52 protein-coding genes and 1 riboswitch (2 of these 53 cut by a window edge) are annotated in these 56,184 nt (G+C 69.5%); of the genes, 42 read left to right on the plus strand and 10 right to left on the minus strand.

Features of this window, described 5'->3' with window-relative positions:
* The 3 genes from FJM51_RS02070 to FJM51_RS02080 all read left to right on the plus strand — a co-directional run.
* Window positions 1–362, plus strand: the final stretch of a protein-coding gene (locus tag FJM51_RS02070; protein WP_140452435.1) for a TRAP transporter substrate-binding protein. It extends 739 nt beyond the left edge of the window; the window shows 362 of its 1,101 coding nt (coding positions 740–1,101); its start codon lies beyond the left edge, outside the window; it ends in the stop codon at window positions 360–362.
* Between the two features lie 224 nt (window positions 363–586).
* Window positions 587–1,768: a biopolymer transporter ExbB gene (locus FJM51_RS02075; RefSeq protein WP_140452436.1), complete on the plus strand. Its 1,182-nt coding sequence runs from the start codon at window positions 587–589 to the stop codon at window positions 1,766–1,768.
* Between the two features lie 4 nt (window positions 1,769–1,772).
* Window positions 1,773–3,077, plus strand: coding sequence for a peptidoglycan -binding protein (locus FJM51_RS02080; RefSeq protein ID WP_140452437.1), 1,305 nt, complete (start codon window positions 1,773–1,775; stop codon window positions 3,075–3,077).
* Between the two features lie 51 nt (window positions 3,078–3,128).
* Here the strand turns inward: FJM51_RS02080 and FJM51_RS02085 are convergent, their stop codons facing one another.
* The gene (locus FJM51_RS02085) at window positions 3,129–3,737 is read right to left on the minus strand and encodes a hypothetical protein (protein ID WP_140452438.1); all 609 of its coding nucleotides are present in this window, start codon (window positions 3,735–3,737) and stop codon (window positions 3,129–3,131) included.
* A 226-nt stretch (window positions 3,738–3,963) separates the two neighbouring features.
* Between FJM51_RS02085 and FJM51_RS02090 the strand changes: the two genes are divergently transcribed.
* The 3 genes from FJM51_RS02090 (at window position 3,964) to FJM51_RS02100 (ending at window position 9,924) form a co-directional block, all read left to right on the plus strand.
* Window positions 3,964–7,416, plus strand: a complete 3,453-nt coding sequence (locus FJM51_RS02090; protein WP_140452439.1) for a pyruvate carboxylase — start codon at window positions 3,964–3,966, stop codon at window positions 7,414–7,416.
* Window positions 7,417–7,562: 146 nt separating this feature from the next.
* Window positions 7,563–8,741, plus strand: coding sequence for an NAD(P)/FAD-dependent oxidoreductase (locus FJM51_RS02095; RefSeq protein ID WP_210240185.1), 1,179 nt, complete (start codon window positions 7,563–7,565; stop codon window positions 8,739–8,741).
* A gap of 79 nt (window positions 8,742–8,820) precedes the next feature.
* Window positions 8,821–9,924: a patatin-like phospholipase family protein gene (locus FJM51_RS02100; protein WP_140452441.1), complete on the plus strand. Its 1,104-nt coding sequence runs from the start codon at window positions 8,821–8,823 to the stop codon at window positions 9,922–9,924.
* Here FJM51_RS02100 and FJM51_RS02105 read toward each other — a convergent pair.
* Together FJM51_RS02105 and FJM51_RS02110 are read right to left on the minus strand one after the other, a co-directional pair.
* Entirely contained in the window at window positions 9,896–11,383 is a 1,488-nt protein-coding gene (locus tag FJM51_RS02105) for an NAD(P)H-hydrate dehydratase (protein WP_140452442.1), read from the minus strand. The two genes, FJM51_RS02100 and FJM51_RS02105, sit on opposite strands and share 29 nt — an antisense overlap.
* Window positions 11,383–12,132: a site-2 protease family protein gene (locus FJM51_RS02110; protein WP_140452443.1), complete on the minus strand. Its 750-nt coding sequence runs from the start codon at window positions 12,130–12,132 to the stop codon at window positions 11,383–11,385. The genes FJM51_RS02105 and FJM51_RS02110 overlap by 1 nt, the downstream gene beginning before the upstream one ends.
* Window positions 12,133–12,282: 150 nt before the next feature.
* Here FJM51_RS02110 and FJM51_RS02115 point away from each other — a divergent pair, with 150 nt between their 5' ends.
* The 25 genes from FJM51_RS02115 to FJM51_RS02235 all read left to right on the plus strand — a co-directional run bounded on the left by FJM51_RS02115 (window position 12,283) and on the right by FJM51_RS02235 (window position 39,457).
* Window positions 12,283–14,970: a bifunctional acetate--CoA ligase family protein/GNAT family N-acetyltransferase gene (locus FJM51_RS02115; RefSeq protein WP_140452444.1), complete on the plus strand. Its 2,688-nt coding sequence runs from the start codon at window positions 12,283–12,285 to the stop codon at window positions 14,968–14,970.
* A 127-nt stretch (window positions 14,971–15,097) separates the two neighbouring features.
* A riboswitch (glycine riboswitch) is annotated at window positions 15,098–15,175 on the plus strand.
* A gap of 66 nt (window positions 15,176–15,241) precedes the next feature.
* Window positions 15,242–16,402, plus strand: coding sequence for a glycine cleavage system aminomethyltransferase GcvT (gene gcvT, locus FJM51_RS02120; protein ID WP_140452445.1), 1,161 nt, complete (start codon window positions 15,242–15,244; stop codon window positions 16,400–16,402).
* Window positions 16,403–16,426: 24 nt separating this feature from the next.
* Complete coding sequence (gene gcvH, locus FJM51_RS02125) at window positions 16,427–16,786, plus strand: glycine cleavage system protein GcvH (protein WP_140452532.1); 360 nt, start codon at window positions 16,427–16,429, stop codon at window positions 16,784–16,786.
* A gap of 9 nt (window positions 16,787–16,795) precedes the next feature.
* Window positions 16,796–19,636: an aminomethyl-transferring glycine dehydrogenase gene (gene gcvP, locus FJM51_RS02130; RefSeq protein ID WP_140452446.1), complete on the plus strand. Its 2,841-nt coding sequence runs from the start codon at window positions 16,796–16,798 to the stop codon at window positions 19,634–19,636.
* Between the two features lie 267 nt (window positions 19,637–19,903).
* Complete coding sequence (locus tag FJM51_RS02135) at window positions 19,904–20,269, plus strand: NADH-quinone oxidoreductase subunit A (RefSeq protein ID WP_140452447.1); 366 nt, start codon at window positions 19,904–19,906, stop codon at window positions 20,267–20,269.
* Window positions 20,260–20,805 (plus strand): NuoB/complex I 20 kDa subunit family protein, encoded by a 546-nt coding sequence (locus FJM51_RS02140; RefSeq protein ID WP_438502743.1) that lies wholly within the window; start codon window positions 20,260–20,262, stop codon window positions 20,803–20,805. The genes FJM51_RS02135 and FJM51_RS02140 overlap by 10 nt, the downstream gene beginning before the upstream one ends.
* A 19-nt stretch (window positions 20,806–20,824) precedes the next feature.
* The gene (locus FJM51_RS02145; protein WP_140452449.1) at window positions 20,825–21,427 is read left to right on the plus strand and encodes an NADH-quinone oxidoreductase subunit C; all 603 of its coding nucleotides are present in this window, start codon (window positions 20,825–20,827) and stop codon (window positions 21,425–21,427) included.
* A gap of 4 nt (window positions 21,428–21,431) precedes the next feature.
* A complete protein-coding gene (locus tag FJM51_RS02150) occupies window positions 21,432–21,617 on the plus strand; it encodes a hypothetical protein (protein WP_140452450.1) in 186 nt (61 codons plus the stop codon).
* Window positions 21,618–21,621: 4 nt separating this feature from the next.
* On the plus strand, window positions 21,622–22,836 hold the full coding sequence (locus tag FJM51_RS02155) for an NADH-quinone oxidoreductase subunit D (protein ID WP_140452451.1): 1,215 nt from the start codon (window positions 21,622–21,624) through the stop codon (window positions 22,834–22,836).
* Entirely contained in the window at window positions 22,836–23,801 is a 966-nt protein-coding gene (gene nuoE / locus FJM51_RS02160; protein WP_140452452.1) for an NADH-quinone oxidoreductase subunit NuoE, read from the plus strand. The genes FJM51_RS02155 and nuoE overlap by 1 nt, the downstream gene beginning before the upstream one ends.
* A gap of 16 nt (window positions 23,802–23,817) precedes the next feature.
* Window positions 23,818–24,642 carry a helix-hairpin-helix domain-containing protein gene (locus FJM51_RS02165; protein ID WP_140452453.1) on the plus strand — a complete coding sequence of 275 codons (825 nt, stop codon included), beginning with the start codon at window positions 23,818–23,820 and terminating at the stop codon, window positions 24,640–24,642.
* Between the two features lie 88 nt (window positions 24,643–24,730).
* Window positions 24,731–26,026, plus strand: a complete 1,296-nt coding sequence (gene nuoF, locus FJM51_RS02170) for an NADH-quinone oxidoreductase subunit NuoF (protein ID WP_140452454.1) — start codon at window positions 24,731–24,733, stop codon at window positions 26,024–26,026.
* A gap of 6 nt (window positions 26,027–26,032) precedes the next feature.
* Complete coding sequence (locus FJM51_RS02175; RefSeq protein WP_210240186.1) at window positions 26,033–26,263, plus strand: DUF805 domain-containing protein; 231 nt, start codon at window positions 26,033–26,035, stop codon at window positions 26,261–26,263.
* Complete coding sequence (locus FJM51_RS02180; RefSeq protein WP_140452455.1) at window positions 26,263–26,511, plus strand: hypothetical protein; 249 nt, start codon at window positions 26,263–26,265, stop codon at window positions 26,509–26,511. The genes FJM51_RS02175 and FJM51_RS02180 overlap by 1 nt, the downstream gene beginning before the upstream one ends.
* Window positions 26,508–28,526 (plus strand): NADH-quinone oxidoreductase subunit NuoG, encoded by a 2,019-nt coding sequence (nuoG, locus tag FJM51_RS02185; RefSeq protein WP_140452456.1) that lies wholly within the window; start codon window positions 26,508–26,510, stop codon window positions 28,524–28,526. The genes FJM51_RS02180 and nuoG overlap by 4 nt, the downstream gene beginning before the upstream one ends.
* Window positions 28,527–28,529: 3 nt before the next feature.
* Window positions 28,530–29,567: an NADH-quinone oxidoreductase subunit NuoH gene (gene nuoH / locus FJM51_RS02190; protein WP_140452457.1), complete on the plus strand. Its 1,038-nt coding sequence runs from the start codon at window positions 28,530–28,532 to the stop codon at window positions 29,565–29,567.
* A gap of 4 nt (window positions 29,568–29,571) precedes the next feature.
* Window positions 29,572–30,063: an NADH-quinone oxidoreductase subunit NuoI gene (nuoI, locus tag FJM51_RS02195; RefSeq protein ID WP_140452458.1), complete on the plus strand. Its 492-nt coding sequence runs from the start codon at window positions 29,572–29,574 to the stop codon at window positions 30,061–30,063.
* Window positions 30,064–30,073: 10 nt separating this feature from the next.
* On the plus strand, window positions 30,074–30,688 hold the full coding sequence (locus tag FJM51_RS02200) for an NADH-quinone oxidoreductase subunit J (protein ID WP_140452459.1): 615 nt from the start codon (window positions 30,074–30,076) through the stop codon (window positions 30,686–30,688).
* 75 nt (window positions 30,689–30,763) lie between these two features.
* Entirely contained in the window at window positions 30,764–31,069 is a 306-nt protein-coding gene (gene nuoK, locus FJM51_RS02205; protein WP_140452460.1) for an NADH-quinone oxidoreductase subunit NuoK, read from the plus strand.
* Between the two features lie 4 nt (window positions 31,070–31,073).
* On the plus strand, window positions 31,074–33,215 hold the full coding sequence (nuoL, locus tag FJM51_RS02210) for an NADH-quinone oxidoreductase subunit L (protein WP_140452461.1): 2,142 nt from the start codon (window positions 31,074–31,076) through the stop codon (window positions 33,213–33,215).
* A gap of 1 nt (window position 33,216) precedes the next feature.
* Window positions 33,217–34,752 carry an NADH-quinone oxidoreductase subunit M gene (locus FJM51_RS02215; RefSeq protein ID WP_140452462.1) on the plus strand — a complete coding sequence of 512 codons (1,536 nt, stop codon included), beginning with the start codon at window positions 33,217–33,219 and terminating at the stop codon, window positions 34,750–34,752.
* A gap of 30 nt (window positions 34,753–34,782) precedes the next feature.
* A complete protein-coding gene (gene nuoN / locus FJM51_RS02220) occupies window positions 34,783–36,222 on the plus strand; it encodes an NADH-quinone oxidoreductase subunit NuoN (protein ID WP_140452463.1) in 1,440 nt (479 codons plus the stop codon).
* A gap of 3 nt (window positions 36,223–36,225) precedes the next feature.
* Complete coding sequence (locus tag FJM51_RS02225; protein WP_140452464.1) at window positions 36,226–36,987, plus strand: biotin--[acetyl-CoA-carboxylase] ligase; 762 nt, start codon at window positions 36,226–36,228, stop codon at window positions 36,985–36,987.
* Between the two features lie 18 nt (window positions 36,988–37,005).
* Window positions 37,006–37,773: a type III pantothenate kinase gene (locus FJM51_RS02230; RefSeq protein ID WP_140452465.1), complete on the plus strand. Its 768-nt coding sequence runs from the start codon at window positions 37,006–37,008 to the stop codon at window positions 37,771–37,773.
* Window positions 37,774–37,783: 10 nt separating this feature from the next.
* Window positions 37,784–39,457 (plus strand): ribonuclease J, encoded by a 1,674-nt coding sequence (locus tag FJM51_RS02235; protein WP_140452466.1) that lies wholly within the window; start codon window positions 37,784–37,786, stop codon window positions 39,455–39,457.
* A gap of 97 nt (window positions 39,458–39,554) precedes the next feature.
* Here the strand turns inward: FJM51_RS02235 and FJM51_RS02240 are convergent, their stop codons facing one another.
* Window positions 39,555–41,258, minus strand: coding sequence for a DEAD/DEAH box helicase (locus FJM51_RS02240; protein ID WP_140452467.1), 1,704 nt, complete (start codon window positions 41,256–41,258; stop codon window positions 39,555–39,557).
* 278 nt (window positions 41,259–41,536) lie between these two features.
* On the opposite strand from FJM51_RS02240, the gene FJM51_RS02245 reads away from it, so the two are divergent.
* A complete protein-coding gene (locus tag FJM51_RS02245; RefSeq protein ID WP_140452468.1) occupies window positions 41,537–42,328 on the plus strand; it encodes a ferredoxin--NADP reductase in 792 nt (263 codons plus the stop codon).
* 129 nt (window positions 42,329–42,457) lie between these two features.
* Here FJM51_RS02245 and FJM51_RS02250 read toward each other — a convergent pair whose 3' ends face one another.
* Window positions 42,458–44,065, minus strand: coding sequence for a peptide chain release factor 3 (locus tag FJM51_RS02250; RefSeq protein WP_140452469.1), 1,608 nt, complete (start codon window positions 44,063–44,065; stop codon window positions 42,458–42,460).
* Window positions 44,066–44,184: 119 nt separating this feature from the next.
* Here FJM51_RS02250 and FJM51_RS02255 point away from each other — a divergent pair, with 119 nt between their 5' ends.
* Window positions 44,185–45,852 (plus strand): alpha/beta hydrolase, encoded by a 1,668-nt coding sequence (locus tag FJM51_RS02255; protein WP_140452470.1) that lies wholly within the window; start codon window positions 44,185–44,187, stop codon window positions 45,850–45,852.
* A gap of 16 nt (window positions 45,853–45,868) precedes the next feature.
* Here the strand turns inward: FJM51_RS02255 and FJM51_RS02260 are convergent, their stop codons facing one another.
* Together FJM51_RS02260 and FJM51_RS02265 are read right to left on the minus strand one after the other, a co-directional pair.
* Window positions 45,869–46,501 (minus strand): YceI family protein, encoded by a 633-nt coding sequence (locus FJM51_RS02260; protein WP_140452471.1) that lies wholly within the window; start codon window positions 46,499–46,501, stop codon window positions 45,869–45,871.
* A 42-nt stretch (window positions 46,502–46,543) separates the two neighbouring features.
* Window positions 46,544–47,059: a cupin domain-containing protein gene (locus tag FJM51_RS02265; protein ID WP_140452472.1), complete on the minus strand. Its 516-nt coding sequence runs from the start codon at window positions 47,057–47,059 to the stop codon at window positions 46,544–46,546.
* A gap of 138 nt (window positions 47,060–47,197) precedes the next feature.
* Here FJM51_RS02265 and FJM51_RS02270 point away from each other — a divergent pair, with 138 nt between their 5' ends.
* The 8 genes from FJM51_RS02270 to FJM51_RS02305 all read left to right on the plus strand — a co-directional run bounded on the left by FJM51_RS02270 (window position 47,198) and on the right by FJM51_RS02305 (window position 53,042).
* The gene (locus tag FJM51_RS02270) at window positions 47,198–47,659 is read left to right on the plus strand and encodes a pyridoxamine 5'-phosphate oxidase family protein (RefSeq protein WP_140452473.1); all 462 of its coding nucleotides are present in this window, start codon (window positions 47,198–47,200) and stop codon (window positions 47,657–47,659) included.
* The gene (locus FJM51_RS02275; protein ID WP_210240187.1) at window positions 47,656–48,981 is read left to right on the plus strand and encodes a pyridoxamine 5'-phosphate oxidase family protein; all 1,326 of its coding nucleotides are present in this window, start codon (window positions 47,656–47,658) and stop codon (window positions 48,979–48,981) included. Before FJM51_RS02270 ends, FJM51_RS02275 begins: the two co-directional genes overlap by 4 nt.
* Before the next feature lie 149 nt (window positions 48,982–49,130).
* Window positions 49,131–49,754 carry a nucleotide-binding protein gene (locus FJM51_RS02280; RefSeq protein ID WP_140452474.1) on the plus strand — a complete coding sequence of 208 codons (624 nt, stop codon included), beginning with the start codon at window positions 49,131–49,133 and terminating at the stop codon, window positions 49,752–49,754.
* A 10-nt stretch (window positions 49,755–49,764) separates the two neighbouring features.
* Complete coding sequence (locus FJM51_RS02285; protein ID WP_140452475.1) at window positions 49,765–50,544, plus strand: SDR family oxidoreductase; 780 nt, start codon at window positions 49,765–49,767, stop codon at window positions 50,542–50,544.
* Between the two features lie 143 nt (window positions 50,545–50,687).
* Window positions 50,688–50,909 (plus strand): twin-arginine translocase TatA/TatE family subunit, encoded by a 222-nt coding sequence (locus FJM51_RS02290; protein ID WP_140452476.1) that lies wholly within the window; start codon window positions 50,688–50,690, stop codon window positions 50,907–50,909.
* Window positions 50,910–50,915: 6 nt separating this feature from the next.
* Window positions 50,916–51,347 carry a Sec-independent protein translocase protein TatB gene (gene tatB / locus FJM51_RS02295; protein WP_140452477.1) on the plus strand — a complete coding sequence of 144 codons (432 nt, stop codon included), beginning with the start codon at window positions 50,916–50,918 and terminating at the stop codon, window positions 51,345–51,347.
* Window positions 51,348–51,351: 4 nt separating this feature from the next.
* Window positions 51,352–52,173: a twin-arginine translocase subunit TatC gene (gene tatC / locus FJM51_RS02300; RefSeq protein WP_140452478.1), complete on the plus strand. Its 822-nt coding sequence runs from the start codon at window positions 51,352–51,354 to the stop codon at window positions 52,171–52,173.
* Window positions 52,170–53,042 (plus strand): ATP-binding protein, encoded by an 873-nt coding sequence (locus FJM51_RS02305; protein WP_140452479.1) that lies wholly within the window; start codon window positions 52,170–52,172, stop codon window positions 53,040–53,042. The genes tatC and FJM51_RS02305 overlap by 4 nt, the downstream gene beginning before the upstream one ends.
* A 49-nt stretch (window positions 53,043–53,091) precedes the next feature.
* On the opposite strand, the gene FJM51_RS02310 is transcribed toward FJM51_RS02305, so the two are convergent.
* The 3 genes from FJM51_RS02310 to surE are packed head-to-tail and all read right to left on the minus strand — an operon-like array spanning window position 53,092 to window position 55,754.
* The gene (locus tag FJM51_RS02310) at window positions 53,092–54,285 is read right to left on the minus strand and encodes a M23 family metallopeptidase (protein WP_140452480.1); all 1,194 of its coding nucleotides are present in this window, start codon (window positions 54,283–54,285) and stop codon (window positions 53,092–53,094) included.
* 28 nt (window positions 54,286–54,313) lie between these two features.
* Complete coding sequence (locus FJM51_RS02315) at window positions 54,314–54,961, minus strand: protein-L-isoaspartate(D-aspartate) O-methyltransferase (RefSeq protein WP_140452481.1); 648 nt, start codon at window positions 54,959–54,961, stop codon at window positions 54,314–54,316.
* A gap of 10 nt (window positions 54,962–54,971) precedes the next feature.
* Window positions 54,972–55,754: a 5'/3'-nucleotidase SurE gene (gene surE, locus FJM51_RS02320; RefSeq protein ID WP_140452482.1), complete on the minus strand. Its 783-nt coding sequence runs from the start codon at window positions 55,752–55,754 to the stop codon at window positions 54,972–54,974.
* A gap of 157 nt (window positions 55,755–55,911) precedes the next feature.
* On the opposite strand from surE, the gene FJM51_RS02325 reads away from it, so the two are divergent.
* Window positions 55,912–56,184, plus strand: the 5' portion of a protein-coding gene (locus FJM51_RS02325) for a MarR family winged helix-turn-helix transcriptional regulator (protein ID WP_140452483.1). The gene runs 195 nt beyond the window's last position; the window shows 273 of its 468 coding nt (coding positions 1–273); its start codon is at window positions 55,912–55,914; its stop codon lies beyond the right edge, outside the window.

The following is a 56,184-nucleotide window of genomic DNA, read 5'->3' on the forward strand; positions in this document are numbered from 1 at the left end:
CGATCCACTTCTTCATCAACCTCGACAAGTGGAACGAGCTGCCCGAGGACTACAAGGCGATCATGATCAACGCGGGCGCCTATGCCAACACGGACATGATGGCGCGCTACGACACGCTGAACCCGGGCGCGCTGAAGAGCCTGATCGCCGGGGGCGCGAAGCTGAAGCCCTTCCCGCAGGACGTGCTCGAGGCGGCCTTCGCGGCGTCGCACGAGGTCTATGACGAGATCTCGGCCTCCAACGCCGATTTCAAGCAGATCTGGGACAGCATGAAGGCCTACCGCGGCGAGGGGTATCTCTGGTACCAGGTCGCCGAATACAGCTTCGACACCTTCCAGATCCGCAACCGCACCAAGGGCTGATCGGGACGGGGATCCGCGCCGGGCTCCGGGCGGATCTCCTCCATCTCTCGCTGGCCGGGGCGCGCGCGCGCCTCGGCCAGACGCGTTTCCGGCCGCGTTTCCCGGGCCGGGCAAGGCCTTGATGGCGTTTACCGTTTCGACAATGCCGGTTGGAATGGCGGTCGCGGCGCAGTAAGGTCGCGACCGCGCCCGGGCATCGCGCGCGATCAGGAGACGGCACACGCATGGCGGCGAACGCGCGACAGGAGCTCAGAACCCGGAACGCGCCGGCTCCCGGACCCCGCTTCTCGCAGCCGGTACGCCAGATCGTGATGATGCTGATCGTGCTCGGCCTCGTCGCCGCGCTCGCGGTGCTGCTGTTTCCGCAGGTGAAGCCGGTCTTTCTCGCCTCGCCCTGGCTCAACGGCTTCATCGGCTGCGTCTTCGTGATCGGCGTCGCCTCCTGCTTCTGGGAGGTCGGGACGCTCATCGCCTCGGTGAGCTGGATCGAGGGTTTCGCGCTCGACCGGCCGGGGCACGAATTCACCAAGGCGCCCGGCCTGCTCGCCCCGCTCGCCGCGATGCTGAGCGAGCGCCGCGCCCGGCGGGCGCTCACCTCGACCTCGAGCCGCTCGATCCTCGATTCCGTCGCCACCCGGCTCGACGAGCAGCGCGACCTGACGCGCTATCTCATCAACCTGCTGATCTTCCTCGGCCTGCTCGGCACGTTCTACGGGCTCGCGACCGTGGTGCCGCAGGTGGTGAACACGATCCGCAGCCTCGCGCCCGAACCGGGGCAGGACGCGGTCAATGTCTTCGACCGGCTGATGTCGGGGCTCGAGGGACAGCTCGGCGGCATGGGAACCGCCTTCGCCTCGTCGCTGCTCGGCCTCGCGGGCTCGCTCGTCGTCGGCCTGCTCGACCTCTTCACCGGCCACGGGCAGGGCCGCTTCTACCGCGAGCTCGAGGAATGGCTCTCCTCGATCACCAAGGTCGGCCTGCCCGGAATGGAAGGGGACGAGGTCAACGCGGGCAACGTGCTCGCCGTGCTCGAACACACGGCCGGGCAGATCGAGAGCTTGCGCGAGATGATCGAGCGGATGGTGGCACGGGCGGAGGAGAGCGACGCGCGCGTGAGCGCGCTCGCCGAGGCGATGGCCGCGCCCGAGGCGCGCGCGGCGGACCGGGCGGTGATGGAGCGCATCGCCGCGGCGCAGGAGCGCGTCGCGAGCCTCCTGAGCGCGCGCGACGAGGATACCGGGCGGCTCGACGCCGAGACGCGGGCGCGGCTGCGCTCGATCGACACGCAGGTGCTGCGCATTCTCGAGGATCTCTCGGCCGGCCGGCAGGATCTCGTGACCGAGATGCGCCAGGAGCTCGCGACGCTGACCGAGGCGTTGCGCCACCTCGGGCCGCGGAGGCCCTGAGGCGATGGCGCTGCGGGTGCGTGCCAACAAGTTCCACGGGACGATCTGGCCCGGCTTCGTCGATGCGATGGGCGCGCTCCTGATGATCCTCTTCTTCGTGCTCTCGATCTTCATGATCGTGCAATACGTGCTGAAGGACACGATCACCGGCCAGAAGAACGACATCGAGAGCCTCTCCGCCCAGGTCGCGAGCCTCGGCGACGCGCTGGGGCTGGAACGCAGCCGGGCCGACACCCAGACCGCGCTCGTCGCCACGCTGCGCGCGCAGCGCGAGGCGGCCCAGGCGCGGATCGCCGAGCTGATGTCGAGCAACACCGACCTCGGCCAGCAACTCACCGCCGCCGAGCAGGCGCGCGACGCGCGTTCCGCCGAGGTGGCGGGGCTGCGGGACGAGCTCGCCGGCAATTCCGCCGCGCTGACCGCGATGAACATGAAGCTCGAGGAGGAGCGGCGGAAGGCGGAGGAGACGCTGACGCTGCTCGCCGCCGCCGAGGCGGCGCGCGACAAGCTCTCGGCGGAACAGGCGACGACGCTCGACGACGCGCGCAGGAAGGCCGCCGAACTCGCCCAGGCGCGCGCGCTCCTCGCCGACCAGAAGGATGTCTCGGCCGAGGGCCAGCGCCAGATCGCGCTGCTGAACCAGCAGACGGCGCAGCTTCGGGACCAGCTCGCGGCGTTGCAAGGGCTCCTCGACCAGGCCAGGGCCGAGGACGCGGCGAACCAGGTGCAGGTCGAGACGCTCGGGGCCAATCTCAACGCCGCCCTCGCCAAGGTCGCCTCCGAACAGGCCGCCCGCGCCGCGCTCGAGGAGAAGGAGCGCAGGCGGCTCGAGGCCGAGGCGAAGGATCTGGAGCATTACCGCTCCGAATTCTTCGGCCGGATGCGCGACATCCTCGGGTCGCAGGAGGGGGTCGAGGTGGTCGGGGACCGTTTCGTCTTCCCCTCGGAAGTGCTCTTCGCGCCGGGTTCGGCCACGCTCAACGCCGAGGGCCAGGCCCAGGTCGCCCGCGTCGCCGGGGTGATCCGGGGCATCATGAACGACATTCCCTCGGGGATCGACTGGATCCTGCGTGTCGACGGGCATACCGACCGCACTCCGGTCGGCCCCGGCAGCCCGTATCGCGACAACTGGGAGCTCAGCCAGGAACGCGCGCTCTCGGTCGTGCGCTACATGATCGAGGCGGAGGGGATCCCGGCGAACCGGCTCGCCGCCACCGGCTTCGGGGAATTCCAGCCGATCGACACCGGCGACGGCCCGGAGGCGCTGGCGCGCAACCGCCGGATCGAGCTCAAGTTCACGGAGCGCTGAGCCGCGGTCGAGACCGAAGGCGTCTTCTCGCGCGCCGCCGCGAGGGCGACGTCAGGGGGGCGTCCCGGCGGGAGTCGGCGGACATGAAGTTGCGATGGTGACCTGCGTCGGGGCATCGTCGACGGCATCGCGGGATATCAGCGACGTTGCCGGGAGGATAAATGCGACGACCACCAGAAACGATGCCAGCGTCCGGGAAGCGTAATCCGGCTTCACCCTGAATACATTCCTGATATTTTTCCAATGTCCAGAGATGGAGCCTTCATCATTCAGAATATTTGCAATCGCTTCACTTCTGTTCAAGGCTTCCTGAATAGCGCATGACCGATAGTATCGATATCTTTGAGGCTCCAGGACTCCGCCGGCGGCGACCATGTGCCAATCCGCTTCGCATTTGCCGCAGAAATATTTACACAGCATCTGCTCAGCTTGCAGAAAAATGTTAATAGAATATATAAGAATGAAAACAAATGCCAAAAATAGAAATGGAAAAACAATATTGTTTTTCAATACGGATAATACCGTTAGAATCGTGAGGGATATCACGGCCGGCATATAAGAAACCGTAGCGCGAAGCGTTCCAAAATATCGGTAATTTTCCATGCCCACATTGTAAAGATTCTTACATATCTCGACATGGGCGGCTTTGTCGATGGGCATCCGACCCCCCTTTCGCTCGCGGTGACGCGGATGAAATGATACCAAGACGGCGCCTCTTCTTCCACCGGGCCGACCGCGCCCTCGGCGCATGCTCCGACGCGCGGCGGGCGAGGTGCGTTCGGGGCGCGAGGGGTAAGGATCCCAATCCTTAAGGCGCGATTGTGTGCTGCGCCGCGGTGGTCTACGACTTGTCCGTTGCACCGGTCTGACGGGGGATTGTCCATCCATGAAGAACTTCAACAAGATCCTCATCGCCAATCGCGGCGAGATCGCGATCCGCGTGATGCGCGCGGCCAACGAGATGGGGAAGAAGACCGTCGCGGTCTTCGCGGAGGAGGACAAGCTCGGCCTGCACCGGTTCAAGGCGGACGAGGCCTACCGGATCGGCGAGGGGCTGGGTCCGGTCGCGGCCTATCTGTCGATCCCGGAGATCATCCGCGTGGCGAAGATGTCCGGCGCGGATGCGATCCATCCGGGCTACGGGCTGCTCTCGGAGAACCCCGATCTCGTCGATGCCTGCGTCGAGGCCGGGATCACCTTCATCGGGCCGAAGGCCGCGACGATGCGGATGCTGGGCGACAAGGCCAGCGCGCGCAAGGTGGCGATGGCCGCCGGCGTGCCGGTGGTGCCCGCGACCGAGGTGCTGCCCGACGACATGGAGGAAGTGCGCCGGATGGCCGAGGAGGTCGGCTATCCCTTCATGCTCAAGGCCTCCTGGGGCGGCGGCGGCCGCGGCATGCGGCCAATCATGGCCGCCGATGAGCTCGAGGAAAAGGTGCTGGAGGGCCGGCGCGAGGCGCAGAACGCCTTCGGCAACGGCGAGGGCTATCTCGAGAAGCTGATCCAGAACGCGCGCCACGTCGAGGTGCAGATCCTCGGCGACCAGTACGGCCATCTCTACCATCTCTGGGAGCGCGACTGCTCGGTGCAGCGGCGCAACCAGAAGGTCGTCGAGCGCGCCCCCGCGCCCTACCTGAATCAGGCGCAGCGCGAGGAGGTCTGCGGGCTCGCGCTCAAGATCTGCGCGGCGGCCAATTACGAATGCGCGGGCACGGTCGAGTTCCTGATGGACCGCGATTCGGGCAAATTCTACTTCATCGAGGTCAATCCGCGCGTCCAGGTCGAGCATACGGTGACCGAGGAAGTCACCGGAATCGATATCGTGCGCGCGCAGATCATGCTCGCCGAGGGCGCCACCATCGCCGAGGCGACCGGCGCGCCGTCCCAGGCCGACGTGCAACTGCACGGCCACGCGCTGCAGTGCCGCATCACCACCGAGGATCCGCAGAACAACTTCATCCCCGACTACGGCCGGATCACCGCCTATCGCGGCGCGACCGGCATGGGCATCCGGCTCGACGGCGGCACCGCCTATTCCGGCGCGGTGATCACGCGCTACTACGATTCGCTGCTCGAGAAGGTGACGGCCTGGGCGCCGACGCCGGAGGCGGCGATTGCGCGGCTCGACCGGGCGCTCCGGGAGTTCCGGATCCGGGGCGTCTCGACCAACATCGCCTTCGTCGAGAATCTCCTGAAGCACCCGACCTTCCTCGACCTCAGCTACACGACGAAGTTCATCGACACGACACCCGAGCTCTTCCAGTTCGAGAGTCGGCGCGACCGGGCGACGAAGATCCTGACCTACATCGCCGACATCTCGGTCAACGGGCACCCGGAGACGTCGGGCCGGGCGAAGCCGCCGGCCGAGGCGCGGGTGCCGAAGCCGCCGGTGCTCTCGCTGGTGGACAAGCCGAAGGATGGCACGCGGCAGCTTCTGGAGGCGGAGGGTCCCCAGGCCGTCGCGGACTGGATGCTCGCGCAGAAGCGCGTCCTCGTCACCGACACCACGATGCGCGACGCGCACCAGAGCCTGCTCGCGACGCGGATGCGCTCCTACGACATGATCAAGGTGGCGCCGGCCTACGCCGAGATGCTGCCGGAGCTCTTCAGCGTCGAATGCTGGGGGGGCGCGACTTTCGACGTCGCCTACCGCTTCCTGCAGGAATGTCCGTGGCAGCGGCTCAGGGACCTGCGCGCGGCGATGCCGAACCTGATGACGCAGATGCTGCTGCGCGCGTCGAACGGGGTCGGCTACACCAACTATCCCGACAATGTCGTCGTGGCCTTCACGAAACAGGCGGCGGAATCGGGCGTGGACGTGTTCCGCGTCTTCGACTCGCTGAACTGGGTCGAGAACATGCGCGTCGCGATGGAGGCGGTGCTCGGGACCGGCAAGATCCTCGAGGCCTCGATCTGCTACACCGGCGACATCTTCGATCCGGACCGGGCGAAGTACGACCTGAAGTACTACGTCGCCATGGCGAAGGAGCTGAAGGCCGCCGGTACGCATGTGCTCGGGCTGAAGGACATGGCGGGGCTGCTGAAGCCCGCCGCCGCGCGGGTGCTCGTCAAGGCGCTGAAGGAGGAGACCGGGCTTCCGATCCATTTCCACACCCATGACACGAGCGGCGTCGCCGCGGCGACGATCCTCGCCGCCGCCGACGCGGGGGTGGACGCGGTGGACGCGGCGATGGACGCCTTCTCGGGCAGCACCTCGCAGCCCTGCCTCGGCTCGATCGTCGAGGCGCTCCGGCACACCGAGCGCGACACCGGCCTCGACATCGAGGCGATCCGCCGGATCTCGGACTACTGGGAAGCGGTGCGGGGCCAGTATCTCGCCTTCGAGGCCGGGCTGCAGGCGCCGGCCTCGGAAGTCTATCTCCACGAGATGCCGGGCGGCCAGTTCACCAACCTCAAGGCGCAGGCGCGCTCGATGGGGCTCGAGGAACGCTGGCACGAGGTGGCGCATCGCTACGCCGAGGTGAACCGGATGTTCGGCGACATCGTGAAGGTGACGCCGTCCTCGAAGGTCGTGGGCGACATGGCGCTGATGATGGTGGCGCAGGGGCTGAGCCCGGAGGATGTCGAGAATCCCGCGGTGGAGGTGGTCTTCCCCGACAGCGTGGTCGACATGTTCAAGGGCAGCATCGGCCAGCCGCCGGGGGGCTGGCCCGAGGCGCTGCAGCGCAAGATCCTGAAGGGCGAGGCGCCCTCGACCGACCGCCCCGGCGCGGTGATGCCGCCCGCCGATCTCGACACGATGCTCGCGGATCTCAAGGGTCAGGTCGCGGGCGAGGAGATCGACAACGAGGATTTCTGCGGCTACCTGATGTATCCGAAGGTCTTCCTCGACTACATGGCGCGGCACCGCGACTACGGCCCGGTGCGCACGCTGCCGACGCCGGTCTATCTCTACGGGATGGAGCCGAGCCAGGAAATCTCGGCCGAGATCGACCCCGGCAAGACGCTGGAGATCCGGCTGACCGCCTTCGGCGAGACCAACGAGGACGGTGAGGTGCGCGTCTTCTTCGAGCTGAACGGCCAGCCGCGCACGGTGCGGGTGCCGAACCGCAAGATGAAGTCCGCGGCGCCGAAGCGGCCGAAGGCGGAGACCGGCAATCCGGCGCATGTCGCGGCGCCGATGCCCGGCGTGATCGCCACGGTGGCGGTCTCGGTCGGCCTCGCGGTGAAGCCGGGCGACCTGCTCTGCACCATCGAGGCGATGAAGATGGAGACGGGCCTGCACGCGGACAAGGCGGGCAAGGTCAAGGCGCTCCACGTTTCTCCCGGCGCCCAGGTCGATGCCAAGGACCTGCTGATCGAACTCGAACTCGACTGAGTTCCTCTCTCCGCCGGGCGGCGCGCCGTCGCCGCCCGGCGGAGACCGTTTCCGAAAGGCCCCCTCCCATGTCGGCTGCCACCACGCTTCCCGCCGGCGGCGGCGCGGCGTTTCCGCCGGACCTCGAGCTCCGGAGCGGCCGGTCCGTGTGGTCCGCCTACCGCGCGCCGAAGGTTCCGGCGGAGCCGCTGTCGGGGGATATCGCGACCGATGTGCTGGTGGTCGGGATGGGGGTTTCCGGCGCGATGATCGCCGAGGCGCTGACCGACGAGGGCTGGGGCGTCGTGATGATCGACCGGCGCGGTCCGGTCGCGGGATCGACCGCGGCGAGCACCGCGCTCGTCCGCTACGAGATCGACACGCCGCTGACCCGGCTCGCGCGGAGCATCGGGCTCGAGGCGGCGCGGCGGGCCTGGCGGCGGTCGCGGCTCGCGGTGGCGAATCTCGCCGCGCGGATCGACGAGCTCGGGATCCCCTGCGAGATGGCGGCGCGGCCCTCGCTCTATCTCGCCGGGTCGCTGCTCACCGGCTCGGGCCTCAGGACGGAGGCGGAGGCGCGGCGGGCGGCGGGGATCGAGGCGCGCTATCTGACGGCGGGCGAACTGCGCGAGCGTTTCGGGATCGAGCGGGCAGGGGCGATCCTGAGCCCGGCCAACCTCGCGCTCGATCCGCGCAAGCTCGCCTCCGGTCTGATGCGCGCGGCGATCGTGCGGGGCGCGCGCGCCTACGCGCCGGTCGCGGCGGTGGGCTACCGGCAGGCGGTCGGCGGCGTCACCGTCGAGACGGCGGACGGACCGGTCATCTCGGCGAAACACGTCGTGCTCGCGACCGGCTCCGAACTCGACGCGCTGGTCCCCTCCGAGCGGCACGAGATCGTCGCGACCTGGGCGATGGCGACCAGGCCCCAGAAGGCGCGGCTCTGGCCCGGGGCCGCGCTGATCCGCGAGGCCTCCGATCCCTCTCTCCACCTGCGCGCGACGGCGGACGGCCGGGTGATCTGCGGCGGCGAGGAGGAGGCGCTGACCGATCCGGAGGCGCGCGAGGCGCGGACCCTCGCGAAGGCGGCGAAGCTCTCGAGGAAGCTCGCGCGGCTCCTGCCGGGGATCGACCCGACGCCGGACTACGCCTGGTCCGGTTTCCTCGGGGTGAGCGCGACGGGCCTGCCGATGATCTCGCGGCTGCGGGCGCGGCCCCGGATCTACGCGCTGCTCGGCCGCGGCCGCGACGGGATCACCTTCTCGCGCATCGCGGCGGAGCTGATCGCGACCGAGCTGCGCGGGGACCGCGACGCCGACGCCGGGCTGTTCCGCCTGGCCGAGGACTGATCCGCGCCGGAGCGCTTGCCCGGCGCGGGCGGCGTGGCTTACCAACGTGGCAGCACCTGCGAAAGGACCGCGCCGCGCCATGACCACGTCGCCGAAACCGATCAACCTGGCCCTGCAGGGAGGCGGCTCGCACGGCGCGCTGACCTGGGGGGTGCTCGACCGGCTGCTGGAGGATCCGCGGCTCGCGATCCGGGAGGTGAGCGGCACGAGCGCGGGCGCGATGAACGCGGTCGTTCTCGCCGACGGGTTCCAGCGCGCCGGCGCCGAGGGCGCGCGCGCGGCGCTCGGCCGCTTCTGGAAGGCGGTGAGCGACGCGGCGCGCTTCTCGCCGATGCGCCGGAGCCTGTGGGACCGGCTCTGGGGACGCCACAGTCTCGACCATTCGCCGGGCTATCTGATGTTCGAGGGGCTGGGCCGGATCTTCTCGCCCTACGACCTGAACCCGCTCGGCATCAATCCGCTGCGCGACCTGCTGCTCGCGAATGTCGATTTCGGCCGGGTGAACGCCTGCGACCGGATCCGGGTGCATGTGACGGCGACCAACGTGCGGACCGGGCGGGCGCGGGTCTTCTCGCGCGGCGAGGTGACGGCCGATGCGGTGCTCGCCTCCGCCTGCCTGCCGCAGATGAGCCCGGCGGTGGAGATCGACGGCGAGGCCTACTGGGACGGCGGCTTCTCCGGCAATCCGGCGCTCCAGCCGCTGGTCGAGAGCGAACATCCCGACATCCTGCTCGTGCAGATCAACCCGATGATCCGCCACGCGGTGCCGCGCAGCGCGCGAGAGATCATCAACCGCGTGAACGAGATCAGCTTCAACGCGAGCCTGCTGAAGGAATTGCGCGCGCTGAACCTCGTCCAGCGGCTGATGGCGATGGAGGGCGTGGAGCCCGGGGCGAAACGCTCCGCCTTCCTGCATCTCATCCATGTCGACGACGACGTGCAGGATCTCGCGGCGTCGAGCAAGCTGAACGCCGAATGGGATTATCTCGAACTGCTGTTTGACCGTGGCCGCCGCTGGGCCGACACCTGGCTCGCGGCGAATTTCGACGCGCTCGGCGCGCGGTCGACCTTCGATCTCGACGAGCTCTTCGAGGAGCCGAGGCTCCGCCCCGCCGGCACCGTCAGGCTGGTGGAGATGGGCGAGGACCCCGCGCTCAGGTCCGGCGGCCGTTCCGGTCGATGAGCGTGGCGAGCACGGGACGCAGCGCCGGGGCGAGATCCTCGGCGATGAGCCCGGGCCCGACCTCGTTCGCCGCCGCGCCGTGCATCCAGACCGCCGCCGCCGCCGCCTCGAGCGCGGGCATCCCCTGGCCGAGCAGCCCGCCGGCGATCCCGGCCAGCACGTCGCCCGATCCTGCGGTGGCGAGCCAGGGCGGGGCATTGGCATTGATCGCGAGCCGCCCGTCGGGGGCGGCGATCACCGTGTCGGCGCCCTTCAGCACCAGGACCGCGCCGGAGCGTTCCGCCGCCGCCCGCGCGCGTCCGGTCTTGAGCGGCAGCTTCGCGAGATCGGGGAAGAGCCGCGCGAATTCGCCGGCATGGGGCGTCAGCGCCACCGGCGCCGGCCGCGCGGCGATGGCGGAGAAGAGCCGGTCGGGGTCGTCTGCGAACTGGGTCAGCGCGTCGGCGTCGAGCACCAGCGCCGCGGGCGCGGCCAGCGCCGCCTCGGTCAGCGCGCGCGCCTCGGGGCCGAGCCCCATGCCGGGGCCGAGCACGGCGGCGGTGTAGCGGGGATCCGCGAGCAGGGCCGAGAGATCCCCCGGCCCGTCCATCCGCGCCAGCATCACCGCCGTCAGATGCGCGGCGTTGACGAGGAGGGCGGAGCCGGGGCTCGCGAGCGTCACGAGCCCCGCCCCGGCGCGCAGCGCGGCGCCGGCCGCGAGCCGCGCGGCGCCGGTCCGGGTCGCGGGGCCGGAGACGACCGCGACATGGCCGCGCGTATACTTGTGCGCCGCGCCGGTCAGCCGGGGCAGGGCGCGCGCCCAGAGCGCGGGGACGTTCTCGTGGCCGTCGATCCCGGTCTCGGCCAGCACCGCGTCGGCGATGCCGATCTGGGCGAGTTCGAGCGTGCCGCGCAGGCTCCGCCCCGGTTCGAGCAGATGGCCGGGCTTCTTGCGGAAGAAGGTCACGGTGGCCTCGGCCTCGATCACCGGCCCCGTCGGCTGGCCGCTGTCGGCGTCGAGCCCGCTCGGCACGTCGACGGCGAGGACGGGGGCCGGGGCCGCGTTCACCGCCGCGACGATCTCCGCCGCCAGCCCCTCGATCGGCCGGTCGAGCCCGACGCCGAAGAGCGCGTCGATCAGGAGCGCCGCGGCCGGCAGGTCCGGGCCCGCCGGATGGACCGGCCCGGTCCAGCGCGCCGCCGCCAGCGCCGCGTCGCCCCGGAGCCTGTCGCGCGCGCCGAGCAGCGAGAGGCTGACCGGCCGGCCCGCCTCCGCGAGCAGCCGCGCGGCGACGAATCCGTCGCCGCCGTTGTTGCCCGGTCCGCAGAGGACGTGGACGAGCCCGTCGGGGGCCATCGCCTTCGCCGCCTCCGCGACCGCGCGGCCGGCGGCTTCCATGAGCTCGATGCCGGGGATGCCGCCCGCGATCGTCGCCTGGTCGGCGGCGCGCATCCGGGCGGCGCTGAGAATCTCGTGCATCAGATGATCTCCGAACCCGGTGTCAGGCTGCCCGCGGCCCGGGCGCGGGCGGAGGCGTCGGCCTCGGCCCGGCGCAGCGCCGCGCGGCGTTCGCGCTCGGCGACCGCGCGGGCCTCGGCCCCGCCGGCGAACCAGACGAAGGCGGCGATCAGCGCGATGACCGGATTGCCGGTCGCGAGCCCGTAGGCCGCGAAGCCGACCGCGACCGCGCGCCCGACCCAGGCCGCGGCCCAGGTGGCGCGGGCGATCGGCAGCCGCGTCCAGATCAGCGCGCGCAGCACGCGTCCCCCGTCCATCGGAAAGGCCGGGATCAGGTTGAAGACCGCGAGCACCAGGTTCGCCTCGAGCATGGTCTGTGCGAAACCCGCCCCCGGGGGCAGGCCGAGCGCGAGCCAGGCATAGACCCCGCAGGCGATCGCCACGTTGACCGCCGGTCCCGCGAGCGCGACGAGGATTTCCTCGCGCGGGCGGGAGGGCATCGCCTCGAGCAGCGCCAGCCCGCCGATGGGCAGCAGCGTGATGCGCCGCGTGCCGATGCCGAAGCGCCGCGCGGTCAGCGCGTGGCCGTATTCGTGCAGCACGACGCAGAGGAAGAGCCCGAGCACCAGCCCGACGCCGCCCAGCACGCCCGCGAGGCTCCCGGTCCGCTGCCAGGAGAGCCAGCCCACCCAGCCGATCAGCAGGGCGAAGGTCCAGTGCGCGTAGACGTCGATCCCCGCGAAGCGCCCGAGCCTCAGCGCCCTTTTCATCGCAGCTCTCCGATCCGGCCGTTCCCGAAGGGAACCGCTTAGCACACTCCGCCTCGGGAAGGAAAACCGGCCCTCGGGAAAATGTCGCCTCCCCTTCACGGTCGGGTGCTCTATCATGGCCCGCGTCCGCCACCGCGCATGGGGCCTGGAGTGACCGTCCGCAACCTCGAACCCGCCCTCAGACCGCGTTCGATCGCCGTGATCGGCGCGAGCGAGAAGCCGCTCTCCTTCGGGCGGGTCGTGCTCGACAACGTGATCAAGGGGGAATTCCCGGGCGGGATCTGGCCCGTCAGCCGGTCGCGGAGCGAGATCCTCGGGCTGCCCTGCTTTCCCGACGTCGCCTCGCTTCCCGGCGCGCCGGACATCACGGTGATCGCCACCCCGGCGGCGACCGTGCCGGGGCTGATCGACGAGGTGGGCCGGCGCGGCGGGCGGATAGCGGTGGTGATGGGCGTCGGCTTCGACGCCGGGCTGCGCCAGCGGATGCTCGACGCGGCGCGGCCGCATCTGCTGCGCGTCATCGGCCCGTCGAGCGCCGGGCTGATCGTGCCCTCCGCCAAGCTCAACGCGAGCGCGACGCACATGGGCGCGCCGCATGGCCAGATCGCGCTCCTGTCGCAATCCGCCTCGATCGCCTTCTCGCTCCAGGACTGGGCGGCGGCGCGGGGGATCGGCTTCTCCCAGATCGTCACGCTCGGCGAGATGGCCGACGTCGACGTGGGCGACTATCTCGACCTGCTCGCGAGCGACGGGCGCACGCGCGTCATCCTCGTCTATCTCGAGAGCATTCCCTCGCCCCGGAAATTCCTCTCCGCCGCCCGGGCGGTCTCCCGGCTGAAGCCGGTGATCGCGATCAAGGGCGGACGCTCGGCCGCGGCGGCGCGGGCGGCGGCGACGCATACGGGCGTGCTCTCCGGCGCGGATCAGGTGGTCGAGGCGGCGCTGCGCCGCTCGGGCATCCTGCGGGTGCGGGGGCTGTCCGAGATGTTCGCCGCGGCCGAGACCATCGGGCGCTTCCGCCCGCTGCAGCGCGCGCGGCTCGCCATCGTCACCAACGGCGGCGCGGCGGGCGTGCTCGCCGTCGACCGGCTGAGCGAGGTGGCGGGCGAACTCGCCACCCTCGCGCCGGAGACGGTCGCGGCGATCGGGGAGCAGGTGAACGCGCGCTGGAGCGGCTCGAACCCGGCCGACATCAACGGCGACGCCTCGGCCGAGGACTACCTCGCGACGATGCGGGCGCTCGCCGCGGATCCGGGCGTCGACGTGGTGATGGCGATGAACACGCCCTCGGGCCTCGTCTCCTCCTCCGACGTGGCGCGCGCGCTGGCGCGGTCCGTCTCGCGCGGCATGATCGGCGGCAAGCCGGTGATCGCGAGCTGGCTCGGCGGGGCGATGGCGGCGGAGGGGCGCGGCGTCCTGCGCGGCGCGGGCGTCGCCTCCTACGACAATCCCGGCGCGGCGGCGGCGGCGGTGTCGCATCTGACCAACTGGGGCAGGGCCCAGGCCGCGGTCCTGCGCGTGCCCGACCGCGCGGCCGAGGAGGCGCAGCGCGCGACGCCCGAGGATGCCCGCGCCCGGGCCGCCGCGGTCTTCGCCCGGGCCGCCGCCGAGGGCCGGCGCATGCTGACCGAGCCCGAGGCGAAGGCCGTGCTCGCCGCCTACGGCGTGCCGACGCCGGCGACGCGGGTCGCCCGCGATCTCGCCGCCGTGCGCTCCGTCGCGGAGGCGATGCTGCGCGACGCGCCGAAGCTCGTCGTCAAGGTGATCTCGCATCAGGTGGGGCACAAGTCCGAGGTCGGCGGCGTCGTGCTCGGCGTCGTGACCGCCGACGAGGCGGTGGCGGCGGCCGAGGGGATCGCCGACCGGCTCGCCCGGGGCGTGGCGGGGGCCGAGCTCGCCGGGTTCGCGCTGCAGCCGATGATCGACCGGGAGGGCGCGCGGGAGCTGATCCTCGGCGTCTCGCACGACCCGGTCTTCGGCCCGGTGATCCTGTTCGGCGCCGGCGGCGTCGCGGTCGAGGTGGTGCGCGACACCGCCGTGGCGCTGCCGCCGCTCGACGCGGGCCTCGCGGCGGATCTCATCTCCCAGACGCGCGTCTCCCGGCTGCTCGAGGGTTATCGCGGGATGCCGCCCGCGAACGCGGTGGCGATCCAGGGCGCGCTCATCGCGCTCTCGCATCTGATCGAGGACTTTCCCTGCCTGCGCGCGCTCGACGTCAACCCGCTGCTCGCCGACGCGGAGGGGGTGCTGGCGCTCGACGCGCGCATCGAGATCGAACCCGCCGATCTCGACCGGAAGGGGCCGAACCCGGCGCTCGCGATCCGGCCCTATCCGTCGGGCTGGCGGCGGGAGATCCGGCTGCGGGACGGCGGCCACTACCTGTTCCGGCCGATCCTGCCGGTAGATGCGACGCTCTATCCCGAGTTCCACGCGCATCTCTCGGCCGAGGACATCCGCATGCGCTTCCTCGCGCCGAGGCGCTCCTTCAGCCAGACGCACGACCTGCGCCAGACCCAGCTCGACTACGACCGCGAGATGGCCTTCATCGCCATCGCCCCCTCCGGCGAGATGGCGGGCGTCTCGCGCATCAGCAGCGACCCGGACAAGCGCTCGGCCGAATACGCGCTTCTGGTGCGCAGCGACATGAACGGGCGCGGGCTCGGCCGGGCGCTGATGTCGATCCTGATCGAATATGCCCGGGCGGAGGGGCTGGAGCGGCTCGAGGGCATGGTGCTCGCCAACAACCGCGGCATGCGCCGGCTCGTCGAATCGCTCGGCTTCACCATCGAGACGATGCCCGAGGAACCGGAGGTGACGATGACGGAGCTCCGGCTCTGAGCCGCTTTCGCGATTGCGCCGCCCCGGCCTCGGGACTAAAGTCGTAGGCGCCGGACAGGGAGAACGGTCGCGAGACCGTGCCGAAGGAGCAACCGCCCCGGAAACTCTCAGGCCAGTGAACCGCCGGCACCGGAACTCTGGAGAGAGGCGCGGGAGCGTCCGCCGACGGGACAACGATCTCAGGCGAAAGGACAGAGGGGGCGCGAAACCTCCGGAGGAAACTCCGGGCCAGGGGCGCGCCGCGACGCGCGCTCGACGACGAGGAGACGCGATGCCGGGCGACACGACGACTTCCCCCGAAGCCCCGACCTCCGATGCGCTGGCGCGCACGCCGCTTCACGGTCTGCACGTCGCACTCGGCGCGCGGATGGTGCCCTTTGCCGGCTACGAGATGCCGGTCCAGTATCCGGCGGGGATCCTGAAGGAGCATCTCGCCACCCGCGAGGCGGCCGGCCTCTTCGACGTGAGCCACATGGGCCAGTTCTCGCTCCGGCCGAAATCGGGCGCGATGGCCGATCTCGCACGCGCCTTCGAGGCGCTGGTTCCGGTCGATGCGCTGGGGCTCCGGGAGGGGCGGCAGCGCTACGGTTTCCTCACCAACGCGGCGGGCGGGATCGAGGACGACCTGATGTTCGCCAACCGGGGCGACCATTTCCTCGTCGTCGTGAACGCGGCCCGCCGGGCGGCCGACGCGGCGCTGATGGAGGCGGGGCTCGGCGGGGCCTGCGAGGTCGAACCGCTCGACCGCGGGCTCGTCGCGCTGCAGGGGCCGGCGGCGGAGGCGGCGCTCGCCGCGCTCGCGCCCGAGGTCGCGGCGATGCGGTTCACGGATGTCCGGGCGGTGACGCTCGCGGGGACGGAGGCGGTCGTCTCCCGCTCCGGCTATACCGGCGAGGACGGGTTCGAGATCTCCGTGCCCGCCGGGGCGACCGTCGCGCTGGCCGAGGCGCTGCTCGCGCGGCCGGGCGTGGCGCCGGTCGGGCTCGGGGCGCGCGACTCGCTCCGGCTCGAGGCGGGGCTCTGCCTCTACGGCCACGACATCGACGCGGAGACGACGCCGGTCGAGGCGGCGCTCGAATGGGCGATCCAGCCGGCGCGACGGCGCGGGGGCGCGCGCCCCGGCGGGTTCCCCGGCGCGGAGCGGATCCTCGCCGAGATCGAGGGCGGCGCGGCGCGGCGCCGCGTCGGGCTCCGCCCCGAGGGCCGGGCGCCGATGCGCGAGGGGGTGGAGATCACCGAGGGTGGCGCGGTCGTCGGCGCGATCACCTCCGGCGGCTTCGGCCCGAGCCTGAACGCGCCGGTCGCCATGGGCTACGTGCCGACGCGCCTCGCCGCGCCCGGCACGCGGCTCGGCGCGATCCTGCGCGGGAAGGACTTGCCAGTGACCGTTTCCTCGCTTCCTTTCGTCAGGCCCGGCCACAGGCGGGGCTAGTTCCGCGACATGGAGACTCGCATGCTGAAATTCACCGAGGAGCACGAATGGCTGCGCCTGGACGGCGAGGAGGTGACGGTGGGGATCACCGAGCACGCCGCCGAGCAGCTTGGCGATCTCGTCTTCGTCGAACTGCCCGAGGAGGGCGCCACGGTGATCAAGGGCGACGAGGTGGTGACGATCGAGAGCGTGAAGGCCGCGAGCGACATCGCCGCCCCGCTCGACGGCGTGATCACCGAGATCAATCCCGCGATCGTCGCCAATCCCGCCCTCGTCAACGACGATCCGATGGAGGACGGCTGGTTCTTCAAGATGACGCTGGCCGATGTGAGCGATCTCGACTCGCTCATGGACGAGGAAGCCTATCGAGAATACATCGCCTGAGGGGGCGCCATGCCGTTTCGTGAATCCGGATACCACCCTTACGACTTCGCCAACCGCCGCCACATCGGCCCGAGCCCGTCGGAGATGGCCGAGATGCTTCGGGCGGTGGGCGAGCCGAGCCTCGACGCGCTGATCGCCGAGACGGTGCCGGCGAGCATCCGCCAGCGCGAACCGCTCGACTGGGGCAAGCCGCTCAGCGAACAGGGCGTGCTGCGCCGGCTGCGCGAGGTGGCCGGGAAGAACAGGGTGCTGACGAGCCTGATCGGGCAGGGCTACCACGGAACGGTGACGCCGCCGGTCATCCAGCGCAACATCCTCGAGAACCCGGCCTGGTACACCGCCTATACGCCCTATCAGCCGGAGATCAGCCAGGGGCGGCTCGAGGCGCTGCTGAACTTCCAGACCATGGTCTGCGACCTGACCGGGCTCGACGTCGCCAATGCCTCGCTGCTCGACGAGGCGACGGCGGCGGCGGAGGCGATGGCGCTCTGCGAGCGCGGGGCGAAGTCGAAGGCGCGGGCGTTCTTCGTCGATCATCACTGCCATCCCCAGACCATCGCCGTGATCCGGACGCGGGCCGAGCCGCTCGGCTGGGAGGTGATCGTCGGCGATCCCTTCGCCGATCTCGATCCGGAGGCGGTCTTCGGCGCGATCTTCCAGTACCCCGGCACCTACGGCGACTGTCACGACTTCGGCGGGCCGATCGCGGCGCTCCACGACGCGAAGGCGCTCGCCTGCGTCGCGGCCGATCCGCTGGCGCTGACGCTGCTCCGGCCGCCGGGCGAGATGGGCGCGGACATCGCCATCGGCTCGACGCAGCGTTTCGGCGTACCGCTCGGCTTCGGCGGGCCGCACGCGGCCTACATGGCGGTGACGGACGCGCTGAAGCGGATGATGCCCGGACGCATCGTCGGCGTCTCGATCGACGCGCGCGGCAACCGCGCCTACCGCCTCGCGCTCCAGACCCGCGAGCAGCACATCCGGCGCGAGAAGGCGACCTCGAACATCTGCACCGCCCAGGCGCTGCTCGCGGTCATGGCCTCGATGTACGCGGTCTTTCACGGTCCCGACGGGCTCAGGGCGATCGCGCAGCGCGTCCACCGCAAGACCGTGCGCCTGGTGAAGGGGCTCGAGAGCCTCGGCTTCCGCGTCGATCAGGCGAGCTTCTTCGACACGGTCACGGTCGAGGTCGGGCCGCTCCGCGACGTGGCGCTGAGGGCCGCGGTCGCGGAGGGGATCAACCTGCGCGCCGTGGGCCGGACCAAGATCGGCATCGCCTGCGACGAGCGCACGCGGCCCGAGCATGCCGAGGCGATCTGGCGCGCCTTCGGCGGCGAGATGCGCGACTGGAGCCTGCTCCACGAATACCGGCTGCCGGAGAACCTGATCCGGACCAGCCCGTATCTGACGCATCCGATCTTCCACCTCAACCGCGCCGAGGCGGAGATGACGCGCTACATGCGCCGGCTCGCGGACCGCGACCTCGCGCTCGACCGGGCGATGATCCCGCTCGGCTCCTGCACGATGAAGCTCAACGCGACGGCGGAGATGATGCCGCTCTCCTGGCCCGAATTCGCGGACATCCATCCCTTCGCCCCCGCGGACCAGACGCGGGGCTACGCCGAGATGATCGCGGACCTCTCCGCCAAGCTCGCCGCCATCACCGGCTACGATGCGATCTCGACGCAGCCCAATTCCGGCGCGCAGGGCGAATACGCGGGGCTGCTGACGATCCGCGCCTTCCACCGCGCCCGCGGCGAGGCGCATCGCGACATCTGCCTCATCCCGACCTCCGCGCATGGCACCAATCCGGCGAGCGCTCAGATGGCCGGGATGAAGGTCGTCGTCGTCGCCTCCGCGCCGAACGGCGACATCGACCTCGCGGATTTCCGCGCCAAGGCGGAGAAGCACGCGGACAGCCTCGCCTGCTGCATGATCACCTATCCCTCGACCCATGGCGTCTTCGAGGAGACGGTGCGCGAGGTCTGCGAGATCACCCACGCGCTGGGCGGGCAGGTCTATCTCGACGGCGCGAACCTGAACGCGCTCGTCGGCCTCGCGCGGCCGGGCGACATCGGCTCGGACGTGAGCCATCTGAACCTGCACAAGACCTTCTGCGTCCCGCATGGCGGCGGCGGGCCGGGGATGGGGCCGATCGGGGTGAAGGCGCATCTCGCGCCCTATCTGCCGGGCGAGAAGGACGGGGCGGGCGCGGTCTCGGCCTGCGCCTTCGGCTCGCCCTCGCTGCTCACCATCTCCTGGGCCTATTGCCTGATGATGGGCGGGGCGGGGCTCACCCAGGCGACGAAGGTCGCGATCCTCAACGCGAACTACATCGCCGCGCGGCTCTCCGACGCCTATCCGATCCTCTATTCGCGCGCGGGCCGCGTCGCGCATGAATGCATCGTGGACACCCGGCCGCTGCGGGACTCCGCCGGCGTCTCGGTCGACGACGTGGCCAAGCGGCTGATCGACTGCGGCTTTCACGCGCCGACCATGAGCTGGCCTGTCGCCGGCACGCTGATGATCGAGCCGACCGAGAGCGAGCCGAAGGCGGAGCTCGACCGCTTCGTCGCCGCGATGCTCGGGATCCGGGCCGAGGCGCGGGCGATCGAGGAGGGGGCGATGGATCGCGCGGACAATCCGCTCCTGCGCGCGCCGCACACGGTCGAGGATCTGGTCGGCGACTGGGACCGGCCCTACAGCCGCGAACAGGCCTGTTTCCCCCCCGGCGCCTTCCGCGTCGACAAGTACTGGCCGCCGGTCAACCGCGTCGACAACGTCTATGGCGACCGCAACCTCGTCTGCTCCTGCCCGCCCGTCGAGAGCTACGCCGAGGGGGAGGGCTAGCGCCTCCGCCACCCTAGGCCGCTCCGGAGGCGGCCGCCCGCGGCGGCGCCCTCCGGAGCGCGGGGGCGCCTTCGCGCCACGCTCCCGCGGACGTGTAGAACCTGACGGTTTTTCTTGGGTTAAGCCGCGCAATTCCCCTGAAAACATGTCCCGTTTCGCCCCCGGACTCGCCCCGGGTCAGGTTGACGTTGTGCGGCGCGGCGGATAATCCTCGGGTCAGGTCGGGAGCCGGGTGAGGCTCCGGCCCGGCACATCATGGAGGCACGCATGGAAGATCTCTTGCGCGAGTATCTCCCCATTCTGATTTTCCTCGGCCTCGCGATCGCCCTCGGACTGGTCCTGCTGATCGCGGCGATCATCGTCGCGGTGAGTCATCCCGACCCCGAGAAGATCTCGGCCTACGAATGCGGATTCAACGCCTTCGACGACGCGCGCATGAAGTTCGACGTCCGCTTCTATCTCGTGTCGATCCTGTTCATCATCTTCGACCTCGAGGTGGCCTTCCTGTTCCCCTGGGCGGTCAGCTTCCAGAATCTCGGTGACCTGGGCTTCTGGGCGATGATGGTGTTCCTCGGGGTGCTGACCATCGGTTTCGCCTATGAATGGAAGAAGGGGGCGCTCGAATGGGAGTGATGGATCCGAGTCCGGCGCTGAGCAACCAGGCCGGCCCCGACAGGGAGGTCACCACGCGGATGCTCTCGGACGAGCTCGCGGACAAGGGCTTCCTCGTCACCTCGACCGCCGCCGCGATCAACTGGGCGCGCACCGGCTCGCTGCACTGGATGACCTTCGGCCTCGCCTGCTGCGCGGTCGAGATGATGCATACCTCGATGCCGCGCTACGATCTCGAACGCTTCGGCACCGCGCCGCGCGCGAGCCCGCGGCAGTCGGACCTGATGATCGTCGCCGGCACGCTCACGAACAAGATGGCGCCCGCGCTCCGCAAGGTCTACGACCAGATGCCGGAGCCGCGCTACGTGATCTCGATGGGCTCCTGCGCGAACGGCGGCGGCTACTATCACTACAGCTATTCGGTGGTGCGCGGCTGCGACCGCGTCGTGCCGGTGGATGTCTACGTCCCCGGCTGCCCGCCGACGGCGGAGGCGCTGCTCTACGGCATCCTGCAGCTCCAGCGGAAGATTCGCCGCACGGGAACGATTGTGCGCTGAGGCGCGACGGGAAGACGACATGGAAACCGCGCTGGACGAACTGAGGGAAACCATCGCCGCGGGCCGGCAGGCCGCGTCGCTGGTCGAGGTGATCACGCAGGTGGGCGAGCTCACGCTCGTCGTGCCGCTCGCCGATATTCCCGCCGTCGTGAACTATCTCCGGACCGATCAGAACTGCCGCTTCACGACGCTGATCGACATCACCGCCGTGGACTGGCCGGCGCGGGAGAAGCGGTTCGACCTCGTCTACCATTTCCTCTCGATGCATCTGAACCAGCGCGTCCGGGTGAAGGCGCAGGTCGGCGAGGGCGAGATCGCCCCCTCGATCCTGCCCGAATTCCCGAGCGCGAACTGGTACGAGCGCGAAGTCTTCGACATGTACGGGATCCTGTTCTCGGGCCACCCGGACCTGCGGCGGCTCCTGACCGACTACGGCTTCTCCGGCTATCCGCTCAGGAAGGACTTCCCGACCACGGGCTATGTCGAGGTGCGCTACTCCGAGGAGCAGAAGCGCGTGGTCTACGAGCCGGTGAAGCTCACCCAGGAATACCGGCAGTTCGACTTCATGAGCCCCTGGGAGGGCGCGGACTACATCCTTCCGGGCGACGAGAAGAAGGGATGAGCCGGTGGAAGTGATCATCGGGCTCATCGTCAACGCGGTTCTCTGGTGCATTCCGCTCTACCGGCTGCTGCCGCGGGCGGGAATGAATCCGAACCTGGCCATTCTGGGCGTCGTCCCGATCCTCGGGACTGTTCTGCTGTGGATCCTCGCCTTCCGGCGGTGGCCCGGCGAAGGCGCGGCGGGAGTTTAGCGGCATGGACGCCAAATACGACGTCGTCGACACGATCGGCGAGCAGAAGATCCGGAACTTCAACATCAACTTCGGCCCGCAGCATCCGGCGGCCCACGGCGTGCTGCGCCTGGTGCTGGAGCTCGACGGCGAGATCGTGGAGCGCTGCGACCCGCATATCGGCCTGCTGCACCGCGGCACCGAGAAGCTGATGGAGAGCCGGACCTATCTCCAGAACCTGCCGTATCTCGACCGGCTCGACTACGTGGCGCCGATGAACCAGGAACATGCCTGGTGCCTCGCGATCGAGCGGCTGACCGGCACGCCGGTGCCGCGGCGCGGCCAGCTCATCCGCGTGCTCTATTCCGAGATCGGCCGGATCCTGAACCACCTGCTCAACGTCACGACGCAGGCGATGGACGTGGGCGCGCTGACGCCGCCGCTCTGGGGCTTCGAGGAACGCGAGAAGCTCATGATCTTCTACGAGCGGGCCTGCGGCGCGCGGCTCCACGCGGCCTATTTCCGGCCGGGCGGCGTGCATCAGGACCTGCCGCGCGACCTGATCGACGACATCGGCGCCTGGGCGGCGGCCTTCCCGGCCGTGCTCGACGACATCCACGCGCTGCTGACCGAGAACCGGATCTTCAAGCAGCGCAACGTCGACATCGCCGTGGTGAGCCAGGAGGAATGCCAGGCGCTCGGTTTCTCCGGCGTGATGGTGCGCGGCTCCGGCATCACCTGGGACCTGCGGCGCGCGCAGCCCTACGAATGCTACGACGAGTTCGACTTCAAGATTCCGGTCGGCCGGAACGGGGACTGCTACGACCGCTATCTCTGCCGGATGGCGGAGATGTACGAGAGCACGAAGATCATCGTCCAGGCCATCGCCAAGCTCAACGAATGCGAGGGCGAGGAGGTGATGACCCGGGGCAAGATCAGCCCGCCGCGGCGCGGGGTGATGAAATCCTCGATGGAAGCCCTGATCCATCACTTCAAGCTCTATACCGAGGGCTTCCACGTGCCCGCGGGCGAGGTCTACGCCGCCGTCGAGGCGCCGAAGGGCGAATTCGGCGTCTATCTGGTCGCCGATGGCACCAACAAGCCCTGGCGGGTGAAGCTGCGCGCCCCCGGTTTCGCGCATCTGCAGGCGATGGACCACATCTGCCGCGGCCACATGGTCGCGGACGTCGCCGCCGCGCTCGGCTCCCTTGATATCGTGTTTGGCGAGGTTGATCGCTGATGCTGCGCCGTCTTTCCCCCCATCAGCCCGAGAGCTTCGAGTTCACGCCCGCCAATCTGGACTGGGCGAAGGCCTGGATCGCGAAATATCCCGAAGGCCGGCAGGCCTCGGCGGTGATCCCGCTGCTCTGGCGGGCGCAGGAGCAGGAAGGCTGGGTCACGCGGCCGGCGATCGAGTACATCGCCAACATGCTCGGCATGGCGGAGATCCGCGTGCTCGAAGTCGCGACATTCTACTTCATGTTCCAGCTGCAACCGATTGGAAAGGTCGCGCATTTCCAGATCTGCGGCACGACCTCCTGCATGATCTGCGGCGCGGAGGACCTGATCGCGGTCTGCAAGCGCCGGATCGCGGCGAACCCGCACGAGATCTCGGCCGACGGCCGGTTCTCCTGGGAGGAGGTCGAATGCCTCGGGGCCTGCGCCAACGCGCCGATGGCCCAGATCGGCAAGGATTACTACGAGGATCTGACGGCGGAGGGGTTCGAGACCCTGCTCGACGAATTCGAGGGCGGCGCCGTGCCGCGGCCCGGGTCGCAGATCGGCCGCTTCTCCTCGGAGCCGCTGGACGGCCTCTCGTCGCTGACGGAGGGCGAGCGGATCGAGAAGGCGAACGGCTCGGTGACGCGGGCGATGGAGCATGGCGACACGATCGCCTCGATCACCGGCGAGCCGGTGACCGAGCGCGCCTCCTTCGCGGCGCCGATCCCGAAGCAGCCGGAAACGTTGCCCGCGCCCCGGGCGGAGGGGCCGGACGATCTGAAGATCATCAAGGGGATCGGCCCGGTGCTGGAGGAGAAGCTCCACGGGCTCGGCTACTACCATTTCGACCAGATCGCCGGCTGGACCGACGCGGAGATCGCCTGGGTCGATACGCATCTCGATTTCCACGGCCGCGTGATCCGCGAGCGGTGGGTCGAGCAGGCCCGGGTCATCGTCGCGGAGACGGCGGCGCAGGATGCGTGAGAGGGGAGGCCAAGGCATGAGCGAGAAGGACTTCCGCAAGGACTTTCCGGGACCGGCCTTCTGGCTGGCCGCCGGTGTCGGCTCGGCGATGCTGGCGAGCCAGCTGGCGCTGCGCGTGATGCGTGCGATGCATCAGGCGAGCGCGCCGTCACGGGTGATGATGAAGGGGCCGTTCGGCGCCGCCGGCTGGATGTTCGGCGCGCCGGAGGAGGCGCCGAAACCCGCCGCCGAGGCGCCGGGGAAGGCGCCGTCCCGCGCCAGGGCCGACGTGAGCGACGCCGAGGTGGTCGAACGGACGCGCGACGTCGTGCCGACGCCGGCCGAGGTGGTCGCGGACGCCGCGGCGGTGATGGAGCCGCTCGTCGAGGCCACGCGCGAGACGCTCGACATCGTGAGCGAGACGCTCGGGAGCGTGACCCCCGAGGCGCCGACGGGCGGGATCGTGGCGGGCGAGCCGGCCGCGCTCGCCGAGGCGCTGGAACCGGAGACGCCGGAGCCCGAGACGCTGGAACCGGAGGCGCCGGTGGCGGAAGCTCCCGCGCCCGAAGCCGCCCCGGAGGCCGAGGCGGCGCCCGTCCATCCCGAGCGGCCGACGGCGCTCGCGGCGCCCGAGGGCGCGGCGGACGACCTGAAGAAGATCAAGGGCGTGGGTCCGAAGCTCGAGGGCGTCCTGAACGGCCTCGGCTATTTCCATTTCGCGCAGATCGCGGCCTGGGGGCCGGAGGAACTGCGCGCCGTGGACGAGAGCCTCGGCGGCTTCTCGGGCCGGGCGACGCGGGACGACTGGATCGCCCAGGCCAGGCTGCTCGGATCGGACGCCGGGGACGGCGCGGGAGATTGACGCGCGCGCGTTCCGGGCAAGGGCGCGGGACGTGCGAAGGTGATGGAGCGCCCCGCGCGGGCCGCTCCGGAAGTATGAGGGCTGAGGCATGCTGGCGGACACGGACCGGATCTTCACCAATATCTACGGCATGTACGACCGCTCGCTCGCCGGCGCGCGGAAGCGCGGCCTGTGGGACGACACCGCCGGGATCCTCGGCCGGGGCCGCGACAAGATCATCGAGGAGATGAAGGCGTCGGGCCTGCGCGGCCGGGGCGGCGCGGGCTTTCCGACCGGGCTCAAGTGGTCCTTCATGCCGAAGGGCAGCGACGGGCGCCCGCATTACCTCGTCGTCAACGCCGACGAATCCGAGCCCGGAACCTGCAAGGACCGGGAGATCATGCGCCACGATCCGCATACGCTGATCGAGGGCTGCCTGGTCGCCGGTTTCGCGATGGGGGCGCATACCGCCTATATCTACCTCCGGGGCGAATACATCCGCGAGCGCGAGGCGCTGCAGATCGCGATCGACGAGGCCTATGACGCGGGGCTGATCGGTCCGAACGCCTGCGGCTCGGGCTGGGATTTCGACATCTACCTGCACCACGGCGCGGGCGCCTATATCTGCGGCGAGGAAACCGCGCTGCTCGAGAGCCTCGAGGGCCGCAAGGGCATGCCGCGGCTGAAGCCGCCGTTCCCGGCCAATACCGGCCTCTACGGCTGCCCGACCACGGTCAACAACGTGGAATCGATCGCCGTCGCGCCGACCATCCTGCGCCGGGGCGCCGGCTGGTTCGCCGGCATCGGCCGGCCGAACAACGTCGGCACCAAGCTCTTCGCGATGTCGGGCCATGTGAACCGGCCCTGCGTCGTCGAGGAAGCCATGGGCATCACGATGCGCGAGCTGATCGACAAGCACGGCGGCGGCGTCCGGGGCGGCTGGGACAATCTGAAGGCGATCATCCCGGGCGGCGCCTCCTGCCCGGTGCTGCCGGCCGAGCAATGCGCCGACGCGATCATGGATTTCGACGGGATGCGCGAGCTCAAATCCTCGCTCGGCACCGCCTGCATGATCGTGATGGACAAGAACACCGACGTCGTGAAGGCGATCTGGCGGCTCTCGAAGTTCTTCAAGCACGAGAGCTGCGGCCAGTGCACCCCCTGTCGCGAGGGCACCGGCTGGATGATGCGGGTGATGGACCGGCTGGTGACGGGAGAGGCGGAGGTCGAGGAGATCGACATGCTGCTCTCGGTCACGAAGCAGGTCGAGGGCCACACGATCTGCGCGCTCGGCGACGCGGCGGCCTGGCCGATCCAGGGCCTGATCCGGCATTTCCGGAACGAGATCGAGGACCGGATCAAGTACAAGAAGACCGGCCGCGTCAGCGCCGTCGCGGCGGAGTAGGCGGCGATGGAACCGCATATGGAGACCTTCGACTACCACGCCTATACCGGCGGCTTCGGGTTGATCCCGCTGCTCATCCTGCTCGCGGTCCTGATCGTGCCCTACTGGAAGCTCTGGTCGCGCACCGGGCATTCCGGCGCCTGGGCGCTGCTGATGCTGATCCCGCTCGCCAACATCATTTCGCTCTGGGTGCTGGCCTTCAAGGAATGGCCGGCGCTCCGGGGCGGGGGGCGCTGATGGCGGAGGAGGACGACATCGTTTTGCGCCTGCTTAGAGAGATCCGGACCGATCAACTGGACCAGGGCAGGCGGCTGATCAAGGTCGAGCGTCGCCTTGACGAAATGCATGAGGGAATGACCACCGCGCTTGGTATGGCGGCGCATTCCAATCTCGTGGCGGAACAGTTCGGACAGCGGTTCGACGAGGTCGAGGACCAACTGAACGCGCTTCGGCGGCGGGTCAGCGAATTGGAGTCGAGAAAGTGACAGACCTTCGCAAGCTCATCATCGACGACATGGAGGTGGAGGTTCCGCCGACCATGACGCTCCTGCAGGCCTGCGAGGTCGCCGGGATCGAAATTCCGCGGTTCTGCTATCACGAGCGGCTGTCGATCGCCGGCAACTGCCGGATGTGCCTCGTGGAGGTCGTCGGCGGCCCGCCGAAGCCCTCGGCTTCCTGCGCGATGCAGGTGAAGGACCTGCGCCCGGGGCCGGAGGGGGCGCCGCCGCAGATCAGGACCACCTCGCCGATGGTGAAGAAGGCGCGCGAGGGGGTGATGGAGTTCCTGCTCATCAACCATCCGCTCGACTGTCCGATCTGCGACCAGGGCGGCGAATGCGACCTGCAGGACCAGGCGATGGCCTACGGGGTCGACTTCAGCCGCTACCGCGAGCCGAAGCGGGCGGCGCTCGACCTCAATCTCGGGCCGCTCGTCAAGACCTCGATGACGCGCTGCATCTCCTGCACCCGCTGCGTGCGCTTCATCACCGAGGTGGCGGGCGTGCCGGAGATGGGTCAGGTCGGCCGCGGCGAGGACAGCGAGATCACGAACTACCTCGGCCAGATGCTGACCTCTGAACTCCAGGGCAACGTGATCGACCTCTGCCCGGTCGGCGCGCTGACCTCGAAGCCCTATGCCTTCACGGCGCGGCCATGGGAATTGAAGAAGACCGAGTCGATCGACGTGATGGACGCGCTCGGCGCCAACATCCGCGTCGACGTGAAGGGCCGGGAGGTGATGCGGATCCTGCCGCGCAACCATGACGGCGTGAACGAGGAATGGCTCTCCGACCGCTCCCGCTTCATCTGGGACGGTCTGCGGCGCCAGCGGCTCGACCGGCCCTATGTCCGCGAGAACGGCCGGCTGCGGCCCGCGAGCTGGGGCGAGGCCTTCGCGGCGGTCGCGGAGGCAATGAAGGGCCGGAAGGTCGCGGCGCTCGCCGGCGACCTCGCGCCGACGGAGGCGATCTTCGCGCTGAAAGGGCTGGTCGAGGGGCTCGGCGGCAAGGTGGAGTGCCGGACCTCCGGCGCCATGCTGCCGGCGGGCAACCGTTCGGCCTATGTCGGCACCGCGCGGATCGAGGATATCGACACGGCGGGCTTCGTCCATCTGATCGGCGTCAACCCCCGCGCCGAGGCGCCGGTACTGAACGCGCGCATCCGCAAGGCCTGGCTGCACGGCGCCCGCGTGACGCTGATCGGCGAGGCGGTGGACCTGACCTTCCCCTATTCCTATCTCGGCTCGGGCCCGACGGAACTCGGCAAGCTCGTCGACGCCGCGACCGCGCCCGAGGAAGGCGCGGGGCCGGGCGTCGTGATCGTCGGCCAGCCGGCGCTCGCGCGTGCCGACGGGACGGCGGTGCTGGCCGCGGCGATGGCGCTCGCGGAGAAGTCGGGGGCGAAGCTGCTCGTGCTGCACGACGCGGCGGCCCGCGTCGGCGCGATGGACCTCGGCTTTGTGACCGAGGGCGGGATCGACGCGGCGCTCGACGGCGCGGAGGTGGTCTACAACCTCGGCGCGGACGAGATCGACGTGCCGGCGGGACCCTTCGTGATCTACCAGGGCAGCCATGGCGACCGCGGCGCGCATCGCGCCGACGTGATCCTGCCCGGCGCCGCCTGGACCGAGGAGGCCGGGATCTTCGTCAATACCGAGGGCCGGCCGCAGCTGGCGAACCGCGCGGGCTTCCCCCCGGGCGAGGCGCGCGAGAACTGGGCGATCATCCGCGCGCTCTCCGCGGTGCTCGGCCAGACGCTGCCGTTCAATTCGCTGCCCGAGCTGCGGGCGCGGATGTTCGAGGCCGCGCCGCATCTCGCGGCGATCGACCTCGTGCCGGAAAACGCATGGACGCCCCTCGAACGGGGCGATATGGACGGGGCGGAATTCACCGGTCCGACCCGGGTTCACTATCTGACCAATCCGATCGCGCGGGCCAGCCAGGTGATGGCCGAGCTCGCCAGAATGGCCAGCGAAGGGGTGCGTCCCCTGGCGGCGGAGTAAGGCATGGAAGGCTTTTTCTCGAGCGGCTTCGGCCTGTTTCTCCTGATCCTCGGGCAGTGCCTTCTGGTGACGGTCGTCATTCTCGTCTGCCTGGCGTTCCTGATGTACGCCGACCGCAAGGTCTGGGCGGCGGTGCAGCTGCGCCGGGGGCCGAACGTCGTCGGTCCCTGGGGGCTGATGCAGAGCTTCGCCGACTTCCTCAAGTACATCGTCAAGGAAGTGGTGGTCCCGGCGGGCGCCGACAAGATCCTGTTCTTCCTCGCGCCGATGGTGAGCTTCGTGCTGCCGGTGATCGTCTGGGCGGTGATCCCCTGGGCGCCGGGCTGGGTGATCTCGGACATGAACGTGGGCATCCTGTTCATCTTCGCGATCTCGTCCCTGCACGTCTATGCGATCATCATCGGCGGCTGGGCCTCGAACTCGAAATACCCGTTCATGGGCGCGCTCAGGTCGGCGGCGCAGATGATCTCCTACGAGGTTTCGCTCGGTCTCATCATCGTGGGCGTGCTGATCTCGACCGGCTCGCTCAACCTCAGCCACATCGTGCTGGCGCAGGAGGGCGGTCTCGGGCTCCTGAACTGGTACTGGCTGCCGCATCTGCCGATGGTCGCGCTCTTCTTCATCTCCTCGCTGGCGGAGACGAACCGGCCGCCCTTCGACCTTCCGGAGGCTGAATCGGAGCTCGTCGCGGGCTATCAGGTCGAGTATTCCTCGACCCCCTTCCTGCTCTTCATGATCGGCGAGCTGATGAGCGTCTTCTTCATGTGCGCGCTCATCTCGATCCTGTTCTTCGGAGGCTGGCTGTCGCCGGTGCCGTTCCTGCCGGACGGGGCGCTGTGGCTCTTCCTGAAGATGGTGTTCTTCTTCTTCATCTTCGCGATGGTGAAGGCGATCGTGCCGCGCTACCGCTATGACCAGCTGATGCGGATCGGCTGGAAGGTGTTCCTGCCGCTCAGCCTGGGCTGGGTGGTGCTGGTCGGGCTCTTCGCCCACTACGGATGGTTCTGGGGCGCCTACCAGCGCTGGATGATTGGGGGCTGAGGCGATGGGGATCCCGTTCGACCGCGCCGCGCGCTATTTCCTGCTCGCCGACTTTCTCGGCGGCTTCAAGCTCGGCCTGAAGTACTTCATGAAGCCGAAGGCGACGCTCAACTACCCGCACGAGAAGGGGCCGCTCTCGCCCCGCTTCCGCGGCGAGCACGCGCTGCGCCGCTACGCCAACGGCGAGGAACGCTGCATCGCCTGCAAGCTCTGCGAGGCGATCTGCCCGGCGCAGGCGATCACGATCGACGCCGAGCCGCGCGAGGACGGCTCGCGCCGGACGACGCGCTACGACATCGACATGACGAAATGCATCTACTGCGGCTTCTGCCAGGAGGCCTGCCCGGTCGATGCGATCGTCGAGGGGCCGAATTTCGAGTTCTCGACCGAGACGCGCGAGGAGCTGCTCTACAACAAGGAGCGGCTGCTTGCGAACGGCGACCGCTGGGAGCCGGAGATCGCGCGCAACCTCGAACTCGACGCGCCTTACCGGTGAGGAGCTGAGCATGGGTTTCGCAGTCTTCGCCTTCTATCTCTTCGCCATCGTCGCCGTCGTCTCGGGCGTGCTCGTCATCTCGTCGCGCAATCCGGTGCATTCGGTGCTCTGGCTGATCCTCGCCTTCTTCTCGGCGGCCGGGCTCTTCGTGCTGCTCGGCGCGGAATTCGTCGCCATGCTGATGCTGATCGTCTATGTCGGCGCGGTCGCGGTGCTGTTCCTCTTCGTCGTGATGATGCTCGACGTCGATTTCACCGCGCTCAGGGCCGGCATGGCGCGCTATCTGCCGATCGGCCTCCTGATCGGCGTCGTGCTGCTGGTCCAGCTCGGCTTCATGTTCGCCTCCTGGCAGCTCTCCGACCAGGCGCTGAGCCTGCGCGCCGCCGTGACGCCGCCGCCGGACCAGATCCACAACACCGCCGCGCTCGGCGACCTGCTCTACACGCGCTACGTGCTCCTGTTCCAGCTCGCCGGCCTCGTGCTGCTCGTGGCGATGATCGGGGCGATCGTGCTGACGCTCAGGAAGCGGGCCTATGTGAAGCGGCAGAACGTGCTCGATCAGATGTACCGCGATCCGGCGACCGCGATCGAGCTCCTGGATATCAAGCCGGGGCAGGGAGCATGATCGTCGCGTCCTGGGCCGCGGCGCTGATAGGAATTGCGACGATCACGCTCGTCGCGAACGGGTGGGGGTGAGACGGTGGTTGGTCTCGGACATTATCTGACGGTCGCGGCGCTCCTGTTCGTGACCGGCATCTTCGGCATCTTCCTGAACCGGAAGAACGTCATCATCATCCTGATGTCGATCGAGCTCATCCTGCTCGCGGTCAACATCAACCTCGTCTCCTTCTCGGCCTATCTCGGCGATCTGGTGGGGCAGGTCTTCACCCTCTTCGTGCTCACGGTCGCGGCGGCGGAAGCCGCGATCGGCCTTGCCATCCTCGTCTGCTTCTTCCGCAACCGCGGCACCATCGCGGTGGACGACATCAATGTGATGAAGGGCTGAGGGCATGACGACGATCATCCTCTTCGCGCCGCTCCTCGGCGCCCTGCTCTGCGGTTTTGGCTACAAGTGGTTCGGCGAGAAGGGCGCGACCTATATCGCCACGGGCCTGCTCTTCGTCGCGGCCTTCTTCTCCTGGATCGTGTTCCTGACCTTCGGCGGCGAGACGGCGCATGTTCCGCTGTTCCGCTGGATCGTCTCGGGCACGCTCGCCGCCGACTGGGGCATCCGGCTCGACCGGCTGACCGCGATCATGCTGATCGTCGTCACCACCGTCTCCTCACTCGTGCATCTCTACAGCGTCGGCTACATGGCGCATGACGAGAACTGGAAGAACAGCGAGAGCTACCGGCCGCGCTTCTTCGCCTACCTCTCGTTCTTCACCTTCGCGATGCTGATGCTCGTGACGGCGGACAACCTGCTCCAGCTCTTCTTCGGCTGGGAGGGCGTCGGCGTCGCCTCCTACCTGCTGATCGGCTTCTACTACCGCAAGTCGAGCGCGAACGCGGCGGCGATCAAGGCCTTCGTCGTGAACCGGGTCGGCGACTTCGGCTTCCTGATGGGGATCTTCCTCACCTATGTCGCGGTCGATTCGATCGCCTTCGACGACATCTTCGCCGCCGGGCCCGGCCTGGCGCAGTCGACGCTGCACTTCCTCTGGCGCGACTGGACGGCGTCGGAAGTCATCGCGACGATGCTCTTCATCGGCGCCATGGGCAAGTCGGCGCAGCTCTTCCTGCACACCTGGCTGCCGGACGCGATGGAAGGCCCGACCCCGGTCTCCGCGCTCATCCACGCCGCGACCATGGTGACGGCGGGCGTGTTCCTCGTCTGCCGCATGTCGCCGATCATCGAATACGCACCGCATGCCAAGACCTTCATCGTCTACATCGGCGCCACCACCGCCTTCTTCGCGGCGACGGTCGGTCTCGTGCAGAACGACATCAAGCGGGTGATCGCCTATTCGACCTGCTCGCAGCTCGGCTACATGTTCGTGGCCGCGGGCGTCGGCGTCTATTCGGCGGCGATGTTCCACCTGCTGACCCACGCCTTCTTCAAGGCGCTGCTCTTCCTCTGCGCCGGCTCGGTTATCCATGCGATGCACCACGAGCAGGACATGCGCAACTACGGCGGGTTGAGGAAGAAGGTGCCGATCACCTTCTGGACCATGGTGCTCGGCACGCTCGCGATCACCGGCGTCGGCATTCCGCAGACCACGATCGGCTTCGCGGGCTTCCTCTCCAAGGACGCGATCCTCGAAAGCGCCTGGGCCGGCGGCACGGCGGCGTCGAGCTATGCCTTCTGGATGCTGGTGATCGCCGCCGCCTTCACCTCCTTCTATTCCTGGCGCCTGATCTTCATGACCTTCTTCGGGGAGCCGAGGGGCGATCATCACGCGCATGACCACGCGCACGAGAGCCCGCGGGTGATGACGATCCCGCTGATGGTGCTCGCGCTCGGCGCGGTCTTCTCGGGCATGATCTGGTACAACTCCTTCTTCGGCGATCACGCGCGGGTGCTGAGCTTCTTCGGGATGCCGGCCCACGAGGCCGAGGCGGTTCTCTCGGAGGGCGAGGGAGGCCACGCCGCGCCGATGCAGGCGGCGGGGGAGCATGCCGCGCCCGCCGAGGGCGAGGCGGCGCCGACGGCCGAGGCGCCGGGGGCGGCCGCGGTCGTCGCGCATGGCGCGGCCGAGGGTCCGATCGGCGCGATCTACATGGCCCCGGACAACCACGTGCTGGAGGAGGCGCACCAGGCGCCGTTCCTGATCAAGTCCTCGCCCTTCATCGCGATGCTGATCGGTTTCGGCGTGGCCTACATGTTCTACATCTCGAACACCACGCTGCCCCGCCGCCTCGCGGAGGCGCAGCGGCCGCTCTACCTCTTCCTGCTCAACAAGTGGTATTTCGACGAGCTCTACGACTTCCTCTTCGTGCGCCCCGCGATGTGGCTCGGCCGCTTCCTCTGGAAGAAGGGCGACGGGGAGACGATCGACGGCACGATCAACGGCGTCGCGATGGGTTTCGTGCCCTTCGTGACCCGGCTCGCCGGCCGGGCGCAGTCCGGCTACCTCTTCCACTACGCATTCGCCATGGTGCTCGGCCTCGTCGTGCTCCTCGCCTGGATCAGCCTCACGAGCGTGGGTTAAGATGAACAGCCTCCTCTCCCTCGTCACCTTCCTGCCGCTGATCGGCGCGGTCGTCCTGCTTCTCTTCCTGAAGGGGGATGACTCGGCGGCGCGCAAGAACGCGAAGCTGCTCGCGCTCTTCACCACGACGGCCACCTTCCTGCTGTCGCTCTTCGTGCTCTTCGGCTTCGACGCGTCGAACCCGGGCTTCCAGTTCGTCGAGGAGCGGGCCTGGCTCGGCGGGCTCACCTACAAGATGGGCGTCGACGGGATCTCGGTCCTGTTCGTGATGCTGACGACGGTGCTGATGCCGATCGTGATCCTCGCCTGCTGGCAGGTGAACGATCGCGTCAAGGAGTACATGGTCGCCTTCCTCGTGCTCGAGACGCTGATGATCGGCGTCTTCTGCGCCCTCGACCTCGTGCTCTTCTACATCTTCTTCGAGGCGGGCCTCATCCCGATGTTCCTGATCATCGGCATCTGGGGCGGCAAGGACCGGATCTACGCGGCGTTCAAGTTCTTCCTCTACACGCTGCTGGGCTCCGTGCTGATGCTGATCGCGATGATCGCGATGTACGCCCAGGCCGGCACGACGGACATTCCGACGCTGCTCACCTATTCCTTCAGCTCCGAACCGATCCGGGTGCTCGGCTTCACCGTCGTCGGCGGGGCGCAGACGCTGATGTGGCTCGCCTTCTTCGCCTCCTTCGCGGTGAAGATGCCGATGTGGCCGGTCCATACCTGGCTTCCGGACGCCCATGTGCAGGCGCCGACCGCCGGATCGGTCGTGCTGGCGGCGATCCTGCTGAAGATGGGCGGCTACGGCTTCCTGCGCTTCAGCCTGCCGATGTTCCCGGTCGCCTCCGACGTGATGCAGAACTTCGTCTTCACGCTCTCGGTCATCGCGATCGTCTACACGAGCCTCGTCGCGCTGATGCAGGAGGACATCAAGAAGCTGATCGCCTATTCCTCGGTCGCGCACATGGGCTTCGTCACGATGGGGATCTTCGCGCTGAACCGGCAGGGGCTCGACGGCGCGATCTTCCAGATGCTGAGCCACGGCTTCATCTCCGGCGCGCTCTTCCTCCTCGTCGGCGTGGTCTACGACCGGATGCACACGCGCGAGATCGCCGCCTATGGCGGGCTCGTGATCCGGATGCCGGTCTACGCGCTGCTCTTCATGCTCTTCACGATGGGCAATGTCGGCCTGCCGGGGACGAGTGGCTTCGTGGGCGAGTTCCTGACCATGGCGGGCGCCTTCCAGGCCAACAGCTGGGTCGCCTTCTTCGCCGCCTTCGGCGTGATCCTCTCGGCCGCCTACGCGCTCTGGCTCTACCGGCGCGTCGTCTTCGGCGACCTGATCAAGGAGAGCCTGAAGACGATCCAGGACATGACCTCGCGCGAGAAGCTCCTCTTCGCGCCGCTGGTGGCGGCGACGATCCTGCTCGGCGTCTATCCGGCGCTGGTGCTCGACGTGATCGGCCCCTCGGTCGACGCGCTCATCAACCATACCGAGGCGGCCGTGGCGGCGAGCCACACCAGCCTCGCGCAGAACTGACCTGCGCCGCATACCTTCGAGGAACCGCAGATGTTGAACCAGGACCTTAGCGTAGTCGCCCCCGAGCTGGTGCTGGCGCTGCTTGCCATGGCTGGCCTGATGTGGGGCGCCTATGCCCGGTCGGACGTGAGCCGGATGGTGCACTGGGCGACGGTGTTCGTGCTGGTGGCGGTCGGCTTCTGGGTCGGCTTCCAGCCGTCGGAGACCACGACCGCCTTCGGCGACTCCTTCATCAACGACGGCTTCGCCCGGTTCTCGAAGGTGATGGTCCTCTGGGGCGCCGCCGCGGCGCTCGCCATGAGCCTCGAATACCTGATCCGCACCGAACTCCTGAAATACGAATTCCCGGTGCTGATCCTGCTCGCGACCGTGGGCATGATGGTGATGGTCTCCGCGAACGACCTGATCGTGCTCTATCTCGGGCTCGAACTGCAGAGCCTCGCGCTCTACGTCGTCGCCGCCTTCCGCCGCGACTCCGTGCGCTCGACCGAGGCGGGGCTGAAGTATTTCGTGCTCGGCTCGCTCTCCTCGGGCCTGCTGCTCTACGGCGCGAGCCTCGTCTACGGCTACGGCGGCACCACCGCCTTCGCGGGCATCGCGCTCGTCGTCGCCCAGCCGGGTCCGCTCCCGCTCGGCCTCGTCTTCGGCCTCGTCTTCCTCTCGGCGGGCATCGCCTTCAAGGTCTCGGCCGCGCCGTTCCACATGTGGACGCCCGATGTCTACGAGGGCTCGCCCACGCCGGTCACCGCCTTCTTCGCGACCGCCCCCAAGGTCGCGGCCTCGGCGATGTTCGCGCGCGTGCTCTTCTCCGCCTTCGGCGGCGCGGTGCCGGAATGGCAGCAGATCCTCGCCTTCCTGTCGCTCGCCTCGATGGCGCTCGGCTCGGTCGCGGCGATCGGCCAGACCAACATCAAGCGTCTGATGGCCTATTCCTCGATCGGCCACATGGGCTACGCGCTGATGGGCCTCGCCTCGGGAACGGTGCTCGGGGTCGAGTCGCTGCTCATCTACCTCGCGATCTACGTGGTGATGAGCGTCGGCGTCTTCGCCTTCATCCTGAACATGGAGAAGGACGGCCAGCCGGTGACCGAGATCGCCTCGCTCGGCCTCTACTCGCGGGTGGAGCCGGCGCGCGCCGCGGCGCTCGCGGTGCTGATGTTCAGCCTCGCGGGCATCCCGCCGCTGGTCGGCTTCTTCGGGAAGTTCTACGTGCTGAAGGCCGCGATCGACGCCGGGCTGGTCTGGCTCGCCGTCGCGGGCATGATCGCGAGCGTGGTCGGCGCCTACTACTACCTGCGCATCGTCTATCTGATGTATTTCGGCCAGCCGGTCGACGGGCTGAACGGCCGGATGCCGACGCTGCACTGGGGTCTGCTCGGGCTCTCCGCGATCATCATGGTGGTCGGGATCGTGAACCTCTTCGGGGTCGAGACGCTCGCCGCCTCCGCGGCCGCGACGCTCGTTCCCTGAGCGATGACGCGCTGGCCCGAGGGCGTCGGCCGGGAGATCCTCGCCGAGATCGACAGCACCAACGCGGAGGCGCTGCGGCGGGGCCGGGCCGGGCGGCCCGATCCCGCCTGGATCCTGTCGCGGAACCAGACCGCGGGCCGGGGGCGCCGGGGCCGGGTCTGGCAGCAGGATCCCGGGAACTTCGCCGCGAGCCTCTTCATGCTGGTCGAGGGCGGGCCGACCGCCGCCGCGCAGCGCTCCTTCGTGGCGGCGCTCGCGCTCTTCGACGCGCTCGTCGCGGTGACCGGGCGGCCCGAGCTCTTCGCGCTCAAATGGCCGAACGACGTGCTGCTGACCGGCGGCAAGCTCGCGGGGATCCTGCTCGAGAGCGAGATGGCACCGCGCGGCGGCGTCGCGCTCGCGGTCGGCATCGGGGTCAACCTGCGCTCGGCGCCCGAGGCGCGCGCGCTCGGGCCCGGGGCGACGCGGCCGGTCAGCCTCGGCGAGAGCCTCGGCGGCGCGCCGACGCCGGAGGAATTCCTCGACCTGCTCGCCCCCGCCTTCGCCCATTGGGATGCCCGGTTGCGGGGTGAGGGCTTCGCGCCGCTGCGCGCCGCCTGGCTCGCCCGCGCCGCCCGGATCGGGGAGCCGATCGTCGCGCGCCTGCCGGGGCGCGAGCTCTCCGGCCTCTTCGAGACGATCGACGCCGACGGCGCGCTGGTCCTCGCCGCGGCGGAGGGCCGGATCACGCTGCCCGCCGCCGACGTGTTCTTCCTGCCGGTCTGAGCGGAGGATCGTTCGCGGATGCTGCTCGCCATCGACGTCGGAAACACCAACACGGTCTTCGCGCTGCACGACGGCGCGGCCGTGATCGCGGAATGGCGGTGCAGCACCGACCGGCAGCGGACGGCGGACGAGTATTTCGTCTGGCTGCGGCAGCTCTTCGACCATCACGGGCTCCATCCCGCCGTGCGCTCGGTCGTCATCTCCTCCGTCGTGCCGCAGGTCGTGTTCAACCTGCGCGTCCTTTCCGACCGCTATTTCCACACCCGGCCGAAGGTCGTCGGCAAGCCCGAGGTGAAGCTCGGCGTGCCGGTCCGCGTCGATCCGACGACGCATGTCGGCGCCGACCGGCTCGTGAACACGGTCGGCGCCTTCGACCGCTACGGCGGCGATCTCATCGTCGTCGATTTCGGCACCGCGACCACCTTCGACGTGGTCGGCCACGACGGCGCCTACGAGGGGGGCGTGATCGCTCCCGGCGTGAACCTGTCGCTGAAGGCGCTGCACGACGCGGCCGCGGCGCTGCCCTTCATCGACGTGACGCGTCCCGACCACGTCGTCGGGACGAATACGGTTGCCTGCATGCAGTCGGGCATCTACTGGGGCTATGTCGGCCTCATCGAGGGTCTCTGCGCGCGCATCCGCGCCGAACGCGGGACGCCGATGACGGTCATCGGAACCGGGGGGCTGTCCACCCTCTTCGCTCAAGGGACAGATGTGCTGGAAAAGGTCGATACCGGGCTCACGATTCACGGGCTGGTGCTGATCGACCGTTTGAACGAGGAGTAGCACCGGGACCATGGCAGGCAAGGAACGGCTGATCTATCTCGCGCTCGGCGGCGCGGGAGAGATCGGCATGAACATGTACGTATACGGCTACGGGCCGAAGGACGCCGAGCGCCTGATCCTCGTCGATGTCGGCGTGACCTTTCCCGACATGGAGACGACGCCGGGGGTCGATCTGATCATGGCCGATCCCGCCTGGGTGCAGGCGCGGGCCGACCGGCTCGAGGGGATCTTCATCACCCACGCGCACGAGGATCACGTCGGCGGGCTCGGCATGCTCTGGTCGCGCCTCGGCGCGCCGGTCTATGCCCGCCGCTTCACCGCCGCGATCGCCCAGAACAAGATGGACCGCGCCGGCCAGCCCGCGAGCGAGGTGCGCCAGGTCGACGCCTGGCCGCACATGGTCGAGGCGGGGCCTTTCCGCGTCGGCTTCGTCCCCGTGTCGCATTCGATCCCCGAGAGCTCCAGCCTCGTGATCGAGACGCCGGCGGGGCGGATCCTGCATTCGGCCGATTTCAAGACCGATCCGACCCCGGTGGTGGGCGATCCCTTCGACGCGGACATCTTCCGCGCGATCGGGGACCAGGGCGTCAAGGTGATGACCTGCGATTCGACGAATGTCTTCTCGCAGCATCCCGGCCGGTCGGAGGCGACGCTGACCGAGCCGATCCGCGCGCTGATGCGCGAGGCGGAGGGCATGGTGGTCGCGACCACCTTCGCCTCCAACGTCGCGCGGCTCCGGACGCTCGCGGAGGCGGGCCACGCGGCCGGCCGCCAGATCGTCGTGCTCGGCCGCGCGATGAACACGATGCTGAAGACCGCCCGCGCGACCGAGGTGCTGGACGGCTTCCCGCCCACGGTCGACGTGACGGAGGCGGATTCGGTGCCGCGCAGCCAGCTTCTGGTGCTCGCGACCGGCAGCCAGGGCGAACGCCGCGCGGCCTCGGCGCAGCTTGCCAGCGGCAAGTACATGGGGCTGGAGCTGCGGCGGGGCGACACCTTCCTCTTCTCCTCGAAGACCATCCCGGGCAACGAGATCAGCGTCGGGCGGATCATGAACGCGCTGAGCGAGAAGGGGGTCCGGATCGTCGACGACGCGGACGGGCGCTACCATGTCTCGGGCCATGCGAACCGGCCCGATCTCGCGGTGATGCAGGACCTGCTGCGTCCCTCGGTGATCGTGCCGATGCATGGCGAGCATCGCCATCTGACCACCCACGCGGAATACGCGGAATCGCGCGGCTATGTCGGCGTGGTGGCGCCGAACGGGGCGATGCTCGATCTGACCGGGCCGGTGCCGAAATTCGCCGAGAAGGTCGAGACCGGGCGGGTCTATCTCGACGGGACCGAGATCATCGGCGCGCTGGACGGCGTCGTGCGGGAGCGGATCCGGATGGCGATCCGGGGCCATGTGATCGTCTCGATCCTGATCGACGAGGGCGGCAAGCCCATCGGCGGCGCCTGGGTCGAGACGGTGGGCCTGCCCGAGGTCGCCCGCCTGCGCGACGGTCTGGCCGGCGCGCTCGAGGACGACATCGGCCGGGAGCTCGCGCGGGCGCGCAAGGCCGATTTCGACGATGACGACGCGATCGAGCAGATCGTGGCGCGCACCGTCTCGCGCCGCTGCAACGACCTGATCGGCAAGAAGCCGGTCTGCACGGTGATGATCAGCCGGCTGGAAGCCTGAGCCCGGGCGGCGGCCGCGCGCCGCGATCGGCCCGAAAACGAAAGGAGCCTCCGGCGAGACGCGCGGAGGCTCCTTCTTTCTGTGCGCGGTCGGCGGCTCAGGCGGCCGGCGCGGTTTCCTCCGCCGCGGCGGCTTTCGCGCGCGAGGTGGCGCGACGGCGCGGCGCGCGCGGCTTCTTGGCCGGCGGCGCATCCTCGGCCTTCACTTCGGGCGCCTCGGCCGCGGCCTCGGGAGCGGCGGCTTCGGGAGCGGCGTTCTCGGGCGTGGTGGCCTCCACCGGGCTTTCGCTGGCCGTCACCTCGGGCGCGGAGATCTCGGCCGGGGCGGCTTCCCCGGCGGATTCCGGCTCGGAAGCCTTCGTCTCGGCGGGCGCGGTGTCGAAGCGGAATTCGCGCAGCAGGAAGGCGGGCACGTGATCGCCCATGCCGACGACGGCGCGGTCGTCACGCCGCCGGCCGCCCCTGTCGCTCCGGGAATCGCCGCGGGGCTGGGCCGCCTCGGCGGCGGGTTGCGCCGCCGGAGCGCGCGTATCGCCCCGATCCTCGGCCTTGCGCGGCTCCGCGCGGCGCGACTCCGAGCGGCGGGCGCGCTCGGACCGGCGCGGCGCGCGGGCGCCCGCCTCGGCCTCGGCCTCGGTCTCGGCCGGGGCGGAGCCGAGCGGGCTCGTCAGGACCGGGATGGTCTTCTTCACCAGTTCCTCGATCTTGGCGAGATACTTTTCCTCATGCGGCAGGCAGAGCGTGATCGCCTTGCCCGTGCGCCCGGCGCGGCCGGTCCGCCCGATCCGGTGCACGTAATCCTCGGAATGGATCGGCACGTCGAAGTTGAAGACATGGCTGACAGAGGGAATGTCGAGCCCCCGCGCCGCGACGTCCGAGGCGACGAGAAGCTTCAACGCGCCATCGCGGAAGTCGCCGAGGATCTTCATCCGCATCGACTGTTCGAGATCGCCATGCAGCGGGGCCGCGTCGAACCCGTGCTTCTTGAGCGACTTGGCGACCACGTCCACGTCGCGCTTGCGGTTGCAGAAGATGATGCCGTTCGTCAGCGTCTCGCCCTCGGCCCGGATGAGCCGGCGCAGCACCTCGCGCTTGTCGGAATCGGCGCTGTCGCGCCGCTTCGGCGTGTGCTTGCAGACATGCTGGTCGATGGTCTCGGAGGTCGTGGCCTGACGCGCCACCTCGACCCGGACCGGATTGTGCAGGAATTCCTCGGTGATGCGCGTGATCTCGGGCGCCATCGTCGCCGAGAAGAACAGCGTCTGCCGGGTGAAGGGGACGAGCTTGAAGATCCGCTCGATGTCCGGGATGAAGCCCATGTCGAGCATCCGGTCCGCCTCGTCGACGACCATGATCTGCACGCCGGTCAGCATCAGCTTGCCGCGCTCGAAATGGTCGAGCAGGCGCCCCGGCGTCGCGATCAGCACGTCGACGCCCCGGTCGATGAGCTTGTCCTGGTCCTTGAAGCTGACGCCGCCGATCAGGAGCGCCATCGAGAGCTTCACGTGGCGAGAATACTTCTCGAAATTCTCCGCCACCTGCGCCGCGAGTTCGCGCGTCGGCGCGAGGACGAGGCTCCTCGGCATCCGGGCGCGGGCGCGGCCCTTCGAGAGATGCGTGATCATCGGCAGCACGAAGGAGGCGGTCTTGCCGGTTCCCGTCTGCGCGATCCCGAGCACGTCGCGCCCTTCGAGCGCGTGCGGAATGGCCTGAACCTGGATCGGGGTGGGGGTCTCGTACCCGGATTCGGATACGGCTTTGAGAACCTTGGGGTCCAAGGCGAGGTCGTCAAATCTGGTCATGTAGCCCGTTCGCTGTTGTCGCGGCATGAATGGCCGCACAGGTCACGCGGCCCCGAGCTTCCGGATTGAAGCTCACTTCCTGAGGCACATATATGCGCCGCGGGACCCGAGGTCAATCTGGGCGCGCGTTTTCCGGGCCGGAAGCGCCGAAAAAGCCGCGGATCCGCCGTGAAATAGGGCGTTTTTACCACGATCGCCGGGGCTGGACGCGGTTCCCCGCCTTTCCGCCGCCGCGAAGGCGGTGTAAGGGATGCGAGATTCGAGGGAGTTTGTCAGGTATGAACGAGGTTGTGGACAAGGCCCTGCGGGGCATGGCCCTGCTCAAGGTCAGCAACATCCGTCACTGGACGGACCGTACTTTTTCGTTCGCGGCGGAGCGTCCGGCCGGGTTCCGGTTCCGCTCGGGCGAATTCGCGATGATCGGGCTCATGGTCGAGGGCAAGCCGCTCCTGCGCGCCTATTCGATCGCCTCGCCCGCCTGGGCCGATCATCTGGAGTTCTATTCGATCAAGGTCGACGACGGTCCGCTGACCTCGCGGCTGCAGAAGATCGCGGAGGGCGACGAGATCGTGATGCGGCCGAAGCCGGTCGGCACGCTCGTCCATGACGCGCTCCTGCCGGCGAAGCGGCTCTTCCTGTTCTCGACCGGCACCGGCATCGCCCCCTTCGCGAGCGTGATCCGCGAGCCCGAGACCTACGAGCGGTTCGACGAGGTGATCCTCACCCAGACCTGCCGCGACGCGGGCGAACTCGACTACGGCCACGCGCTGGTGAGGGAGATCCGCGAGGACGAGCTTCTCTCCGAGGTCGTGGGCGACAAGCTGCGCTTCCTCGCCACGACGACGCGCGAGCCGAGCGAGGTGATGGGCCGGATGACCGACTGGATCCGTGACGGGCGCCTCGCCGAGGCGACCGGCGCGCCGCTCTCGCCCGAGACCGACCGCGTGATGATCTGCGGCTCCATGGCGATGCTGCAGGAGCACAAGGCGCTCTGCGAGGAAGCGGGCATGATCGAGGGCTCGAACTCCGAGCCCGGCCATTTCGTGATCGAGAAGGCCTTCGTGGACTGAGGGCCTCGGAAAACGCGGAAGCATGTGAAGGGCGGGGCCGGGGGCGCCGCCCTTTCTGTTCGGAGGCGGGGAAGGCGGACCGAGGTCCGCCCTACGGTCGCGTAGGGCGGACATTTGTCCGCCATTCCCTCAGACCATCATCTCCTTCGTCGCCGAAAGGCGCAGCTCCGGGAAATCGCGCTCCACGCGGTCGATGTCCCATTGCAGGCGCGTCATGTAGACCGGGTCGCCGTCGTGATCCTCGGCCATGTGGCCCTTGTTGGCCTTCACGAAAGCCTCGATCTTGTCCTTCGGCCCCGAGATCCAGCGCGCCGAGGTGAACTGCGTCGGCTCGAACCGGACCGGGAGCCCGTATTCCTGCTCGATCCGGCTCGCCAGCACGTCGAACTGCAGCGGCCCGACGACGCCGACGATGAAGCCCGAGCCGATATTGGGCTTGAAGACCTTCGACGCGCCTTCCTCGGCGAATTGCAGCAGCGCCTTCTCGAGATGCTTCGCCTTCATCGGATCTCCCGAGCGCACGGTCTGCAGGAGTTCCGGCGCGAAGGAGGGGATGCCGGTGAAGCGCAGCGCCTCTCCCTCGGTCAGCGCGTCGCCGATCCGGAGCTGGCCATGGTTCGGGATGCCGATGATGTCGCCCGCCCAGGCGTCCTCGGCGATCTCGCGGTCGGCGGCGAGGAAGAGCACCGGATTGGAAATCGCCATCGGCTTGCCGGAGCGCACGTGCAGGAGCTTCATTCCGCGCTCGAAATGGCCTGAGCAGAGGCGCACGAAGGCGACGCGGTCCCGGTGCTTCGGGTCCATGTTGGCCTGCACCTTGAAGACGAAGCCCGTCACCGGCGCTTCCCAGGCGCCGACCTCGCGGCTCGCGGCGGGCCGGATCTCGGGCTCCGGGCCATAGGCGCCGATTCCCGCCATCAGTTCCTGCACGCCGAAGGAGTTGATCGCAGAGCCGAACCAGATCGGCGAGAGGTTTCCATCGAGCATCGCCTGGTGGTCGAAGGCGGGCAGGAGCTCGCGCGCCATCTCGACCTCCTCGCGGAGCTTTTCGAGCAGGTCGGCCGGCACATGATCGGCCATGCGCGGATCGTCGAGCCCCTCCATCTTCACGCTCTCCGCCCGCCTGTTGCGGTCGGCGCGGTCCATGAGCTCGAGCCGGTCGTTCAGCATGTCGTAGCAGCCGAGGAAGTCGCGCCCCATGCCGATCGGCCAAGAGGCGGGGCAGACGTCGAGCTGGAGCTCCTGCTGGATCTCGTCGATTATCTCAAAGGTATCGCGGGCTTCCCGGTCCATCTTGTTGCAGAAGGTGAGGATAGGAAGGTCGCGCAGCCGGCAGACCTCGAAGAGCTTGCGCGTCTGGCTCTCGACGCCCTTCGCGCCATCGATCACCATCACCGCGGCGTCGACGGCGGTCAGCGTGCGATAGGTGTCCTCGGAGAAATCCGAGTGGCCGGGCGTGTCGACGAGGTTGAACCACCAGTCGCGGAACGGGAAGGACATCGCGGAGGCGGAAACGGAGATCCCGCGGTCCTGCTCCATCTTCATGAAGTCCGAGCGCGTGCGCCGCGCCTCGCCCTTGGCGCGCACCTGTCCCGCCATCTGGATCGCGCCGCCGTAGAGCAGGAACTTCTCTGTGAGCGTGGTCTTGCCCGCGTCCGGATGCGAGATGATGGCGAAGGTGCGGCGCCGGGCGATCTCGGGCGGCAGCGGCGGATGATTTGTCGAACGGTCCAGCATGGGCGGTCATATAGCGGCGGGCCGGGCAGGGCGGAAGTCCCCGCGACGGCCGTCGGGATAGATGGCGCCGCGGCCCGCGTGCTAGCCAGAGGCGGGGACATCGATTCGGGGGATGGCGCATGGCGGTCGCGGAGCGGGAATGGGCGGAGGATCCGGCCTGGCCGCGTATATCGCCGATCGGCCTCGTCCTCGCGGCGGCCTGTTTCGGGGCTTCGCTCACGCCGTCGCTCGCGCCGCGCGATCCGCTGCTGCTCGGCCTGCTCGGCGGCCTCGCCGCCGCCATCGGGCACGAGATCGGCGGGCTCCTGCAATGGATCTGGCGCTTCCTGGGCCTGCCGGTCGGGCCGCGCGCCTGGCGCGGGCCGGTCCGCCTCGGCGCGGCGGTGATCGCGCTCGCCATCGCCGCCTTCTGCCTCACCCGGGTCACCGGCTGGCAGAACGCGGTCCGGGCGGTGACCGGCGTGGCGCCGGTCGAATCCTCCTATCCGCTGGAGGTGGCGGCGATCGGCCTCGCGGTCTTCGCGGCGTTCTGGCTCGTCTTCCGGGCCATCGGCGAGGCGATCCGGCGGGTGAGCCGGCTCCTCGAGCGGGTGCTGCCGCCGAGGGTCAGCGCGATGCTCGGCACCGCGCTGGCGCTGCTCCTGGTCTGGATCGCGGTGGAGCGGACCGCGCTCGATCAGGCGATGCGCGCGGCCAACGCCTCCTTCGCCGCCGCCGACGCGCGGATCGAGCCGGACATTCCCCGGCCGAGCCGTCCGGACAGGGCCGGCGGCCCGGGCTCGCTGGTCGAATGGAACGAGATGGGCCGCTGGGGCCGCTCCTTCGTCGCGACCGCGCCGACCCGGGACGAGATCGCCGGCTTCTTCGGCGCGGGGGCGAAGGATTCGGTGCGCGTCTATGTCGGCCTCGGCGCGGCGCCGACCGCGCGGGAGCGCGCCGAGATCGCGCTGAGGGAGCTGATCCGGCTCGGCGGGTTCGAGCGTTCCGCGCTGATCGTCACCGTGCCGGTCGGGACCGGCTGGATGGACCCGGGCGGGCATGACACCGTCGAATTCATGCTCGGCGGCGACGTGGCGACGGTCGCGGTCCAGTATTCCTATCTCACCAGCGTGCTCTCGCTGATCGACGACCGCTCGGCGGGGGTGGAGCAGGCGCGCGAACTCTTCAACCTCGTCTACGAGCACTGGCGGAGCCTGCCGCGCGACCATCGCCCGAAGTTCTATGTCCACGGGCTGAGCCAGGGCGCCTACAATACCGAGACGACGCTGCCGATCCTCGACATGCTCGGCGATCCGATCCAGGGCGCGCTCTGGGCGGGCTCGCCCTTCTTCAGCCCGCTGTGGGCGCGGGTCCGCGACGGGCGCCATCGGGACAGCCCGGTCTGGCGGCCGCGCTGGGGCAACGGCTCGCTGGTCCGCGCGATGAACCAGCAGGGCGGGCTCGCGGCGGACTTCACCCCCTGGGGGCCGACCCGGCTGGTCTTTCTCAACTACGGCAGCGACCCGATCGTGCTCTTCACCTTCGACAGCGCCTTCCGCCCGCCCGCCTTCCTCGCGGCGCCACGCGCGCCCGACGTGGCGCCGGAACTGCGCTGGTTCCCGGTGGTGACGATGCTCCAGCTCGCCGTCGATTCCGCGATCTCGCTCAAGACGCCGCGCTTCGGGCATTTCTACGTCGCGCCCGACTATATCGACGGCTGGGCGGCGGTCACGGATCCGCCCGGCTGGTCGCCCGCGCGCGCGGAGGCGCTCAAGGCGCTGTTCGCGGCGCGGCCCGCGCCGTTCTGAGCGGGCCGCGCGGGGCTCAGCCCTCCTGGCCGATCATCTGCGTCTCGATCCGGAGCGTGATCTCGTCGCCGATGAAGGGCAGGAGCACGGTCATCCCCCAGTCGGAGCGGTTGAACCTCGCCTCGGCGGAGAAGCCGACCTTGGCCTCGTGGCTGAAGGGGTGATCGGCCATCGAGCCGTTGAAGGTCACGTCGAGCGTCACCGGATGGGTCTCGCCGCGCATCGTCAGATCGCCATGGACGAGGCCGGTCTTCTCCCCGGTCCGCTCGATCGAGGTCGAGACGAAGGTGAGCGGCGCGCCGGCGAGGAAATCCTCGTTCGTCGCGATCATCCCGTCGAAATCGGTCTCCTCGGGATGCGGGAAGTCGGTCCGGAGCTTCGCGGGATCGATCGCGACGCGCAGCGTCGAGGCGGTCGGATCGGCGGGCTTCCAGTCGAGTTTCGCGTCGACGTCGATGAAGCGCGCGGTCCAGTGCGACAGGCCGGAATGCTCCAAGCTCCAGATCACCGAGGTATGGGCCGGATCGCTCGCGTAGAGCCCGGCGGGCGCCGGGTCGAGCTTCGGAAGCGCCGGCTCGGCGGCTTGGGCGGCGGAGGCGGCGGCGGAGGCGGCGGCGAGCGCGCAGGCGAGCAGGATCGGACGGATCATGACTGGTCCTTTCAGATAGGTGATTGAAATGTAGGGAGAGGTTCAGCGGATCGGCGCGCCGACCACCTCGATGCCATGGCGCGCGCAGGCGCGGCCGAGCGCGAAAACCTGCTCGGGCGTGGGCGCGACATGGGGCGGCAGGCCCGGGCCGCTGGCCGGGCGGGAGAGTTCGCGCACCAGCCCTTCGAAATCGGTCCCGGAGGTGATCGTCAGGCAATGCGCGCCGCCGGGGCTCAGCACCGCGTAGGTATGCGCGACGCCCTTCGGCCCGAGCAGGCACTGGCCCGCCTCGATCACGCGGTCCTCGCCGCCGACCCGGAACCACATCCGGCCCTCGACGAGGTAGAAGAATTCCTCCTCGTCGCGGTGGATGTGCAGCGGCGGCCCCTCGCCATAGGGCAGCCAGTGCTCCATCACGCAGATGTCGTCGCCGGCGAGGCGGGAGGCCTGGATCTCGACCCGGCCATTGCCGAAGAAGAGCGCGGCCTCCCCGGCGCCGGCGGGCGCCGCGGCCGGCCGGGCCGGCTCCAGCGCGGCGGGGGAAAGGGGCAGGTTCATCGTTTCGCTCCGTGCTTTGTTGACTGACGGATCAATACCCGAAGCGGGCGCGGAGCGGTTCTTAATTGCTTCCTAAGCCATGTTCGCGCATTCCTAAAAGTCTCTTAAGATTCTCTCCTTTCTCCGGGGACCTGCCGCTTGCGCGTGACCGAGGAACTCGCGGCCTTCGTATCGGGGCCGGTGCTGATGACGATCGGAACGCGGGACGCGGCCAACCGGCCGATGATCGCGCGCGGGACCGGCGGACGGGCCTGGGACGACCGGGGCGGGATCAGCCTCGCGATCTCCGGCTGGCTCTGGCCCGAGACGGTGGCGAATCTGCGCGCGAACGGGATGATCTCGGCCACCTTCGTGCGGCCCGACACCTACGAGGCCTTCCAGCTCAAGGGCCGTGCCCGGCTGCGCGACCCCGAGCCATCCGAGCGCGAGGCGGGCGGGCGCTACGTGCGCGAGGCGGCGGCGATGCTGAACCGGCTCGAGATCCCGCTCGCGCTCATCGCCTGCTGGCTGACCGACCGCGATCTGGTGATCGCCGATTTCACCGTCGACCGCGTGTTCGAGCAGACGCCGGGTCCCCGGGCGGGGCGGGTGGTGGCGTGAGCCTGGTTCCGCCGCTGGCCGAACTCGAGGATTGCTTCGAGGGCGTGGTGCCGTCGATCATCGCCACCTCCTCGGCCGACGGCGTGCCCAACATCTCCTACCTCAGCCACGTCGATCTGGTCGATGACCGCCATGTCGCGCTCTCGAACCAGTTCTTCGGCAAGACGGTCGACAATCTGCGCGCCAATCCGAGCGCCTGCCTGATGCTCGTCGACGGGGCGACCGGGCAGCAGTACCGGCTCGACGTGACCTGGCTGCGGAACGAGCGCGAAGGGCCGCTCTTTCGCGACATGGCGGCGAGCCTCCGGGCGAGCAGCGCGCAGATCGGCATGGCGGGCGTGATGCGGCTCGACAGCGTCGATCTCTTCCGGGTCGAGGCGGTGCGCGCGCTGCCGGTGCCCGATCCGCCGCCGGCCCCGGCGCGGCGGCGCGACTGGGCGGGGATCGCGGCGGAGATCGGGCAGGATCTCGCGCGCGAGACCGAGGTCGCGGGGCTGACGGCGGCGCTGCTCGACGGGCTGACGGGGAAGCTCGGCTGTCCGGCCGCGATCCTCTTCCAGTACGATCCGGCGGGCGAGCGGCTGGTGACGGTGGCGAGCCGGGGCTATCCGAGTTCCGGCGCCGGGTCGGAGGTTCCGCTCGGCGAAGGCATCGCGGGCGGGGCGGCGGCCGGGCGCTGCGTCGTGAAGGTGAGCGACATGAGCCGCGTCGCACGCTTCGGCGCCGCGATCCGTGCCAGTTCGTCGGAGGACATCCGCGAGATCCCGCTGCCGCGCCTGCCGGACGCCAACAGCCAGATCGCGGTGCCGCTGATCGCGCGGGGCGACCTCATCGGCGTCATCTTCGCCGAGAGCCCGCGCCGCCTCGCCTTCGGCCGCCGCGCGGCGGCGGCGCTGACGCTCCTCGCCGGGCAGATGGCGGCCGCCTCGCAGCTTGCCGAGCGCATGGCGGAGGAGGCGCCGGCGCCGGCGGAGGCGCTGCCCGCGCCGGGCGCGGGCCCCGCCTTCCGCGTCGCCCATCACCGCTACGACGACAGCGTCTTCATCGACAACGCCTATGTGATCAAGGGCGTGGCGGGCCGGCTGCTCGTCTATCTGCTGCGCCGCCATCTCGAGGAGGGGCGGGTCGAGTTCACCAACCGCGAGATCCGCCTCGCCCCCGACCTCCGGCTTCCCGATTTCCGCGACAATCTCGAGACCCGCCTGCTGCTCCTGCGCCAGCGGCTCGAGGAGCGGGGATGCCCCGCGCGGCTCACCCGGCCTGGCCGGGGGCGGATCCGGCTCGACCTCGCCGGCCTGCCGGTGATCGAGACGCACGCCTGATCGGGCGACGCGCGGGGTTGCACCCGTCCCGCGGAACCCTAAGGTGGCGCGGCGAACCGCCAGGGGAGCGCGGGAAGAGGGACAGCACGCCCGGATACGGGCGGGTCGCGGGGGCGGAGCGCGCCGAGCCCCCGCGCGAAGGGGGAAGGATGCGCACGGTTCTCATCGCCAATCGCAAGGGCGGGGTCGGCAAGACCACGGTCGCGATCACCATCGCCTCGGCGCTCGCGGCGCGGGGGGGCGCGGTCGCGCTCGCCGACGCCGATCCGCAGAAATCGGCGCTGCGCTGGCTGAAGGCGCGGCCGGCCGGGGCGGCGAGCCTGCGTGGGCTCGACTGGACCGACGCGGGCGAGATCGGCGACGCGCCGAAGGGGCTCGACTGGCTGGTGATCGACGCGCCCGGCGCGCTGAAGGGAAACCGCGCGGCGAAGCTCGTCGCCGAGACCGAGGAACTGATCGTGCCGGTCATGCCGTCGTTCTTCGACATCGACTCGACGCGGCGCTTCCTGAAGGAACTCGAGGAGATGAAGCGGGTGCGCAAGGGCAAGGTCGGGCTGCGCGTTCTCGCCAATCGCGCGCAGGCGCGGAGCCGCCTCAGCGAGCGGCTGCGCGTCACGCTGGCCGATCTCGGCCAGGAGCCGCTCGGCTGGATCACCGAGCGCGCGGCCTACGCCGAGCTTGCCGAACGGGGGCTCGGGATCTTCGACGACCGCAGGCGCGCGCTCGCGCCGCTTCGGGAACAATGGGCGCCGGTCATGGCGGCGCTGGACTGAGGAGAAGGCAATGGATCTCGGAATCAGGGGACGCGGGGGCATCGTCACGGCCGCGTCGAAGGGGCTCGGGCGCGGCTGCGCCGAGGCGCTGGCGGAGGCGGGCGTCGATCTCACGCTGAACGCGCGCGGCGCCGAGGCGCTCGAGGAGACCGCCGCGGCGATCCGGGAGAAATACGGCGTCGCGGTCACGACGGTGGCGGGCGACATCACGACCGAGGCGGTCCGGGCGGAGGTCATGGCCGCCTGTCCCGCGCCCGACATCCTCGTCACCAACGCCGGCGGCCCGCCCCCGGGCCTCTGGTCTGACTGGAGCCGCGACGACTTCGTCAAGGCGCTCGACGCGAACATGCTGACCCCGATCGCGCTGATGCAGGCGGCGCTGCCCGGGATGATCGAACGCGGCTGGGGCCGCGTCGTGAACATCACCTCGCAATCGGTGAAGTCGCCGATCGCCGCCCTCGGCCTCTCGAACAGCGCGCGCGCCGGGCTGACCGGCTTCGTCGCCGGGACGAGCCGGCAGGTGGCCTCGAAGGGGGTGGTCATCAACAACCTGCTGCCGGGCATCCACGACACCGACCGCGCCACCTCGCTCGACGGCGGCGTGATGAAGGCCGAGGGGATCAGCCGGGAGGAGGCGCGCGCGCGCCGGGCGGCGACGATCCCCGCCGGCCGCTACGGCAGGCCGGAGGAATTCGGCGCCGTCTGCGCCTTCCTCTGCTCCCGGCATTCCGGCTTCATGATCGGCCAGAACGTCCTGCTCGACGGCGGCGCCTTCAACAGCACGCTCTGAACGGGGCGGCGGGCCGCGGCACCGCCGGCGGTTCACTTCTTAGTGCGCCCGCGGCGACGTTTGGGGTTTGAACGCGGCCCGCAATCGCCATATGTCTGACGCTCCGGGGCCTCGCGGCCCCGCACGCTCGATGGAGGCGAGACATGTTCAACAATATCGGTCCGGCCGGCCTGCTCCTGATCGCCGTGGTCGTGCTGGTGCTCTTCGGACGCGGCAAGGTGTCGGGGCTGATGGGCGAGGTGGGCAAGGGCATCACCAGCTTCAAGCGCGGGATGAAGGAAGGCTCCGAGGAGCTCGACAACGAGCGCAAGGTGACCGCCGCCGAACAGGCGCGCGACATCACGCCCGAAAAGGAAAAAGTCTGATCCGCCATGTTGGATATCGGCTGGGGTGAGATGTTCCTGATCGGGCTGGTGGCGCTGATCGTCGTCGGGCCGAAGGACCTGCCGGCGCTGTTCCGCACCGCCGGCAACTTCATGGGCAAGGCGCGCGGCATGGCGCGCGAGTTCCAGCGCTCGATGGAGCAGGCGGCGAACGAGGCGGGCGTGTCCGAGATGTCGGAGAGCCTGCGCGCGATCGATCGCGGGCTCGACAATGCCACGGGCAACGCGCGCAAGTTCGCCCAGTCGATGACCTCGCCGAAACCCGCCGCCGTGCCGGATCCGGCCGCCCCGGCCCCGGCGCCGGCCAGAGCGGAAGGCGCGCCGACACCCGATCCCTCCGCGCCCGAGACGACGGTCGCGCCGAGGGAGGCGACGGCCGCGGCCGGTGAGCAGGAGGCTGGCCGGGGTCCGGCGGCGTGAGGCGATGAGCGACAAGGATATCGACGACACCACCGCGCCGCTGATCGAGCATCTGGCGGAGCTCCGGACGCGGCTCGTGCGCTGCGTCATCGCCTTCTGCGTCGCGATGGTCGCCGCCTATACCGTGGCGGGACCGATCTTCAATTTCCTCGCCGCGCCGCTCTACGAACTGCTCGTCGAGCACGGCCAGAAGCCGGAACTGATCTTCACCGGGCTGCAGCAGGGGTTCATGACCCAGGTCCGCATCTCGGTCTTCGGCGGCTTCGTCGTCGCCTTCCCCTACATCGCCTTCCAGCTCTGGCGCTTCGTGGCGCCGGGGCTTTACCGGCAGGAGAAGCGCGCCTTCCTGCCGTTCCTGATCGCCTCGCCGGTCCTCTTCATCCTCGGCGGCGCCTTCGCCTTCTTCGTGGTGATGCCGCTCGCCTACGACTTCTTCCTGAGCTTCCAGCAGTTCGGGGCCGGGCCGGTGGCGGGGGAGCAGGTCGAGATCCAGTATCTCGGCACGATCAACGAATACCTCGGCCTGACGATGAAATTCATCATCGCCTTCGGCCTCTGCTTCCAGCTTCCGGTCCTGCTCACGCTGATGGGGATCGCGGGGCTCGTCTCCGCGGGTCAGCTGAGCGGCTTCCGGCGCTACGCGGTTGTGCTGCTCCTGATCGTCGCCGCGCTGGCGACACCGCCGGACGTCATGTCCCAGATGACGCTCTTCCTCGCCATCTATCCGCTCTACGAGCTCTCGATCGTCCTCGTGCGCCATTTCGAGAAGAAGAAGGAGGCGGAGCTTCGCGCCCAGGGCCTCTGGGACGAAGGATCGGAAGCATGAGCCTCGACGACCGGCTGATCGACGCCGAGGCGCTGCGCCGGATCGCCGACGCGCTGGAGCGCGTCAGCCCGCCGCCGCGCCCGGCGCCCGACCTCGACGCGGCGGACGCCTTCGTCTGGCAGGTGAATCCGGACCGGCTCGACCCGGTCCCGCGCGTCGCCCGCGTCGAGATCGGCCTGCTCGTCGGCGTCGACCGCGCCCGCGACACGCTGCTCGCGAACACGCTCCAGTTCGCGAAAGGCTTCCCGGCGAACAACGTGCTCCTCTGGGGCGCGCGGGGCATGGGGAAGTCGAGCCTCGTCAAGGCCGCGCATGCCGAGGGGGCGCGCGCGACGGGCGGCCGGCTGAAGCTCATCGAGCTGCACCGTGAGGATCTGCCCTCGATCGGCCGGCTGCTCGCCATCCTGCGCGGCTCCGCGCATCGCTTCATCCTGTTCTGCGACGATCTGAGCTTCGACAAGGACGACAGCCATTACAAGTCTTTGAAGGCCGTTCTTGACGGCGGGATCGAAGGCCGGCCGGAAAACGTGGTGCTCTATGCCACCTCGAACCGGCGCCATCTGATGCCCCGCGACATGATCGAGAACGAGCGGCAGACGGCGGTGAACCCGTCGGAGGCGACCGAGGAAAAGGTCTCGTTGTCGGACCGGTTCGGCCTCTGGCTCGGCTTCCACGCCTGCGGCCAGGACGCGTTCCTCGCGATGATCCGGGGCTATTGCGACGCCTTCGGCATCGACATTTCCGAGGAGGATCTGCGCGCCGAGGCGATCGAATGGAGCCAGACCCGGGGCGGGCGCTCCGGGCGGGTCGCATGGCAATACGTGACCGACCTCGCCGGACGCCGCGGCGTCGCGCTCGACGCCGGGTAAGCCGGTCCGGAAAGCCCCGAGCCGCCCCCGGAGGGGCGGCCCGCCGCCGCTATTTCGGCAGGTAGGTGGTCGGATCCACGCTGGTCGTGCCGCGGAAGACGTCGAACTGCAGTTCCGGACGGTCGCGCGGAGCGACGACGCCGATCACCTGACCGGCCTGGACCTTGTCGCCCTTCTTCACCGAGACATTCGCGAGCGTGCTGTAGGTCGTCATCAGATCGTCCCGGTGGCGGATCAGCACGATGGAGCCCTGACCGCCGAGCTCGTTCGAGATCAGCGCCACCTCGCCGTCGCCCGCCGCCTTCACCGGGGTTCCGGCGGCCGCGGCGTAGCCGACGCCGTTCGGATTGGCCGTGTCGTAGGGCCGGGCGATCGCGCCGGTGACGGGCGCGGCGAGCCGTCCGCCCTGCGGCGTGCGGTACTGGCCGAGATCGGGCGCGACCGGGGTCTGCGGCGTCTCGATATTCTCGGGCAGGGGCGTCGAGGCGCTCGGCGGGGGCGGAACCGGCGTCGCCTGGCCCGGCGCCTCGGCGGACGGAGCGGAGGAGATGCTGTTCGCGCCGCTGACGATCGGGATCAGCAGTTCCTGATTGGGCCGAACCGCGAGATCGGGTCCGAGCCCGTTCCACGAGGCCAGCGCCGTGACCGAGACGCCATAGAGCCGGGCGATCGAATAGGCGGTCTCGCCCGATTCGACGCGGTGGCGGACGGGATCGATCAGCGGTTCCGTCTGCCCGTTCTGGAAGGGATTGGCGGCGGTGGCGGGCGCCGCGGGGGTGGCCGCGCCGCCGTCGATCGCCTGGGAGGCCCGCTCCGGGCTCCATCCGCCGTCGAGCGGCTGGCTCGTCACGTCGCCGCCGAGCGCGCCGGGGCGGGGGAAGCTGTCGGGCAGCAGCAGGATCTCGCCCTGGCGCAGCATGTAGTCGGTCGGCAGCGAGTTGCGGTTGCCGAGCTCGGCCGGCGGAATGCCGAGCCGGTTCGCGACGGTGGCGATCGTGTCGCCGTCGCGGGCGACCACGACCTGATACGAGGCATAGGTGATGACGCCGCGCGAATCCGGCGCCTCGTTCGCGATCACCGCGCCGGATCCGGTGGCGGGCGCGGCTCCGAACGGCTCGAATCCCGCGCAGCCGGAAAGGACGAGGGCCGTCGAGATCATCAGCGCGGCGGCGGCGCCGGTCCGCCGCTTGCCCTGGACCTCGCCGGCGATGGGGCCGGGTCCCGGCGCTCTGGCGTCTCGCATGGTCGATTTTCCCGAATTCACTCTGGTTTCAGTCGGATACATCCTCGGCGACTCCCTCCACAAGGGGCACGAACCGCACGGCTCCGAGATCGGTGTAGTCGTAGCCGGTCGCGCTCTTGTCGACCCGGATGAGCTTCTGCACCGCGTCGCTCTGCCCGACGGGCAGCACCATGATCCCGCCGACGCGCAGCTGTTCGAGCAGGATGCGCGGCGGATCCTCGGCGGCGGCGGTGACCATGATGCGGTCGAAGGGCGCCTGCTCGGGCAGGCCCATCGACCCGTCCCCCAGCACCACGGTGATGTTGCCGAGCTCCATCCGCCGCAGGAGGTCGCGCGCGCGGAGCGCGAGGGCGCGGTGGCGCTCGACCGTGTAGACCCGCCGCGCGAGATGCGACAGGATCGCCGCCTGATAGCCCGAGCCGGTGCCGACCTCGAGCACCTTGCAGCGCCGCGTGACGTCGAGCGCCTGGGTCATCAGCCCGACCACGGTCGGCTGGCTGATCGTCTGGCCGCAGGCGATCGGCAGCGGCGTGTCCTCGTAGGAGCGGTCCTGGAATATCCCTTCGAGAAAGTCGATGCGCGGCGTGCGCTCCATCGCCTTCAGCACATCCGCGTTGGTGACCCCGCGGGAGCGCAGGTTGAAGACGAACTGCATCTGGCTCTCGGCGGGTTCCATCGGTCTTCTCCTATCCGAGCGCCTCGGCGAGGGGGGCGATCTGGTCGCGCACCGTGAGATCCGCGCTCAGCGGCGTGACGGTCACATAGCCCTCGTAGCATTCCCGCGCATCCGATCCCGGCGCGGCGCCGGCGTTGCCGTGGCCGTGCTTGAGCCAGAGGTAGCGGCGGCCGTTCGGCGAGGTCTGCGGCTGCGTGCCGAAGGTCGGGCCGGGCCGCGACCCCTGGACCGTCGCGCGCACGCCGAGCACCTCTCCCGGCGGCACGGCGGGGAAGTTCACGTTGTAGAAGACGTGGTAGCCGGCCTTCGACCAGCCCGCCCCGTCGACCAGGCGCCGGATCACCTTCGCGCCATGTTCGCGCGCGGCGCCGAAGAGATCCATGTCCGGCCTCGGCGCGCCGAAATACTGCGACAGCGCGATCGACCGGAAGCCGTGCAGCGCCCCCTCCATCGCGCCGCCGATCGTGCCGGAATAGAGCGTGTCCTCGGCGACGTTGTGGCCCCGGTTCACGCCCGAGAGCACGAGATCGGGCGGCGTCTCGGCGAGGATGTCGCAGACCGCGGCCAGCACGCAATCCGCCGGCGACCCCTCGACCGCGAAGCGCCGCTCGCCGAGCGGCTCGATCCGCATCGGGCGGATGTAGGAGACGCAATGTCCTACGCCGGACTGTTCGAAGGCGGGCGCGACGACCCAGACCTCGCCGTCCGGGCCCGCGATCTCGCGGGCGATCTCCTCCGCGACGACGAGGCCGGGGGCGCTGATCCCGTCGTCGTTGGTAATCAGAATGCGCATGCGTGCTCCTTGGGGTTCGTGCCGTTTCTAAGGGCGCGGCCGCGATCCGTCCAGCACGCGCCCGCCCGCGCGGGGCGAAAAGGGGATGGCGGCCCGCCAATCCGGCGATATAATAAGCCTGACATATTTTTTCGCATTCCCCGGAGGCAGTCCGCGCATGCCCGAGTCGATCGATCCGAACAACGCCTCCTTCCTCGTCGCCGATCTCGCGCGGCTGATGCGGCTCGAATTCGAGCGCCGGATCGCCGAGGAGCCGATCTCGGTCACGCCGGCGGAGGCCCGCGTTCTCGCCCATGTCGCCCGCGGCGGGACGACGCGGCAATGCGTGCTGGCCGAACGGCTCGGCATCGGCCCGATGAGCATGACCGGCTTCCTCGACCGGCTCGAGGCGGCGGGGCTGGTCGCGCGCGTGCCCGATTCGCGCGACCGG

This window comes from Amaricoccus solimangrovi (genome assembly GCF_006385685.1).
Lineage (GTDB): Bacteria > Pseudomonadota > Alphaproteobacteria > Rhodobacterales > Rhodobacteraceae > Amaricoccus > Amaricoccus solimangrovi.

Coding starts and splice junctions, on each gene's coding strand:
- FJM51_RS02075 (WP_140452436.1), top strand. CDS start 587: ATGGCGGCGAACGCGCGACAGGAGCTCAGAACCCGGAACGCGCCGGCT.
- FJM51_RS02080 (WP_140452437.1), top strand. CDS start 1,773: ATGGCGCTGCGGGTGCGTGCCAACAAGTTCCACGGGACGATCTGGCCC.
- FJM51_RS02085 (WP_140452438.1), bottom strand. CDS start 3,737: ATGCCCATCGACAAAGCCGCCCATGTCGAGATATGTAAGAATCTTTAC.
- FJM51_RS02090 (WP_140452439.1), top strand. CDS start 3,964: ATGAAGAACTTCAACAAGATCCTCATCGCCAATCGCGGCGAGATCGCG.
- FJM51_RS02100 (WP_140452441.1), top strand. CDS start 8,821: ATGACCACGTCGCCGAAACCGATCAACCTGGCCCTGCAGGGAGGCGGC.
- FJM51_RS02105 (WP_140452442.1), bottom strand. CDS start 11,383: ATGCACGAGATTCTCAGCGCCGCCCGGATGCGCGCCGCCGACCAGGCG.
- FJM51_RS02110 (WP_140452443.1), bottom strand. CDS start 12,132: ATGAAAAGGGCGCTGAGGCTCGGGCGCTTCGCGGGGATCGACGTCTAC.
- gcvT (WP_140452445.1), top strand. CDS start 15,242: ATGCCGGGCGACACGACGACTTCCCCCGAAGCCCCGACCTCCGATGCG.
- gcvP (WP_140452446.1), top strand. CDS start 16,796: ATGCCGTTTCGTGAATCCGGATACCACCCTTACGACTTCGCCAACCGC.
- FJM51_RS02135 (WP_140452447.1), top strand. CDS start 19,904: ATGGAAGATCTCTTGCGCGAGTATCTCCCCATTCTGATTTTCCTCGGC.
- FJM51_RS02140 (WP_438502743.1), top strand. CDS start 20,260: ATGGGAGTGATGGATCCGAGTCCGGCGCTGAGCAACCAGGCCGGCCCC.
- FJM51_RS02145 (WP_140452449.1), top strand. CDS start 20,825: ATGGAAACCGCGCTGGACGAACTGAGGGAAACCATCGCCGCGGGCCGG.
- FJM51_RS02155 (WP_140452451.1), top strand. CDS start 21,622: ATGGACGCCAAATACGACGTCGTCGACACGATCGGCGAGCAGAAGATC.
- nuoE (WP_140452452.1), top strand. CDS start 22,836: ATGCTGCGCCGTCTTTCCCCCCATCAGCCCGAGAGCTTCGAGTTCACG.
- FJM51_RS02165 (WP_140452453.1), top strand. CDS start 23,818: ATGAGCGAGAAGGACTTCCGCAAGGACTTTCCGGGACCGGCCTTCTGG.
- nuoF (WP_140452454.1), top strand. CDS start 24,731: ATGCTGGCGGACACGGACCGGATCTTCACCAATATCTACGGCATGTAC.
- FJM51_RS02175 (WP_210240186.1), top strand. CDS start 26,033: ATGGAACCGCATATGGAGACCTTCGACTACCACGCCTATACCGGCGGC.
- FJM51_RS02180 (WP_140452455.1), top strand. CDS start 26,263: ATGGCGGAGGAGGACGACATCGTTTTGCGCCTGCTTAGAGAGATCCGG.
- nuoH (WP_140452457.1), top strand. CDS start 28,530: ATGGAAGGCTTTTTCTCGAGCGGCTTCGGCCTGTTTCTCCTGATCCTC.
- nuoI (WP_140452458.1), top strand. CDS start 29,572: ATGGGGATCCCGTTCGACCGCGCCGCGCGCTATTTCCTGCTCGCCGAC.
- FJM51_RS02200 (WP_140452459.1), top strand. CDS start 30,074: ATGGGTTTCGCAGTCTTCGCCTTCTATCTCTTCGCCATCGTCGCCGTC.
- nuoL (WP_140452461.1), top strand. CDS start 31,074: ATGACGACGATCATCCTCTTCGCGCCGCTCCTCGGCGCCCTGCTCTGC.
- FJM51_RS02215 (WP_140452462.1), top strand. CDS start 33,217: ATGAACAGCCTCCTCTCCCTCGTCACCTTCCTGCCGCTGATCGGCGCG.
- nuoN (WP_140452463.1), top strand. CDS start 34,783: ATGTTGAACCAGGACCTTAGCGTAGTCGCCCCCGAGCTGGTGCTGGCG.
- FJM51_RS02225 (WP_140452464.1), top strand. CDS start 36,226: ATGACGCGCTGGCCCGAGGGCGTCGGCCGGGAGATCCTCGCCGAGATC.
- FJM51_RS02230 (WP_140452465.1), top strand. CDS start 37,006: ATGCTGCTCGCCATCGACGTCGGAAACACCAACACGGTCTTCGCGCTG.
- FJM51_RS02235 (WP_140452466.1), top strand. CDS start 37,784: ATGGCAGGCAAGGAACGGCTGATCTATCTCGCGCTCGGCGGCGCGGGA.
- FJM51_RS02240 (WP_140452467.1), bottom strand. CDS start 41,258: ATGACCAGATTTGACGACCTCGCCTTGGACCCCAAGGTTCTCAAAGCC.
- FJM51_RS02245 (WP_140452468.1), top strand. CDS start 41,537: ATGAACGAGGTTGTGGACAAGGCCCTGCGGGGCATGGCCCTGCTCAAG.
- FJM51_RS02250 (WP_140452469.1), bottom strand. CDS start 44,065: ATGCTGGACCGTTCGACAAATCATCCGCCGCTGCCGCCCGAGATCGCC.
- FJM51_RS02255 (WP_140452470.1), top strand. CDS start 44,185: ATGGCGGTCGCGGAGCGGGAATGGGCGGAGGATCCGGCCTGGCCGCGT.
- FJM51_RS02260 (WP_140452471.1), bottom strand. CDS start 46,501: ATGATCCGTCCGATCCTGCTCGCCTGCGCGCTCGCCGCCGCCTCCGCC.
- FJM51_RS02265 (WP_140452472.1), bottom strand. CDS start 47,059: ATGAACCTGCCCCTTTCCCCCGCCGCGCTGGAGCCGGCCCGGCCGGCC.
- FJM51_RS02280 (WP_140452474.1), top strand. CDS start 49,131: ATGCGCACGGTTCTCATCGCCAATCGCAAGGGCGGGGTCGGCAAGACC.
- FJM51_RS02285 (WP_140452475.1), top strand. CDS start 49,765: ATGGATCTCGGAATCAGGGGACGCGGGGGCATCGTCACGGCCGCGTCG.
- FJM51_RS02290 (WP_140452476.1), top strand. CDS start 50,688: ATGTTCAACAATATCGGTCCGGCCGGCCTGCTCCTGATCGCCGTGGTC.
- tatB (WP_140452477.1), top strand. CDS start 50,916: ATGTTGGATATCGGCTGGGGTGAGATGTTCCTGATCGGGCTGGTGGCG.
- tatC (WP_140452478.1), top strand. CDS start 51,352: ATGAGCGACAAGGATATCGACGACACCACCGCGCCGCTGATCGAGCAT.
- FJM51_RS02305 (WP_140452479.1), top strand. CDS start 52,170: ATGAGCCTCGACGACCGGCTGATCGACGCCGAGGCGCTGCGCCGGATC.
- FJM51_RS02310 (WP_140452480.1), bottom strand. CDS start 54,285: ATGCGAGACGCCAGAGCGCCGGGACCCGGCCCCATCGCCGGCGAGGTC.
- FJM51_RS02315 (WP_140452481.1), bottom strand. CDS start 54,961: ATGGAACCCGCCGAGAGCCAGATGCAGTTCGTCTTCAACCTGCGCTCC.
- surE (WP_140452482.1), bottom strand. CDS start 55,754: ATGCGCATTCTGATTACCAACGACGACGGGATCAGCGCCCCCGGCCTC.